The 47,217-nt window shown below is 36.0% G+C and carries 54 protein-coding genes and 1 pseudogene; 21 read left to right on the top strand and 34 right to left on the bottom strand.

Annotated elements, in window-relative coordinates; genetic code table 11:
* Nucleotides 1-91, top strand: a 91-nt coding sequence (locus tag M3600_RS24540) for an IS3 family transposase (RefSeq protein WP_251647637.1), incomplete at its 5' end; no start/stop codon positions are given.
* A 106-nt stretch (nt 92-197) separates the two neighbouring features.
* Here M3600_RS24540 and M3600_RS24535 read toward each other — a convergent pair.
* The 4 genes from M3600_RS24535 to M3600_RS24520 all read right to left on the bottom strand — a co-directional run bounded on the left by M3600_RS24535 (nt 198) and on the right by M3600_RS24520 (nt 4,135).
* Nucleotides 198-1,151 (bottom strand): NAD-dependent epimerase/dehydratase family protein, encoded by a 954-nt coding sequence (locus tag M3600_RS24535; protein WP_251647938.1) that lies wholly within the window; start codon nt 1,149-1,151, stop codon nt 198-200.
* A gap of 817 nt (nt 1,152-1,968) precedes the next feature.
* Nucleotides 1,969-2,166 carry a hypothetical protein gene (locus tag M3600_RS24530; protein WP_233315454.1) on the bottom strand — a complete coding sequence of 66 codons (198 nt, stop codon included), beginning with the start codon at nt 2,164-2,166 and terminating at the stop codon, nt 1,969-1,971.
* Between the two features lie 477 nt (nt 2,167-2,643).
* Nucleotides 2,644-3,525 carry a MurR/RpiR family transcriptional regulator gene (locus tag M3600_RS24525; RefSeq protein ID WP_233315455.1) on the bottom strand — a complete coding sequence of 294 codons (882 nt, stop codon included), beginning with the start codon at nt 3,523-3,525 and terminating at the stop codon, nt 2,644-2,646.
* A 46-nt stretch (nt 3,526-3,571) separates the two neighbouring features.
* Nucleotides 3,572-4,135: a TetR/AcrR family transcriptional regulator gene (locus M3600_RS24520; protein WP_251647942.1), complete on the bottom strand. Its 564-nt coding sequence runs from the start codon at nt 4,133-4,135 to the stop codon at nt 3,572-3,574.
* Between the two features lie 158 nt (nt 4,136-4,293).
* On the opposite strand from M3600_RS24520, the gene M3600_RS24515 reads away from it, so the two are divergent.
* Together M3600_RS24515 and M3600_RS24510 are read left to right on the top strand one after the other, a co-directional pair.
* Nucleotides 4,294-5,214 (top strand): DsbA family oxidoreductase, encoded by a 921-nt coding sequence (locus M3600_RS24515; RefSeq protein ID WP_251647936.1) that lies wholly within the window; start codon nt 4,294-4,296, stop codon nt 5,212-5,214.
* 15 nt (nt 5,215-5,229) lie between these two features.
* A complete protein-coding gene (locus tag M3600_RS24510) occupies nt 5,230-5,538 on the top strand; it encodes a monooxygenase (RefSeq protein ID WP_233315457.1) in 309 nt (102 codons plus the stop codon).
* Between the two features lie 660 nt (nt 5,539-6,198).
* Here M3600_RS24510 and M3600_RS24505 read toward each other — a convergent pair.
* The 6 genes from M3600_RS24505 to M3600_RS24480 all read right to left on the bottom strand — a co-directional run bounded on the left by M3600_RS24505 (nt 6,199) and on the right by M3600_RS24480 (nt 10,590).
* Nucleotides 6,199-7,032 (bottom strand): hypothetical protein, encoded by an 834-nt coding sequence (locus tag M3600_RS24505; RefSeq protein WP_251647934.1) that lies wholly within the window; start codon nt 7,030-7,032, stop codon nt 6,199-6,201.
* 170 nt (nt 7,033-7,202) lie between these two features.
* Nucleotides 7,203-7,640, bottom strand: coding sequence for a GNAT family N-acetyltransferase (locus tag M3600_RS24500; RefSeq protein WP_233315459.1), 438 nt, complete (start codon nt 7,638-7,640; stop codon nt 7,203-7,205).
* Nucleotides 7,641-7,724: 84 nt separating this feature from the next.
* Nucleotides 7,725-8,522 carry a phosphotransferase enzyme family protein gene (locus M3600_RS24495; RefSeq protein WP_251647932.1) on the bottom strand — a complete coding sequence of 266 codons (798 nt, stop codon included), beginning with the start codon at nt 8,520-8,522 and terminating at the stop codon, nt 7,725-7,727.
* A gap of 331 nt (nt 8,523-8,853) precedes the next feature.
* On the bottom strand, nt 8,854-9,165 hold the full coding sequence (locus tag M3600_RS24490) for a DUF6980 family protein (RefSeq protein WP_251647930.1): 312 nt from the start codon (nt 9,163-9,165) through the stop codon (nt 8,854-8,856).
* 98 nt (nt 9,166-9,263) lie between these two features.
* A complete protein-coding gene (locus M3600_RS24485) occupies nt 9,264-9,443 on the bottom strand; it encodes a hypothetical protein (protein ID WP_233315462.1) in 180 nt (59 codons plus the stop codon).
* Nucleotides 9,444-9,681: 238 nt separating this feature from the next.
* Complete coding sequence (locus M3600_RS24480) at nt 9,682-10,590, bottom strand: LysR family transcriptional regulator (RefSeq protein ID WP_251647928.1); 909 nt, start codon at nt 10,588-10,590, stop codon at nt 9,682-9,684.
* 112 nt (nt 10,591-10,702) lie between these two features.
* On the opposite strand from M3600_RS24480, the gene M3600_RS24475 reads away from it, so the two are divergent.
* A complete protein-coding gene (locus M3600_RS24475) occupies nt 10,703-11,152 on the top strand; it encodes a rhodanese-like domain-containing protein (RefSeq protein WP_251647926.1) in 450 nt (149 codons plus the stop codon).
* A 211-nt stretch (nt 11,153-11,363) separates the two neighbouring features.
* On the opposite strand, the gene M3600_RS24470 is transcribed toward M3600_RS24475, so the two are convergent.
* The 6 genes from M3600_RS24470 to modA form a co-directional block, all read right to left on the bottom strand.
* Nucleotides 11,364-12,062: a hypothetical protein gene (locus tag M3600_RS24470; RefSeq protein WP_251647923.1), complete on the bottom strand. Its 699-nt coding sequence runs from the start codon at nt 12,060-12,062 to the stop codon at nt 11,364-11,366.
* 674 nt (nt 12,063-12,736) lie between these two features.
* Entirely contained in the window at nt 12,737-13,336 is a 600-nt protein-coding gene (locus tag M3600_RS24465) for a histidine phosphatase family protein (protein WP_251647921.1), read from the bottom strand.
* A 250-nt stretch (nt 13,337-13,586) separates the two neighbouring features.
* Entirely contained in the window at nt 13,587-14,222 is a 636-nt protein-coding gene (locus M3600_RS24460) for a LysE family transporter (RefSeq protein ID WP_233315467.1), read from the bottom strand.
* A gap of 138 nt (nt 14,223-14,360) precedes the next feature.
* Entirely contained in the window at nt 14,361-14,576 is a 216-nt protein-coding gene (locus tag M3600_RS24455) for a hypothetical protein (RefSeq protein WP_233315468.1), read from the bottom strand.
* An 80-nt stretch (nt 14,577-14,656) separates the two neighbouring features.
* Nucleotides 14,657-15,313, bottom strand: coding sequence for a molybdate ABC transporter permease subunit (gene modB, locus M3600_RS24450; protein ID WP_251647919.1), 657 nt, complete (start codon nt 15,311-15,313; stop codon nt 14,657-14,659).
* 5 nt (nt 15,314-15,318) lie between these two features.
* Nucleotides 15,319-16,128: a molybdate ABC transporter substrate-binding protein gene (modA, locus tag M3600_RS24445; RefSeq protein WP_233315470.1), complete on the bottom strand. Its 810-nt coding sequence runs from the start codon at nt 16,126-16,128 to the stop codon at nt 15,319-15,321.
* A gap of 149 nt (nt 16,129-16,277) precedes the next feature.
* Here modA and M3600_RS24440 point away from each other — a divergent pair, with 149 nt between their 5' ends.
* Complete coding sequence (locus tag M3600_RS24440; RefSeq protein ID WP_233315471.1) at nt 16,278-17,201, top strand: helix-turn-helix transcriptional regulator; 924 nt, start codon at nt 16,278-16,280, stop codon at nt 17,199-17,201.
* A 39-nt stretch (nt 17,202-17,240) separates the two neighbouring features.
* Here M3600_RS24440 and M3600_RS24435 read toward each other — a convergent pair whose 3' ends face one another.
* Together M3600_RS24435 and M3600_RS24430 are read right to left on the bottom strand one after the other, a co-directional pair.
* Nucleotides 17,241-17,783, bottom strand: a complete 543-nt coding sequence (locus M3600_RS24435) for an RBBP9/YdeN family alpha/beta hydrolase (RefSeq protein WP_233315472.1) — start codon at nt 17,781-17,783, stop codon at nt 17,241-17,243.
* Nucleotides 17,784-17,820: 37 nt separating this feature from the next.
* On the bottom strand, nt 17,821-18,237 hold the full coding sequence (locus M3600_RS24430) for a hypothetical protein (protein WP_233315473.1): 417 nt from the start codon (nt 18,235-18,237) through the stop codon (nt 17,821-17,823).
* Between the two features lie 116 nt (nt 18,238-18,353).
* On the opposite strand from M3600_RS24430, the gene M3600_RS24425 reads away from it, so the two are divergent.
* From M3600_RS24425 to M3600_RS24415, 3 genes are all read left to right on the top strand, one after another.
* Nucleotides 18,354-18,869, top strand: coding sequence for a CBO0543 family protein (locus tag M3600_RS24425; RefSeq protein ID WP_233315474.1), 516 nt, complete (start codon nt 18,354-18,356; stop codon nt 18,867-18,869).
* Between the two features lie 241 nt (nt 18,870-19,110).
* The gene (locus M3600_RS24420; protein ID WP_251647916.1) at nt 19,111-20,187 is read left to right on the top strand and encodes a saccharopine dehydrogenase family protein; all 1,077 of its coding nucleotides are present in this window, start codon (nt 19,111-19,113) and stop codon (nt 20,185-20,187) included.
* Nucleotides 20,188-20,264: 77 nt separating this feature from the next.
* Nucleotides 20,265-20,744, top strand: a complete 480-nt coding sequence (locus M3600_RS24415; protein WP_233315476.1) for a hypothetical protein — start codon at nt 20,265-20,267, stop codon at nt 20,742-20,744.
* Nucleotides 20,745-20,774: 30 nt separating this feature from the next.
* On the opposite strand, the gene M3600_RS24410 is transcribed toward M3600_RS24415, so the two are convergent.
* Nucleotides 20,775-21,041, bottom strand: coding sequence for an HPr family phosphocarrier protein (locus M3600_RS24410; RefSeq protein WP_233315477.1), 267 nt, complete (start codon nt 21,039-21,041; stop codon nt 20,775-20,777).
* A 38-nt stretch (nt 21,042-21,079) separates the two neighbouring features.
* Nucleotides 21,080-22,252, bottom strand: coding sequence for an MFS transporter (locus tag M3600_RS24405; RefSeq protein ID WP_251647914.1), 1,173 nt, complete (start codon nt 22,250-22,252; stop codon nt 21,080-21,082).
* Nucleotides 22,253-22,482: 230 nt separating this feature from the next.
* Between M3600_RS24405 and M3600_RS24400 the strand changes: the two genes are divergently transcribed.
* Nucleotides 22,483-23,370: a LysR family transcriptional regulator gene (locus M3600_RS24400; protein ID WP_251647912.1), complete on the top strand. Its 888-nt coding sequence runs from the start codon at nt 22,483-22,485 to the stop codon at nt 23,368-23,370.
* A gap of 67 nt (nt 23,371-23,437) precedes the next feature.
* Here the strand turns inward: M3600_RS24400 and M3600_RS24395 are convergent, their stop codons facing one another.
* The 5 genes from M3600_RS24395 to M3600_RS24375 form a co-directional block, all read right to left on the bottom strand.
* Nucleotides 23,438-24,478, bottom strand: a complete 1,041-nt coding sequence (locus tag M3600_RS24395; RefSeq protein WP_233315480.1) for an NAD(P)-dependent alcohol dehydrogenase — start codon at nt 24,476-24,478, stop codon at nt 23,438-23,440.
* Between the two features lie 141 nt (nt 24,479-24,619).
* A complete protein-coding gene (locus M3600_RS24390) occupies nt 24,620-24,859 on the bottom strand; it encodes a hypothetical protein (RefSeq protein WP_233315481.1) in 240 nt (79 codons plus the stop codon).
* A gap of 29 nt (nt 24,860-24,888) precedes the next feature.
* On the bottom strand, nt 24,889-25,029 hold the full coding sequence (locus M3600_RS24385; RefSeq protein ID WP_233315482.1) for a hypothetical protein: 141 nt from the start codon (nt 25,027-25,029) through the stop codon (nt 24,889-24,891).
* A gap of 111 nt (nt 25,030-25,140) precedes the next feature.
* On the bottom strand, nt 25,141-25,917 hold the full coding sequence (locus M3600_RS24380) for an AraC family transcriptional regulator (RefSeq protein WP_251647910.1): 777 nt from the start codon (nt 25,915-25,917) through the stop codon (nt 25,141-25,143).
* A 23-nt stretch (nt 25,918-25,940) separates the two neighbouring features.
* A complete protein-coding gene (locus M3600_RS24375; protein ID WP_233315484.1) occupies nt 25,941-26,519 on the bottom strand; it encodes a LysE family translocator in 579 nt (192 codons plus the stop codon).
* A 164-nt stretch (nt 26,520-26,683) separates the two neighbouring features.
* Between M3600_RS24375 and M3600_RS24370 the strand changes: the two genes are divergently transcribed.
* From M3600_RS24370 to M3600_RS29105, 4 genes are all read left to right on the top strand, one after another.
* Nucleotides 26,684-26,998 carry an ArsR/SmtB family transcription factor gene (locus tag M3600_RS24370; RefSeq protein WP_233315485.1) on the top strand — a complete coding sequence of 105 codons (315 nt, stop codon included), beginning with the start codon at nt 26,684-26,686 and terminating at the stop codon, nt 26,996-26,998.
* Nucleotides 26,999-27,080: 82 nt separating this feature from the next.
* Nucleotides 27,081-27,509, top strand: coding sequence for a DMT family transporter (locus M3600_RS24365; RefSeq protein WP_233315486.1), 429 nt, complete (start codon nt 27,081-27,083; stop codon nt 27,507-27,509).
* 12 nt (nt 27,510-27,521) lie between these two features.
* Nucleotides 27,522-27,989 (top strand): DMT family transporter, encoded by a 468-nt coding sequence (locus M3600_RS24360; protein ID WP_233315487.1) that lies wholly within the window; start codon nt 27,522-27,524, stop codon nt 27,987-27,989.
* A 230-nt stretch (nt 27,990-28,219) separates the two neighbouring features.
* On the top strand, nt 28,220-28,342 hold the full coding sequence (locus tag M3600_RS29105; protein WP_285854843.1) for a hypothetical protein: 123 nt from the start codon (nt 28,220-28,222) through the stop codon (nt 28,340-28,342).
* A gap of 55 nt (nt 28,343-28,397) precedes the next feature.
* On the opposite strand, the gene paiA is transcribed toward M3600_RS29105, so the two are convergent.
* Complete coding sequence (gene paiA / locus M3600_RS24355) at nt 28,398-28,913, bottom strand: spermidine/spermine N(1)-acetyltransferase (protein WP_251647908.1); 516 nt, start codon at nt 28,911-28,913, stop codon at nt 28,398-28,400.
* Nucleotides 28,914-29,039: 126 nt separating this feature from the next.
* Between paiA and M3600_RS24350 the strand changes: the two genes are divergently transcribed.
* Nucleotides 29,040-29,675 (top strand): YczE/YyaS/YitT family protein, encoded by a 636-nt coding sequence (locus M3600_RS24350; RefSeq protein ID WP_251647906.1) that lies wholly within the window; start codon nt 29,040-29,042, stop codon nt 29,673-29,675.
* A gap of 43 nt (nt 29,676-29,718) precedes the next feature.
* On the opposite strand, the gene M3600_RS24345 is transcribed toward M3600_RS24350, so the two are convergent.
* Both M3600_RS24345 and M3600_RS24340 read right to left on the bottom strand, forming a co-directional pair.
* Nucleotides 29,719-30,945, bottom strand: a complete 1,227-nt coding sequence (locus M3600_RS24345; RefSeq protein ID WP_251647904.1) for a TolB family protein — start codon at nt 30,943-30,945, stop codon at nt 29,719-29,721.
* Between the two features lie 112 nt (nt 30,946-31,057).
* Complete coding sequence (locus M3600_RS24340; RefSeq protein WP_233315491.1) at nt 31,058-31,828, bottom strand: TerC family protein; 771 nt, start codon at nt 31,826-31,828, stop codon at nt 31,058-31,060.
* A gap of 758 nt (nt 31,829-32,586) precedes the next feature.
* On the opposite strand from M3600_RS24340, the pseudogene M3600_RS24335 reads away from it, so the two are divergent.
* Nucleotides 32,587-33,752: pseudogene (locus M3600_RS24335) on the top strand (RNA-guided endonuclease InsQ/TnpB family protein).
* A gap of 607 nt (nt 33,753-34,359) precedes the next feature.
* On the opposite strand, the gene M3600_RS24330 reads toward M3600_RS24335, so the two are convergent.
* From M3600_RS24330 to hutP, 6 genes are all read right to left on the bottom strand, one after another.
* Entirely contained in the window at nt 34,360-35,685 is a 1,326-nt protein-coding gene (locus M3600_RS24330; protein ID WP_251647902.1) for an amidohydrolase family protein, read from the bottom strand.
* Nucleotides 35,686-35,698: 13 nt separating this feature from the next.
* On the bottom strand, nt 35,699-36,958 hold the full coding sequence (locus M3600_RS24325; protein ID WP_251647900.1) for a Zn-dependent hydrolase: 1,260 nt from the start codon (nt 36,956-36,958) through the stop codon (nt 35,699-35,701).
* A complete protein-coding gene (hutI, locus tag M3600_RS24320) occupies nt 36,955-38,229 on the bottom strand; it encodes an imidazolonepropionase (RefSeq protein WP_251647898.1) in 1,275 nt (424 codons plus the stop codon). The genes M3600_RS24325 and hutI overlap by 4 nt, the downstream gene beginning before the upstream one ends.
* Nucleotides 38,230-38,243: 14 nt before the next feature.
* Nucleotides 38,244-39,902, bottom strand: coding sequence for a urocanate hydratase (gene hutU / locus M3600_RS24315; protein ID WP_251647896.1), 1,659 nt, complete (start codon nt 39,900-39,902; stop codon nt 38,244-38,246).
* A 64-nt stretch (nt 39,903-39,966) separates the two neighbouring features.
* Nucleotides 39,967-41,478, bottom strand: a complete 1,512-nt coding sequence (gene hutH / locus M3600_RS24310) for a histidine ammonia-lyase (protein WP_251647894.1) — start codon at nt 41,476-41,478, stop codon at nt 39,967-39,969.
* A gap of 208 nt (nt 41,479-41,686) precedes the next feature.
* Entirely contained in the window at nt 41,687-42,115 is a 429-nt protein-coding gene (hutP, locus tag M3600_RS24305; RefSeq protein ID WP_233315659.1) for a histidine utilization transcription antiterminator HutP, read from the bottom strand.
* A 397-nt stretch (nt 42,116-42,512) separates the two neighbouring features.
* Here hutP and M3600_RS24300 point away from each other — a divergent pair, with 397 nt between their 5' ends.
* The 6 genes from M3600_RS24300 (at nt 42,513) to M3600_RS24275 (ending at nt 47,032) form a co-directional block, all read left to right on the top strand.
* Nucleotides 42,513-43,106: a GNAT family N-acetyltransferase gene (locus tag M3600_RS24300; protein WP_233315498.1), complete on the top strand. Its 594-nt coding sequence runs from the start codon at nt 42,513-42,515 to the stop codon at nt 43,104-43,106.
* A gap of 51 nt (nt 43,107-43,157) precedes the next feature.
* On the top strand, nt 43,158-43,955 hold the full coding sequence (locus M3600_RS24295; RefSeq protein WP_233315499.1) for a MerR family transcriptional regulator: 798 nt from the start codon (nt 43,158-43,160) through the stop codon (nt 43,953-43,955).
* A 192-nt stretch (nt 43,956-44,147) separates the two neighbouring features.
* Nucleotides 44,148-44,957, top strand: a complete 810-nt coding sequence (locus M3600_RS24290) for a TrmB family transcriptional regulator (protein ID WP_251647940.1) — start codon at nt 44,148-44,150, stop codon at nt 44,955-44,957.
* 76 nt (nt 44,958-45,033) lie between these two features.
* Entirely contained in the window at nt 45,034-45,765 is a 732-nt protein-coding gene (locus M3600_RS24285; RefSeq protein ID WP_251647892.1) for an AzlC family ABC transporter permease, read from the top strand.
* A gap of 73 nt (nt 45,766-45,838) precedes the next feature.
* Nucleotides 45,839-46,099 (top strand): AzlD domain-containing protein, encoded by a 261-nt coding sequence (locus M3600_RS24280; protein WP_311315969.1) that lies wholly within the window; start codon nt 45,839-45,841, stop codon nt 46,097-46,099.
* 294 nt (nt 46,100-46,393) lie between these two features.
* On the top strand, nt 46,394-47,032 hold the full coding sequence (locus M3600_RS24275) for a nitroreductase family protein (protein WP_233315502.1): 639 nt from the start codon (nt 46,394-46,396) through the stop codon (nt 47,030-47,032).
* Nucleotides 47,033-47,217 lie beyond the last annotated feature (185 nt).

Here is a 47,217-nt window from a genome sequence, read left to right as displayed (position 1 = left end):
CATTTATTACTATAATCACATACGAATTAAGGCAAAATTAAAAGGCATGAGTCCGGTTCAATACCGAACTCATGCCCCAGAAGCTGCCTAACGAGATAACCATGTCTAACTTTATGGGGTCACTTCACTATAGAGGCAGTCTTTTTAAGTTATATGAAGTTAATAGTCTAGAGGTATTCATTAGAAACAGATGCTTTCTAGTCTATTTTAATAATATTTCGCTCCAAGTAGCTTTTCACACTTTCTTCAACTGTTTCTAAAGTAGTATGACGGGGACGAAAATCAATAAGTCTTTTTGCCTTTTCCATACTAAAGTGACCACTGCGTGCAAGATGGTAATAGGATGAACTGATGTCTTCTTCCTTTTTAACATGCTCACACCATTTTTCCCACGGCAGAAATTTTATGTTTGGCTCTTGTCCAAAGAAACGATACATAGCTGTCGCAAAACCAAATAATGTCATTGATTCATCAGCAACTGCATGGAAGCTTTCGCCTATAGCTTGGTTTCTGTGTGTAATCGCATTCATAAATACTTGTGCAACATCGTCTGCATGCACATGATGCAATGTTTCCATTCCAAAGTTAGGCAAGAATATCTCTTCGCCGTTTGCAATTCTTTGGAAAGTATCAGGATTTACATTTCCTAATGGGCTTATAATATTCCAGCCTGGACCTGAAATTTGCCCCGGCATAATAGTAGTTGCAGGGAAACCCTTTAAACGATATTGCTCTTGTAAATATTGTTCACATTTAAGCTTTTCCAATCCATACTCATCAAGTGGCTCTTTAACACAGTCCTCTGTTACAGGTAAGCTTCGCGCCCTGCCATGTGCCCATATGGACGAACAAAATAAATAATGAGTTAATCTTGTTGCTTGCAGTGCTTCTACCATATTCTTTGTATCTTCTAACGTAAAGTTAATTAAGTCTATAACTATATCTGCATCCATGCTTGCAATTTTCTGAGCAAATGTCTCATCATTTTTTCTGTCTAAAACAACATTTTTGACTTCATTCCATGCATAATCTTCCTTATATGGTTTGCTTTTTCCTCTGCTGATATTTATAACTTCGTTTCCAGCTTTAACTAGCTTAGGTACTAAGTAAGAGCCAATATGACCACATCCACCTATAATAACAACCTTCATCCATCATTCCTCCCTTAAATCTGAGATTAACAAAATCTCTTAAAAAAGAATATAGCTTCCATCAATCCTTGAAGCTTTTTCTATTTTTATATGATTTTTCAGCGATAATATGTAAAAGATTTTTCATTGCCCTTCAATCAGTAGCTCGTTCGGCTAATTCCGTCAGTATGTTGGTTTAGCTATATCTTCATTTCTCAAAAGGGTCATAAATACTCCTATATCATTACATAACAACGGGTAATGTAAAATAATTTATATATACAGAATAAGCCAAATGTTGAAATTACCTCCTAAGAAAAACTCAAAAATTATTGTAGGAGGGATAAGTATGTCTGGCGGAAATAAATAGGAATGGAATAGAGAAAGGATTTAAGCATCCAGATCCTATTAAACTTAGAGAGAAACTTGATGTTCTTATCTTGAAAAACAACAAAAGAAAAGATGTTAAAAATATCGTTAAATAAAATATAGGAGATTTTGTTCTTTATTTTAGTAAAGAACAAAACCTCTTTCTTCGTTGAATCAGAACATAAGTTTAAGAATATTACATGATATTAAGGAGAAGAATTTCATGAATAGGGATAGCAGGAATATTAAATCAAAGCAATAACGCTTCCTGAACATCTTGTTAAAATAACCTGCCCATTTTAGGTGGAGAAGGATAGCTGCGATTGAGATGCTAATTCATGAAGCAATGGAGTATAACTTGCTGCTAGAATTTTAACCAATTAAGATTGTTTCCACTCATTATCTGTCACTTTTTTTTATAAACATAGCACTCAGCATTATCCCTAAACAGTATAAAACGAATAAAAACTTAATCGCTTAAAATAAAATTCAAAAGAAAATAAAGCATGGTTGACAATACAATAACGGGTATAATCCCTACACCAGCACGTGCAAGATATAGCTTAACACTACTTGATTGATATTTAGTGAATTTTAACTTTTTTACATAATTAGACACCACAATAATTGAGGCGACTGTAACTATAATAGTGACTGTGCTACTCATCACTGTGACCCACCTTTTTAAGAAAAATATTTTCCCCAAATCTAAAAACTTTACCATGTTTAATATTTGTACTTAAATGAGCTTTTATTTGTTTATCCTCCTCATAAGTATATTTATCTAACTTATAATATGATATAACAACAACATATTTAAAAACTACTAAATTATGAAAATGTATACAAAAAAAATACATTTTATCTCATGATATTTTTTATTTATAATTGTGATATTTTAAAAAAAATTACTGTTGTTACTGCAGTAACAAATCCAGCTGATATTTTAAATAACGGCAAGAAATGAAGTGCTTAGAAAAGGGATTATAGCTAGTTCTAGTTGGTGGACAGACAAATTCTATGAAGATAATAAAAAAGACAGCTTACGCTTGTATTTTTTTAAAGAACGTTTTTATTTTTCATCTTCCTTATCTTCAATTAGTATTAAATTAAGCTTTTTTATCAATAATATCTTATGTTTGTATCATTCTTCGTCTTCTTGTATAATCTGATTATTTATTTGACGTGTTTCCGTTTTTTGAGCTAACTTTACTTTAAAATCATAGTTACTATGATATTTAACAGAAAACAAACTAGAATATAGGATATCTAAAATAAGAGAAATCGATTCAAGTGAAGCGAAGCCTGCTATTTTAGAATACGATTTTTCTCTTGTTGTTATATGTAATGTTACATCAGCAATTCTTGATAAACTATTTTCCCCCATACTTGTAATGGCAATAAGCGGAACTTTGTTCATTTTTAAATATTGAGCTGTTTCTAATAATGAAGATGTTTCACCAGAATAAGAAATACAGATAGCACAGTCATCAGAAGATGTCATCACAGCCTCTTGATACATCATACTTTCAGTAGGATTTGTATCAGCCTTTTTACCAATATGTCTTAATTTATATACAAATTCTTGTCCTAAAAAAGTTAAATTAGAAATGGTAAATACTTTAACTTCACGGCAGTTACTCAATATTTGAACTGCTTTTTGCAAAGAGTCATGGCGAATGAGAGCTAATGTATCTTTTGCACTTTCAATATGAAGCTGAGTAATTTTACTGGCGATATTCATCATAGGATCACGATGGGTAAAAGGGGTATTTGCATCGATGTCTTGAAAATTCGTTTTTAAGTATGCAACCTCTTTAAGAAATGCCCTTTTCCATTCATTCCAACCGTTAAATCCTAATTTTTTTGATATTCTAACTAAGATGGAAGGAGAAGTGTATGTTTCTTCAGCAATCATTGTTGTAGAGTATTCCTCTATAAGTTCCTGTTTGTCTATAATAAAATCCAGAACAATTCTTTCATTAGGAGAGAACTTTAAATTTTTCATTTTCTCTTGTAGTAACACTGTTATCACCTTTTCTACAGGATGTGGAATGAATGTATCTTAATTATTATTTATCGGTATCACTACTATAAAAGCCATTCTCAAAATAAGGAATTGCAAACTTAATATATTCTTCTGGTTGTAATTCCCTGTTCTTGCTCCACTCTATTGCAGCTCCATATATTCCCCAGCTTAACAAAACAGCGGAAACTTTTGTGCTAGTTTCTGCTCGACCTTGCTTTTGCAGCATTTTATAAAAGATAATTTCAAGCTGTTCTTTAATAATCCGTGCAATGGTATCTTCATAGCCGCGATGACAGCGATTATGTAAAGTACTATGAAAATTAGTTATTGCTGTAAATATATTTATAATAACTTCTTCATTCAGTATATATCTTTTTATTAATTCATCATTTAAATTTATTAAGAACACCTCGGACAGTACCTTTTCCAGCAATTCATATTTATCAACAAAATGATAATAAAATGTTGCTCTGTTTATCATAGCCTCTGTCGTAATATCCTTTATGGTAATATCCTTAAAATCCTTCTTCCCCGAGATTTCGATAAACGCATCCATAATTGATTTACGGGTACGAACATACCGTAAATCCTTTTTTGTTTCTTTCATCATTGTTTCTCCTTTTTAGACAAATAGCTGAATATGTCGTATATACGATAATAATTCATTTTTATTGGTATTGTTGTTTTTCATTATGTACTAACATAATATCGTAAATCAACTTTAAGCCAGCTTCTTGGTTAGAATGATAGGAGTGAAATGTAAATATGAGTAAAAACCCAATGGCTTGTGATTTGGAAATAGGAATTTGTGGGGCAGCTGAAGAGGAAGCAATGGAAGTAATCGATTTTAACAAGTCTGATATATCCCTTAATTTATACTATGTAACAGATCCAATTTGTTCTCATTGCTGGGCACTGGAACCAGTACTTCGCCGTTTTGTCTCTCAATATGGTCACTACTTTAATTTCCATACGATAATGGGCGGCTTGTTAGAAAAATGGGAAGATTTTAGTGACAGTGCAAATGGTATTTCTAAACCAGCTGACGTTGCAGATCATTGGCGCGAAGTTGGTGAACATAGCCGCATGCCAATAGATGGCTCACTTTGGCTAAATAACCCGATACAGTCTTCTTTCCCTCCATCGATAGTGTTTAAAGTTATTCAGCAAAGAGATGATTCTTTAGCAACCGAGTTTTTGCGCCGTGCGAGAGAAGCAGTTTTTGCTTTTAATCAAAATATTGGAGATCCTGTTGTGCTCCTAGATATAGTAAATAAATTAAATCTTGATGGAAAATCTATATTGAAAGACGCTCAACAGGAGATTGGAAAAAATCTTCTCAACGAAGATATTCATTTAGCGGCTAGTTTAGGAGTGAGAGGATTTCCATCTATTATCATTGTTAATAAAGATAATAAAGGTGTAAAAGTTGTTGGTGCGCGTCCATTAGAATATTATATAAACGGACTAAAGCAAGTGCTCAATCAGGATAAACTCCAACCAAAGACTCTGCCTTCTCTTTCAGAACTACTAAAGAAGGAACAGCTGTTATTCTCAAAAGAACTGGAAATCATGTATAGCATTAAACAAACAGACATCCACTCTTTTATAAAAAAAGAACTTTCCTCAGATAGTTACGAAGAAAAGGAAATACTAGGCGAAGCTTATTATCTATCAGCATATTAACTTAAGGAGAATAAAATGGCATATATTTTACAAATAGATTTTAACATGAATGGTCCCTTTGGTGATGAAATGGCGGAAGCTTTTTCAGAACTGGCAGAAAGCATTAATAAAGAAGAAGGTTTCCTGTGGAAGATTTGGACAGAGAACGAGGAATCTCGTGAAGCTGGTGGTATCTATTGCTTTCAAACAAAAGAAACAGCTCAAAGTTACTTAGAGATGCATTCTAAAAGGTTAGATAGCTTTGGTATTACTAATATTAACACTAAAATTTTCTCCATTAATACGAAATTAACAGCAATTACAAAAGGAATAAATTCACAATAAACAACGCTAGAGAAAAGGACATCCCCTTTTCTCTAGCCCTTTTTTAATCTGTCATATATTCATTTATCAGCTCATAACATCTTTCCTTTGTTGATTCGTATGAAGAAATATAATAAGCAATCCATTCATGTGTTTTCCCACTGTACTTTAGTCATTCTTCATTGCTGACAGATACAGTCGCAAGAAGTTTCACCATTTAAAAAGTTCGAAGAAAAACGGCACATAAGCCATGTTTAATACAATAGCAAGAACTGATTTGAGAAAGGATTCTTTTAATACGATCGCTCCTATTCCAAGTAAGACTCCACAAAAAGCAAACATCGGACTTAAAAGAAACAAAACATTTATATATGTGACAGGTGTAAAGGCAAGTATAAGTAAGGCTATATTGAAAGCTATACAAGAAAATGAAAGGTTGTTTGCAGGCATCAGAACTCCCCATTTATAAATGGTATATTTCAGCATAAATGTACGAAGAATTTCTAGATAAATATAATAATTGTAAATAGCACTCTGCTTTAGTATCCTTCAATAAAAAATTTTCTTTTTAGTATCCTTTTTCGCTGTTCCGTTCGTTGTAGTTTTTGATTTCTGACATTCCTATTAAAAATAGAAGACTTGCTCATAAATAAAAAAACGGTTCTTTTTAGACGGCTTCAATTAGATACTTTCGGATAATCGATTGACTTCATCAATAAGACCTAAATTGACCATTGTCTCTATTACTATTTGAGCTAGTTCTGGGTAATCTTGCAAAACATAATTAAACTGTATGTCCCTAAACACTGCAAGTCGTGAGGCAACTGGTGCAGAATTAAGATATTCCCGCAACAAGTTCAAATCCAAATCTTTTTCCTTATTAATCTCAAATGGTTTATGATTTTCACATGGAAGTAGTGGAGTAATAATGCCTAATCCATCCTGTGTAGCAATACTTACATTTCTTTTTCGCTCCAATTCAACCTCTTGAATATATCGAAACGGATTCTCAATAAAAGGTATTTGAAAATTATTCATTATATAATTTTCGACCCTTTCCTGAGTTAACTTCTCATTTTTTGTTTGGTGGTAAAATGAGTGAGCTTCCTCTTCTTCCCATTGTTCTCTAGCTGCTAAATAAGCACCTTCACTATTAAATTCATTATAAAACAGTTCACTATTCGAAACATTTAATCTTAAAAATTCACTGAGGCTTTGGGCAATAATACGGACTGGCCTGTCAAAGTCAACGGGACAGACACAAACTATAGGTGCCTTCTCAAGATTCATAACAAGACCATAATCAGTAAGGAATCCATAATGAACACCATCTACACCAATATTTCCAAAAACAACTACATCACTTGGGGTATTGAAATATCTAATATCGTTTTCTAGAGAAAGGTAAAAATGAAGACCAAGATAAAATTGTTCAGGATCACTAAGTAATTTCTCTAATTCAACTAATCTTTGAAGCGTGGCTGGTACTTCGTATTTACCAAAATTAGTATTCATTTTGATAGCCCCCTTAAGTTATGGAATATAATTTACACCATTGATATAATCACCCATAAGTTACTTGCAGAGTGTAACAAATAAAGAAATTAATTCCATACCCTAAACCTCTAAACCTTCTTCTTTCCGAATCATGCAAACAGTCCACATCTTAACATTCACTGATTGACTCATTGTTTCCCTTCCTTTAATTCCTTTTTCAAATAGTAATGCTTATGTTCTCTCCCCACATTATCTAAAGTACCGTATACTTGGTAACCATTCTTTTCATAGAAGCCTAATGCTTGAAAGCTTAAAGTATCTACCTTTATGAAATCACAATCTTTTTCCACTGCTATTTTCTCAACCTCTGCTAATAATTTCGTACCATAACCAGATTTTCTCATGTCTTCATCTATCATAAATGTATGGATTTCTAACCAATTCCAGCATACTTCACTCAGGATTCCGCCACGGACTGTTCCTTTATCGTCCTTCAGAAACAGACATATTTCTTCGAATCTGCCTCCTAAATCTTTAGGAAAATGACTTAGGTTATACTTGTACAGTGCTTCTTCAATGTATTGTTTATCTTTTTTATTTACCTCTCTCGTAATTTGCAATGTCACTTGAATTCCCCCTGTCTGTCTCTTTTAATAATATTCAGATTATCTAAAAAAATAGCGTCAAAAACTGACGCTACGATAACCTTCCTAATTCCACTCGTTTCCATGTTCACGAATAAATATAATGTCTTTTTGATAATGTTCGAGATGTCCTTGTTTCAGCATATTTTGAAAAGCAACATCACCTTCATTTGCTTTTTTTATCATATATTTACATAACCCAGCCAACCTTAGCAAAACCATCTCTAAATAATTCTCTTTCAGCCCCTCGATCCCGTAAGCTTCAAAAAACACGTTCACTCTATTTTTAATACGTTCGGCATCTTTTATAGAATTATAATAGATTTCCTCTCCATTTTCGTTGTGATTAAGTCGACTTAAAGGAACGCATGTGTATAGAGTATACGCTATGTCCCAAAGTCTCGGACCAGGTGCAGCGACATCAAAATCAATTATCCCAACTGGCTTTTTGTCATGAAAAATGATGTTGTATATAGCAAAATCATTATGACAGATAACCTCCATCTTATCTGGAGTATTAACCATAGGAACCCATTCATCTGTTATCGGAAAATCACTGACAGCATCATGATATTGACGAAGCATTTTTGCTATCTCTGCTAAAACACTATTAGACCACATATACTCTTTCAAAGGATATTTTCCCGCTTCTCCTTCAATAAATGTTAAAACCTCTCGACCTTTGTCGTCTATGCCTAATAACTTTGGAGCATATTCAAACCCTTTATTTTCTAAATGGTTTAATAATTTATGAATTTTGCTGCTTTCTTTTTTTAGTTCACGGCGAACAGTATCTCCTGCACGATAGACATTGGAAATATTACCGCCTGTTAATATTTCTTCCTTTTCAAATTGATTTGTCATTAAAAAAACCCCCAATTAGGGTATTTATGAATGTGACAATAGCGATGTTTTTTACTCATAAATAAAAGCAGATTAGAAAAGTATCTGCTTTGAAAACGGGAGTTTCTATTGTCCACACCATGAATCCCGAAAATGATTACAGACAGACTTATAAACTTTCGTTACTACTCTATCAATTAGATAATCATTACAAAGTCCACATGTGCAGTATAGATTCCCCTTTCTTTACATCTCTACTTCATATTACCAAAAGATGTTAATTATGTGAATCAATTTGCAGAACTATTCCGTTTATTCGATAAGTCTCTATACTCCGTAAACATAAAATCTCTCATTTACCTTTTGTATACCACTTATTTGTATGAAATTCCTTTGGAATAATTTGCTCCACTGGATCGTCAAACCCTAATTGTGCTAATGTATCAAACCATAAGTCACTTTTTGATTCTGGTAATTTTGTACCGCACCACGGACAGAAAAATATCTGTATACTCGAACTTCCTCCATCATGGATAATTAAGCCATATTCATCAAATTTTTCATGATAACTTACTAAAATGTCTGGACAATCTGATTCGTTTGTATGAAATTCACCTTTATAATTAATTTGCCCTGTCATCATTTCACAGCAGTGTTTACTCATGTAAGTTTCCTTTCTCCTAAAGAAAGTATGTTCTTTATTCTCAAGAAAATAGTCTTAATGTAAATCTTCGGACCACCTATACCAACCTTCATATAGATTCACTTCTCCTTTTCCCTTCCATAGGCATAGAAACAGTAAATGGCTATCGCAATTAACACTAATGGCAGTATTTGAAAAATAGAATTATATTTTGCAGAACTCACTTCTTTCAATCCGTATAAATAAATAATCATCCAAAAACTGCAACAAAGCGATATAACAGCACTTAATAATTTCATATACTCCCTCCTAATCCATTTCAACAAGTTATTGTTAATATTTCTTATTTAAGTTTTTGAACTGCGCTATATAAAATGAGGCCAAACATCCTTAAAGCATCAAGATAACAGGAATATTTTAGAAGTGTAAGATAATGCAGCATAATTTGCGGTTACCATAACATTATTCCCCAGCCGACTGTAACATTACCTATAATAAAAAAACATCCTCCATGATTAGGTGCTAGTAATACGGTTATTAAATCATGGAAGTTTCAAAAAAACTTTGATGAGGAAACCTAGACTTTTTTGCAAAGAGATTTATGAAGTATTGATAGACAGGAATGTCAGAGCTGCTTTTCCGATAAAGTAATTGGCTGTAAAAATGGAAATTTTCATCCTGAAAAGGAATCCCGGTAACTTGATCATGGTCTTCCATACTAAACTCAGGCAAGAAGCCGATTCCCCATTTATTCTGAACCGCTTTTTTAATTGTTTCAATGCTGCTTAGCTCCATAGATAAGGTAAATTCAATATGATTTTTTTGTAACTGATTCAATATATAAGCTCTGTATGTACAGCCTTCTTCTGTTAGAATAACTGTTTCATCCTTAAAGTCTTCCAACGTAAATAATGACTTTCCTGTATAAATATGATCAAGAGGTAATACGACTTTCATTTTTTGTTTTTCAATAGAGAGACTGTTGATTCTTTCTGACACAAATGGTTTATCAATTATTAGTCCAAAATCTAGTTCTTTATTATAAATTTTTTCAATTATTACTGCTTCTGTATCAGGAATGATTTGCACTTTTACATCAGGATACTGCTTTTTAAATTCGGATAATATTGCGGGCAGTTCATAAATTGCTAACGATTCAATCGACCCAATTCTTATCGTTTTTACTTCTTGGTTTTGTAATCTTTGCTGTGATTCATCAAATAATGCGAGCATTTTCTCTGCATAGCTATAAAGAAGCTCACCTGATGGAGTTAATTTCATTAATTTCCCATGTCTTTCTAATAAGCGCGTTCCCCCATAAAGTGCCTCCAGCTTTTGAATATGGGTTGTAACACTTGATTGTGCATAGTCCAATACATACGCAGCGCGTGTATAATTGCCGCTTTTCACAACTTGAATAAATGTTTTGAAGTATAACAGCTCCATCTTCTCACACCCTAACTATCAGTATTATTGATAGTATAAATCAATAACTATCAGATCAGCGAATACTTTTTCCATTTATACTGAAGAAGAAATCAACTAAGGAGGAATTATTTTGAAAAAAGAACCTAGATATTCATTAACATTGGACATTCAGCCAAGTGAACCAGAAGCAGCCTATGCTCATTTTATGAAAAAACTATCCTTTGAGGCAGATGTTGCTGATTTATTAATTGATTTGAAAAAGGGATACCAAGGCCTGACTATTATTGATGTTAGAGATGAATTGGCTTATGAAGAATGTCATATTACGGAGGCTATTTCTTTTCCAGGAAATAAAATATCTGATCGTACTGTTGGTACACTACCTAAAGATAAACTAATCGTAGTTTATTGTTGGGGACCAGCTTGCAATGGTGCAACAAGAGCATGTGCTAAACTGTCCAAATTAGGATTTAAAGTTAAAGAATTGATCGGCGGGCTTGAATACTGGCGGAAAGAAGGCGGCGCAGTAAGCGGGACATTAGGTGAAAAAGCGCCTATGTATTGGGCCCATAAACATTAACTCCTGTTCCCCATATAAAGTTAGAAGGAACCTTAAAATATTATTCTAAGGTTCCTTTTTGCACAGTCATCTTAACAACTTATGACCATACTTTATCAAGAAGTTTTTTCAAATATTTCGGGGATTCATTATTTGCTTATTAACAACATTACATGTCTACCTTGATTTAAAAAGGACCTCATAGATTCAGCAATTTTTCTATAAGTGGTAGTTATCTATATTCATATATTGCCCAAGGCAGCCACAAAACTGGTTCGGTTTCTACTTCCTCATCATTACAATAATGACAATAGCTGATTGCTTCTTCTAAAGAGCTGATAAAGCCATTTTCATTTAAAGTAAATCTAAAGTTCTCTTTAAAATCCTTTTCCAGTCCGTTGCACAAATAGGTGTGAAATTTCCCACTTTCGAATCCAAGGATTTCATAGCCCAACATCTTACAATCTGCTTTTGACATCAAATTTTTATTTAAAAGCTTCTTTTCTAGTACATATTGGTTTTCTTCCGGTTTAGTTTCAGATTCTTCTTCTGCAATAAACTCATGTACCAATCCTTCTGGCAAACCAATACCAAAAATTTTGGTATCCTGTAAATTACTCAAATATTTCTGTTTATATTTTCTAGCAACAGCCACAGTTGTAAATAGATTTGGATAAGTAATTTCACCTAATTCAAACATTTCTTCAACCTCTGCTTCTAAATGATAGTAAGTATTTTCAGATATTCGCAGTTTTTCACTATATTCTTTTTTGCTCTTTTTAGAACTAGCCCATAAGATATTTATATCAGGATGAATATCACATAGACATTCACTCGCTGAGTATATTAGCTCTGGAATAACTTCTTTATCTAAATATTCAGGCCGTTCTGATGAGGAAATAATATAATACCCACCTAAAATATGTCTCATATCACATACTCCTTGCCTCTGACATGTTAGTAATTCTTTAAAATCCTTTTTAATATAAAGATAATCAGTCACTTCATCATTAATAAAGAGCTAACTAAAATGAAATTTTAATAATTACTCAGCTACAGTAATGACAAATTCAAGGCTGGTCGGTTTTCTTTTAAATGGTTCATTGTATTCCTTGAACAGGAATTTAATTTTTGACATATCGTCAGGGAGGGGCGGTGACACTATGTACTGATAAGATATATGTCCATTTGAACCTCCTCCTACTCTAATTTATCATTCGACTTTAACATATAATGGGTATTTTTTAAAACTAATACTAAGGTGAGTATTTACCTAAAGTTCACACAAATATGAACCTACCATGACCTGATATTACTGATAATATATTATTTTTTCTTTCAAGCTAATATTTCTGTTCCCATAGTTCCCTTTAAGGCAGCTTGTGTAATGTAGACAGTATGAGGGCATTCCTTTATAGTAACCTTGAAATATAAATACAACCCCTGACATCACAGGAGTTCTTATATCTCTTTTTCTGTTTTTTGCAGTTCACTGATAAATAAGTCATATAGAGCTGTGGATGGTTCCTAATGATACTACAACCATACGCAATAATTTTTTCAAAACAAAAAAGACACCCAACTACAGGGTGTCTTCACATGAATTTAAGAAACAACTGGTAATTCACCTTTTACATCACTAACGTTCTGGTTGATAATTTCCACTAGTTTAAATTCTTTGTTTTCATATTCAAACTTCATGATGCAGCAATTTCCAATTTTCTGTAGCTGATTGATCGTGCTTGTATGTTCCCAAACTCTCATAAAGTTTCGGCATGCTCCCCCATGGGATACCGCCAACACTACTTCATTATCTTCTTCCATTATTTTTTGACATGTCTCAGCCATTCTTTGCTGAACTTCCTTCTGGTCTTCTCCTCCGTACTGTACAAAGAAATCATTGTAAGGCAAAGGCGGATTTAAATCTTCACTTTCTCCTTCAAATGTCCCAAAATTCCATTCCTTTAACCCTTTTAATCTTGTATATGGTAAATCTGTAATAATCTCTAATGTGTCACTTGCTCTTTCTGAGGTGGAGCAATAAGCTTGATCGAAGACAATATTTTGCTCTTTAAAATAAGCTGCAGCAGCCTCTGCTTGCTTAATCCCCAATTCTGTTAGCGGTGAATCACACCAGCCTTGTACTTTTTTTCGTAAATTAAACAATGTTTGACCATGTCTCATTAAATATAATGTCTTTTTCACGTGTATCCCCCTCTTTTTTATAAAGAACATCTTTTTAGTCAATAGCATTTCAACTACCTTATTAAAATTATCCTCTAAATCGAAAAAAAGCGTTATCATAATTCTCTTAAATCATTGCCTAAAACTCTCAAAGTACATCTTAATAACACTTTCCCTATATCTTTATTTACGTTAAAATCTAAAAATGACAAATAAGCATGAAAAAGACAGCTGCAATTGTTAGCAGCTGTCTTTACCTTTACATTACCTTTTAAGAAAAAAGCGACTGAATACCTATGTAGAATTCATATAAGAAATAAAACCCAAATCCAAATAATAAAATGCCTGCAATGATGGAAGTCCATTTAATCATTTGGCGGTTCATTATTTTTCTGGTGAAAGACACAATTGTCAGTAAGCCAATATCGTGTAATAAAATGCCTGAGATAATTCCTAGCGCTACAATAATAAAGCTGTTTGAATCACTGCCTTCATATGAATCTGCTAAAACAGCTCCAAATACCGAAATCCAAAACACTAAATTCCCAGGAGAAACAGCTACAAGCAGACCATTACGATATGTTTTGAAAAGTGATTTATTAGCTTTCTCCCCTGCCATTGTTATATCTTTATCGGCATTTTTTATGGAATCATAGGCTAGAAAGAATAAGAAAATCGCCCCGACTATCCATAATGGCATTTGAATAAAAGGAATCGCCAAAACTTTTGCTAATCCAAAATACAGGGCAAATATTAAGATCAGATCAACTGTCATTCCGCCAATACCAACTGCCCAGCCATGCATAAAACCATTTTTCAAACCTTGCTTTGTCATTTCAACTGTAATTGCACCTACTGGCATTGCAATAGCAAGTCCCACCATTACATAAGCAAAATACAAACTCACATAAACACTTCTTTCAACTTAAAGAATAGCTTCTTACGTCCGTTTTATATGCATTATTATACATAACATTCAATAAAAATAAAAGATTAATAGACAAATTAAAGAAAAAACCAGTTAGTTTATACTAACTGGTTAAAATTATCTTCTAAATGTTACCGGCAAATTTGGTCCTAAATAAGGAAAAAAAGGATGTGCCCCTGGAGGTCTTGGAGCAATATTATATTGTTGCCCTCCTAACATATAGTGATATGGTGTGACTCCAAGCAGCTTTTGATTCCAAGCTCCATATGATGGATTCGGAAAGTTTTGATAAAGTGCACCACCATTTAACCCAGTAATAATACTCGGATGCATAATAATTCCTCCTTACAGTTTGTTTATTATATGCTGCCGAGGCTAATTACGCTTAAGTACAAATAAGGGCGATATATCCTTTAAGACCTTATAAAATATACAACTGCCAACATAAAAAACGAAATAACTATTATACTCGTTACCCACAGCCAAGCCATGTCCATATTGCCTGAATCAATAGCAACATAGATAGCTGTTGGGATTGTTTGTGTTTTTCCTGGGATATTGCCAGCAAACATTAAGGTTGCTCCGAATTCCCCTAATGCTCTTGCAAAGCTCAAGATTGCTCCAGACACAATTGACTTTAAGGCGAGCGGAATGGAAATAAACATCATTAAACGTAATTCACCGGCCCCATCCACACGTGCTGCATTTTCTATATCTGCATCAATCGCTTCAAAGCCTGTTCTGGATGACTGATACATAAGAGGAAATGCAACAACTGTAGAAGCAATCACCGCTGCCCACCAAGTAAACATTATCGGCTGATTAAAAACCCATTCGATAAATTGACCTGCCGGGCTGTTCCGGCCAAAAATAATAATTAATAAAAAACCTACCACCGTTGGAGGCAGTACTAAAGGTAAAAGCAAAATTGTATCAACTAATACTTTTCCCTTAAATTTTCTGCCTGCCATCAGTTTCCCGAATATTATTCCAAATACAATGACAAATAATGTTGAAACAGCTGCAATTTCAATTGATAATATAACAGGTGCTAAAAAGTCAGCAGTCATCTTTTTTACTTCATCCCTTTAAAACCATATTGTTCTAATATTTTTAAGGAATTAACACCTTGCAAATAGTCATAGAAGGTCTTTGCTTGTGCATAGTAAGTACTATTTTTGATCACCCCTGCTGGATAAATAATCGGATCATGGCTACTTTCCTCTGCAGTTGCAGCTATTTCCACTTTATCGGAAGTTAATGCATCTGTTTTATATACAATCCCGGCGTCCACATTATTTGTTTCAACATATGTAAGTACTTGGCGCACATCTTTGGCGTAAATCACTTTATCCTCTAACTTAGTCCAAAGATTTAAACTTTCTAATGTATCCTTACCGTATTGTCCTGCAGGCACAGATTCAGGCGTACCAAGAGCTATCTTACCTGTCTTTGTTAAATCTTCAAAGCCCTTAATCCCTTTATCCGAATCTCTAGGGACTACCAATACAAGTTCATTTCCAACTAAATCTGTACTGTCACTCTTTTCCATAAGTCCATCATCCACCAAAATCTGAAATTTATCTTCTGCTGCCGAGACAAATACGTCAACAGGTGCTCCCTGGGAGATTTGCTGCTGCAATGCTCCTGATCCGCCAAAATTAAAATGGAGGATTATGTTTGGGTTTTCCTTTTCAAAGTCTGCTTTAATATCAGTCAAAGCATCTTGCAAACTCGCAGCAGCAGAGACCGTCAATTCCACTTTATCTTGACTAGCATCTTGTTTATTACTATTTTCTGCAGTCGTTTTGTCGTTTGCTGAACACCCGCTAAGGATAATCAATAGCAAAAGCACACTTAATACGGAACGATAGTAATTCTTCATTTTTTATCCCCTTCTTATAATTAGTTATAATTGATTATAACTAATTATAACTAATTGCTAAAACGAAAATTGTGAAAACTTTTAGAAATTTTTATTTACTTAATTATTTTTTTAACGATTACGTTAAAATATTAATGGAGGGGTGCACAATGTCAAAAGAATTTTCTTATACGATTGAAGAGGTATCTCAACTATTAAAAGTTTCCAAGCTTACCTTATATGATATGGTTAAAAAAGGAGATATCCCAGTTTTCCGTGTTGGGAGGCAGATGAGGATTGATTCAAGAGATTTAGATGTTTATATAAATAACCATAAAACAAAACAAACTTCGAACCTTTCTGTAACTGTACCGAAAGGCGAAACTGATGCGAAAACCATTGTAATAAGCGGACAAGACATGGTTCTTGATATTCTGAGTAAATATATGGAGAAACACTCATCTTATCAAGCATTGCGTTCCTACACGGGAAGCTTAAACAGCCTGATTTCCATGTACAATGGCAAAGGAGATATTGTTAGTTTACATATGTTTGACGGAGATACTGGAGACTATAATGTTCCTTATTTAAAAAAAATATTAGTCGGACGCCCCCTTATTTTACTTAATCTCTTATCAAGAAAAGCAGGCTTTTATGTTCAAAAGGGCAATCCGTTAAGCTTGACTGCTTGGACAGATTTACAGCGAAAAAACATAAAAATCGTCAATCGTGAGAAAGGTTCAGGAGCACGAATTCTCCTTGATGAACAGCTCAGAATAAACAATATCCTTTCAAGTGAGGTAAATGGATATGAAAAGGAAGAATCGAACCATTATAGTGTAGCAACAGCTGTTGCAAATGGAATGGCTGATGTTGGGGTTGGAATTGAAAAAGCCGCAAAAATGGTCGGAATCGACTTTGTACCGTTAATATCAGAAAGCTACGATTTAGTTATGTTAAAAACTCCTGAAAATGAACCGTTAATCCAGACAATAAAAGATATTTTAAACTCTGCCCACTTTCGGGATGAAATACAACTTTTAAGAGATTATGATATTTCTAGAACTGGAGATATTGTTTATGAAACATTTTAAAGGAGACTGCATTTTTTGCAGTCTCCTTTTTAATGTCTATCAAAGCCACTGAGAACGGATGATATCCTTAACACAATTCATTTCAATTACACCCTCACCTGAAGTAAAATGCCCTCCATCAGGCAATAAAATAAATGGAATCCCTAATTTTTCTGCTAACACATTCGTTATCTGCCAATCAATTATCTGATCTGTTCTAGAGGATATTATAAAAGACTTTCCTAATAAATGCGTGATTTTGTTTAAATCTAAGTTATCCATATAATTATCGAATTGTGGAAAATCTTTAATTGCTTGTGCAAATCCTGATACAAACACCGCTCCCTTTATCTGTATATGATGACGAAGAAGAAATCTTAAAAAAGTAACACAACCTAAACTATGACATACAAAATACGCATCTTGCGCATTGCTGACAGCTCGGTCTAAGTCACTGTCCCATTGTTTTACATCTGCAACTGAGACAGTCGTGTATTCCACTACTAGTATCTCTAAAAAATCTTTAAAGTTTTGTTTAATATCAGCAAGCCAATTTATATCAGGTGAGCCGCCGAATCCATCTATCAAATATAGTTTATCCAAGATTATTCTTCTCCTTTTATGCCGTTGTGTCTTTTATTTATTTCTCCTCTATAAGTATTTCAAACAGTTCTGCCGACCTTTTATCGTCGCTGTTTAGTTGCATATATTGGTTTTCAGAAGATGGGACAATAAATTCTACTTTATCTTTCTCGTCATTTAGCCAAATATCATAGCTTAATGATTTAATTTCTGTGTCAGAATCATCAGACTGCGCACTGTATCTGTAATCTGCTGGGCGTATATCTATACTTCCGTTATTCCATTCTAATCCGCCTACAATCTGATTCACTCTTTCAATCTGCTTTTGTTTAGTGATCTTTTTGAATTCCTTGTAATCAGCATTTTCTCCTGCACGTTTTTCAACGACTATATAATATCTGTCATTACTTAAACAGCCGCTCAACAAAATTACTAATAAACCAAGACTTATGAAAAAACAGTTACTCTTTTTCAAAAAAAGCCCCCCCTAACAATCGATTTAAAAAGCTGTAATCCAAATATTGCATAATAATATTTCTGTAAGCTGAAAATAAATACAAAATACATTTACTTAGGGGTTTTTATGCAATTATGCAAACAATGTTTGTTGTATTTTTTATCTTCATTAGTTTATTTTTTGGTGTTTGGAGACGTTTTAATGAATGGTATTCGACATTATTATTTTGGATAATTGGTGATTTGCTGTACGCTTCCCTACTTCATGATTTTAGAGTGTGGGAGTTTCACCCTGTCTGGGTTGATCACTTTATTCTCCCTACCCACACATTAATTAGCACCGCAATCGCATTTTTTATTTATCCGTCTGTTATTGTTGTGTTCTTAGGACGATTTCCTTCTTCTTTCTTTCATAGAATTGGTTGGATTATATTATGGGCTGTGATTTTTGAAAGTATTGAAATAATTGCTTATGTGAATAAAAGTATTTTCCATCATTACGGCTGGACTCTTGGCTGGTCCTTTTTGTTTAACATCATTACTTTTTCTTTATTAGCTGTACATAAATGGAAACCTTGGGTCGCTTGGCTATTATCCTTATTAAGCATAAGCTCGCTATGGTTTATATTTCAGCCTCCCCTTCCTAAGTAATGGAAAGGGAGAGCGCTTACTTTATAGAGATTGCTCTTAATAGTACTAATAAAGTTAACTACTTGACCTCCCGATAATTCCACTAACTTCACCTCTTTCAACAAAAACCTACTAAGCACATATTAACACTTCCACACTTTTCCATAAATAAAAAATATCCCATGATTCTGGGATATTTTCTTAACTTACCTTTCTATACACTGTTCCTATAGTTATGGAAATTTAGAAAGGTGTGGTTTTTTTGGAAAGGAAAGATATTGTTATCGTTGGTGGTTATGGACATGTAGGAAGATTGATATGCAGTAAGTTAGGAGAAATTTATCCCGGCTATGTGTATGCTGCTGGCAGAAGCATGGAGAAAGCGGAAACGTTTTCTGCATCAACAAATGGAAAGGTATTGCCGCTGTTACTAGATATCAATAAAGCTGTTCCTGCATCCTTACTGGCGAGTGTAAAACTCGTCATTGTTTGTCTGGAACAAGAAAATGCTCTATTTGCTACCACCTGTCTTCAAGCAGGGATTGATTATATCGATATTTCTGCATCATACCGGTTTTTAGCTGAAGTGGAACAGCTCCATGATTTAGCAGTTAACTCCAATTCTGCAGCGATGCTCAGTGTCGGGTTAAATCCGGGAATAACGAATCTACTGGCTAGTTGGATGGCAGAAAAAGTCGACCATACAGACGCAGTGGATATTTTCTTAATGCTCGGGTTAGGAGATACACATGGGCTTGCTGCCATTGATTGGACAATACGGCAAGCAAAAACGGACTATTATAAATGGATAAAAGGTAAACAGGTGAAGTTGAAAAGCTTTGGCGGCATGAAGTCTGCCTATTTTGGTGAACAGCTTGGCTGGCGAAACGCTTATCATTTTGATTTTGCAGATCAACATGTTTTGCATCATACAATAGCAGTTGATGATGTCACCACTTATCTTTGTTTTGATTCACGCTTTGCAACTGGTGCTTTAGCCTTTTTGAAAGCAATTGGACTGATTCGTTTCCTGCCTATTCGCTTGTCTACAAAATTGTTAACTAGAATTTCAATTGGAAAGCCGATGTTTTGTGTAAAAATTACCGTTAGCGGACGTAAATCAGGGAAGCCAATCGTGTTAGAAACAGAGCTTTATGGGAAAGAAGAAGCAAAAATAACTGCATTGGTAACCGTATGGGCTGCTTGCTATATGTGTGAAAACAATTCCTGCACAGGTGTTTTCCACATGGAAGAAGTATTGGATTGGACTGCTCTTCAGGATGAATTAAAGAACTATATTATTTGGGAAGCTCCGCAACTTTTACAAAAGGAACAATGAACAAATTTTGCTAATTTATACAAATAACTGGAATAACTACTGTCTTTCTATCCAAACTATAGTAAAGGAGGGTTTATATGAAGAAAATCGGTAAATTCCAGGCGATTATGTGGAGTATTGCGTTACCAGGTTTCAGCCAATTATTAACTGGACATTTCTTTAAAGGTACATTATTTGTACTAACAGAGATTCTTATAAACGTATATAGTCATTTTAATACTTCCATTATGTACAGCTATTTAGGGGAATTCTCTAAAGCAGAAGAAGTAATCAATTATGAATGGTTATTATTTTATGCTTGTTTATATTTCTTCGCTATGTGGGATGCATATCAATACGAGATGCCTGCTGATGAACAATTGTCTTTTCTTCCCTTTTTATCTGCGGCTGCTTTCGTTACACTCGGCTTAATTTATTCTAGTAAGATTACTTTATTTGGCCAGTCACTCGGCCCTGTTTTTTTGCCAATGATGTTTGTAATTCCTGGGGTTGTTATTGGTTTTATTATTAGATACATACTGCTTAAGTTTTCCAATGAAAAAAGAAGTTATATCTAAATGAGATTAACTTCTTTTTCATTTTGGAAATCAGATTTCGGCATTTATTTCTTCTACTAGACAATACTTAAGCTTGCTAATGGCAGCCTGCTCATCTTCCCCATTTACAAATAAGGTAACTTTATCACCTTCTGCTACAGATAAGTCCATCACTTTCATTATATTTTTGCCATTGGCGGACCTTCCTTTTTTAGTCAGGATTATTTCGCTGCGAAAGGTCTGAGCTATTGCCACAAAAAGGGCAGCATTTCGCGCTTGAAGCCGATTTACTTCCACTGTAATCCTTGTTATTAACAAATGCTTTCCACCTGCCCATTTATAGTGCTTGTTAGATATTAACCAGCAAGCTGATTAGTTCTAGAACGATATTTATAGTTTCTTAGCAAGATTGAGATGGTCCCGAAAATTAATGATATAAAACCTACTAAGACTACATATTGAATTCCTAATTGAGCTATAAATAATCCGCCAGCAGCAGCGCCAATCGTTGTACCTAAATTACAAGCTGAAATAAATAATCCATTAGCAAAGTCTGGAGCTTCTGGTGAAGAGGACATGATCCAATATTGATTGATATTGCCGCCCACCCCAGCTAGAATTCCCCAAATAAACGTTATGATTGCCATTGGGATGGAGAAATGACCAAATAGGAACAACACCATATAAACAGCTCCTAATAAAAACGGAAATGCGATGACCGTTCTTCGAGCATTATTCGTCAACAGCTTTCCTGCTGTTATATTTCCAATAATATTGGCTGCACCGAATACAGTCAGCATAATAGTAATCGAGGCAGAAGACATGGATGTTACTGATGTTAAATATTCAGCAAGATAACTGTATACACCAAATATTGCAGAGTTAAGGAAAACGACTGCAATGATAGACTGCCAAGTAATCAGCTTTTTCAAGATCGCTAACTGTGAGCCGTATGAAAGCTTTTCTTTAACAGGCATGCTTGGCACGAATAAATATGTCGCAATAAACGCAACTATATTCACCGCAGCAAAGAACGACATCGCCAATTGTAATGACATACTGCCAGCGATAAAGCTTGCGACTGGCACACCAATGACCATTCCGGCAGATACTCCTATGAATACTTTAGCAACAGCTTTAGGTGCTTCTTCTTTACGGACCGAAGCACCTGCTACCGAAAACGCTAATGAACAATAAATAGGATGGAACAGCGCAGGTACAACTCTAGCAGCTAATGCAATGGTAAAATTAGTAGTAAAGATGGACACAATGTTACCGATAATGAAAACTCCAAGCACAAGTAGCATTACTTTTTTTCGGTCTAAGCCTAAAAAAAATAATGGCATTGTCGGCCCAGAAACTGCGATAACAAGGGCAAAGAGACTAACCAGCAGGCCTGCTTTTGAGACACTGACACTAAAGTGATCAGCAAGAGCAGGCAATATTCCGATAACCCCCATTTCTGTATTGATAATGCCAAATACACCGATGGTTAATATCATGATAAGCAATTTATTATTCTTGACCAAAATTACACCTCAAACTTTCTGAATTTCAAAACACAAAACCCCGTAATGATGACTACTTTGTTGGCAATTACGGACATTTTTTTATGTTCCCTTCATATGTGATTTAATCATTTGCTTTTATTTTAGCTTCGATTTTCACATATAACCAATACTTATATCTCATATCTAGAAATGTCTGTTAAGCATTTCTGGATACATGTATACTTAAACATAATGAAGGAGGAATACAGATGGAAATAAGGGTGTTACGCTACTTCCTCGCAATTGCCAGGGTTGGTAATATCACAGCTGCTGCAGACCTGCTGCATGTTACACAGCCGACTTTATCAAGACAAATGAAAGATTTGGAAAAGGAATTAGGAAAAAAATTGTTTATTCGCAGCAGTCACAGTATCATTCTTACAGATGAAGGCATTTTGCTGCGAAACAGAGCAGCAGAAATTGTTAACATGGTCGATAAATTGGAATCGGAATTTCATTCAATGGAGGAAACTATTAGCGGAGATGTTTATATCGGCGGCGGTGAAACGGATGCGATGAGATGGATTGCCCGTGTAATTAACGACGTAAAGTTAAAGTATCCTAATATACGCTATCATCTTTACAGCGGAAACGAGGACGATGTTACAGATCGGCTTGACAAAGGGCTGCTCGATTTTGGCATCCTAATTGAACCTGCAGATATATCCAAATACAACTATATGAATATCCCAGCTAAGGACGTTTGGGGTGTTGTTATGCGCAAAGACAGTCCTCTCGCTGATAAACCGGCAATACGAGCAGCTGAACTTTTGGAGCTGCCTTTAATATGTTCACGACAGGCTATCAAACAGACATACTCGACAAATAAATTTGCAGACTGGTTCGGTGAAGATTTTGATAAATTAAATATTGTCACAACATATAATCTTGCCTATAATGCCGCCATTATGGTGGATGAAGGGATTGGTTATGCGATTACTATTGATAAAATAGTGAATACATCGAGTGATAGCAATTTATGCTTTAGACCGCTAGAGCCTAACCTTGAATCTGGTTTAAATATTGTGTGGCGCAAGCATCAAGTTTTTTCTGAAGCTGCTAATGTCTTTATTAAAGCTATCCAAGCGAAATTTTAAAGCTTTCTGATAAAATTTGTAAACAGCTAAAAAGGATGCCCCTTTGGGACATCCTTCACTCACAAAATCACATGGTGCTTGTATCAATAACGAATCGATATTTTACATCAGAAGCTAAAACACGTTGATATGCTTCGTCAATTTCATCTGCAGAGATAATTTCAATATTAGGAACAATATTATGCTCCGCACAGAAGTCGAGCATTTCTTGTGTTTCTCGGATACCGCCAATCATAGAACCAGCAAATGAACGGCGATGGCCGATTAAAGACATCACATTTAGTGACAAAGGCTCGCCAGGTGCGCCAACATTCACCATTGTTCCATCAAGGGTTAACAAAGAGAAATACGCATCAAGGTCAAGCTTTGCACTTACTGTATTGATAATAAGGTCAAATTTTCCAGCAAGCTTCTCAAATGTAGCTGGATCGCTAGTAGCATAATAATCAGCTGCCCCAAATTGTAAGCCGTCTTCTTTTTTGTTCAATGTTTGAGATAAAACAGTAACCTCAGCACCCATCGCATGGGCAATTTTCACAGCCATATGACCAAGTCCGCCTAACCCAACAACGGCTACTTTTTTACCTGGTCCAGCATTCCAGCGATTCAGTGGTGAATATGTTGTAATTCCTGCACATAGCAGCGGTGCTGCCACATCTAATTCAATATTATCAGGAATTCGGACAACAAAATCTTCTATTACAACGATATGTGTAGAATAGCCACCTTGTGTAGGCTCGCCATATTTATCTACACCAGCATAAGTAGGAATATTTCCTTTCAGGCAGTATTGTTCCTCTCCTTTTTGGCAGTTTTCACACTCACCGCAAGAATCAACCATACACCCGACTCCAACGCGGTCACCTACTTTATATTTTGTTACTTCCGCTCCGATTTCCGTAACAATACCAGCAATCTCATGACCTGGAACAAGAGGGTAATTTACAGGACCCCATTCGCCGTGGGCAGTATGAATGTCAGAGTGACATATACCTGCATATTTAATTTCAATTAAAACATCATGTAAATCAAGGTCCCGTCTCTTAATTTCTGCCGCTCTGAACGGTTTGTCTGGACCATCAACTGCTCGCGCTTTAGCTGTTGTCATGTTTCTTAGCCTCCTAGTAGTTTCATTTTTTTAACATTACTAGAATACGCCTTCTAGTTAACTCTAAGTCAAGTAAAAAGACTAAAAAAAACACCTGAACGTTATATAAATTAGTTCAAGTGAATTTATTACATGTGTATATCAACCCAGTCCTTCTATTAAAGTACCTAAATTATCTAAATCCTGTGTGATATTTAAGATAATCACAAATCTCCACTCTTTATTAATTTTGCCTAGCTTAACTACTTGGTGGACTTCAATCTGATCATTAGAATAAGTTCTGTGAGAATCACAAATCTCGTATAAAGTTGCTGCAAAATTTGTATTGTTCCAATCTCTAATTTCTAACGAAACATATTCTTGGCTTTTTTTAAGATTCATTTTTAACTCCTATTAAGGTTATTGCCTTGCTAAAATAAAATTTTGTATCCAATGATGATAATGATGATTCCGATAACAATAAAGCCACCGATGGTAGGACTGCCATACAGCGCTCGATTCCAACTGTCGTCTGTTTCAATTTTACTTTTCTCTTCATCATTATTTTTCAAAAAAGCCCTCCTATCCATTTCTTCATAATCCGGTAATGTTACATACGTTTATTCATCAGATAAGTTTCATCCTCCTCATGCATAAAAAAACTGTTAGACAAAGTCTAGCAGTCAATTTAAATTAGACAAATATTCATATGCTGTCGTTCCATAGACACTTTTAAAATGTTTATTTAAATGAGGTAAATCTACAAAACCACATTCTGCTACAGCAGCATAGATATCTCTCTTTCTTTCTATTAACTGCTTTGCTTGTTCTAGCTTGCTGTTTAGAAAGTATTGATATGGGGAGATTCCTGTATGAGCATTGAATATTCGGATAAATTGATATTTTGATAAATCAAGCTCACCGCTTATATCGTCAAGCTTAGGAACGGCCAGTAAGTTAGCACGAAGCATCTCCTTTGCTTTTCTTATCAGAACATTATCTTTTTTATATTCTTGAGAGAGGTTTGTTTGAACAAGACTGTCTGTTAGCGACAGCAGCAACTCACTGCAGACAGCTTCCCCTTTTTTATTAAGAATAGCATTAGCTAGTCTTATAACTTTTTGCTGAAGGATTTTATCGTATACAATAGGTGTTGAAAACTTGATTATTTCCTTTTTCTCCGATACCTCTAAGAACAGTTGTGGATCGATATAAAGCATCACATAATCAAGGCCTGCATCATCATGTGCCATCCCGTCATGAGCTTGTTCTGGATTAAAAAACATGACGCCGCCTTTATGGGACAACTGCAAACTGCCATCTAAATGATATCGTTGAATGCCGCGTAATGTGACCCCTATTGCATACTCTTTATGAGCATGCTTTTTATAGGTAAACTCATACATACTGGCTGCTAAGGCAGTTATGCCAGCTGATTTTTTATAAATAAATTTCTCCACTGCAACCACCCCTTTTTTCTCTGCTAAAACCACATCATTCCAGCGGCGTATACTAGAAATAAAGCCATTAGAAGATTGACTGCCTTTTTATGTTTTTGCAAAAAGGCTTTAAATATTGCGCCGAAAAGCACCCAAGTAATAAAGGCTAAAAAACCGATGAAAGTAATACCGGCTATACTTGTCATCAATGCTGATGCTGACTGGAAATACGGCATGATATAGCTTGGAATAATGGTCATCGTAAACAGAATTACTTTAGGATTTACAAATTGCATGATAAATCCAGATAAAAACGTGCCTGTATTATTTATTAAATTGCCTTTTGCTGAATCACTTTTATATATTTGCACTGCCAAATAAATCATGTATAAGCTGCCGATAATCTGCATCACCATTAAAAGCTTGGGTATGATTGTATAAAGCACAGAGTTCAGAAAAGCAGATACAACAAGCAGTAGGCCGAACGCAACCGTTGCTCCATATGTATATTCCATTGCCTTTCTAGTACCAAAATTGTGCACTGTTGATAAAATAACGATATTAGTAGGACCTGGTGTGAATGTTACGATAAAGCAGTATATTATAAATGATGTAATATTCATGAGGGAACTCCTTTCCTTTTGTCCTTATGAATATTACATCTATGTTTATAATGTATATAGTATATTATTGCAGATATTAACTCATTTACTCAATAAAAGGCCGTTAAGCATTTCTTATAAAAGTAAAAATTGACATATCTAAAAAAACCGATATAATCGGTACCATGGAACCTATTCATGTATTTAAAGCACTCTCTAATGAAACAAGATTGAATATTTTAGAGTGGCTGAAGGAACCTGAGAAGCATTTCCCAAAACAAGGCGCTCATTTGCCTAAGGAGGTAAGCTACAAAGGCGGAGTTTGTGTTGGGGATATTCAAGAAAAGGCTAAAGTTTCTCAATCTACCGTTTCTAGCTACTTAAACATGATGCAAAAAGCTGGACTGCTTGACTCTATTCGTCATGGTCAATGGACATACTACAGGCGAAATGAGGAGTTTATTCAACAGCTAGCAAAGTATTTTCAAACAGAAATCTAACTTTGCATGGATTTCTGTTTTTTTAAGACTCTATATCTATATTTCTAGATATATAATTATTCAAAAAAGGAGAACTGATTTTATGCGCTATCTTTCTTATTTGTTAGCCCTTCTGGCTGGAGCAGCGCTCAGCTTTGAAGGAGCTATTTATGCTGAACTGGGAAAAACAATTGGACAAATAGAAACAAGTTTTTATAACTTCTTTATGGGCTCTATTATTATGGGGCTATTATGGATTTTCTTTGGTAAAGGAGATCTTTCTTATACATTAAAAGCACCTAAGTGGACATTGCTTGGCGGCGGATTAGGTGTCGTTTATTTAACTGCTATTGTTATTAGTGTTCCATACGTCGGTGTTGGAATCTCAATGGTTGCAGTCATCATCGGACAACTGGTGATGAGCATGGTAATTGAGCATTTCGGATGGCTTGGCAGTAAAAAGACTAAAATTAACAAGGAAAAGATATTTGCCGTGATCTCTATGATTATCGCACTTATATTAATAAACTAGGAGGTTATCAATTTGGGGTTATTTATGATTTTATTCACATTAATCGGCGGTATCACACTAAGCGCTCAATCTTCTATCAATGGTACATTCAGCCGCAAAGCAGGCACAATTGAAACTACTTTTTTAACTTTTCTAACTGGAACCTTGTTTCTTACTGTTTTCATTATCTTTTTTGGACATGGGGATATTCTTGCACTTTTAGAAGCACCTAAGTGGCAATTAAGTGCAGCCTTTTTAGGCACAGCCTATTTGCTGCTGACTGTTATCGCCGTTCCTCGAATTGGGGTAATCGCAACAAATATCGCGGGGATTGCCGGTCAACTAGTAATTGGAGTGATAATTGATCATTTTGGCTGGTTCAATAGTTTAGTTATTGAATTAGATATGAAACGGGCCTTTGCATTACTATTTATGATTATTTCTTTATACTTCATCTATAAAGGCAATAAGCGTTCGAATGAAGAAGCACAAAATTCTTAACAACCTGATAAAAGGTGGTGTTCCTAACAATAGGAACACCATCTTTTTTTGATATATCAGCTATATATAAAATTGCATTGCAAGATAATTCAGTGTGTACGGCATATCAATACACCGTCAGGACATAATCGTTCCGCTTAAAGGAAGATCCATACCATATAATAATTTTTAATATAATAAGACAAGTAGCAAGAGCTGTTCGTACTTCCCTTCTCGTAGACGAAAAACACATGCAACCAAAGATGGTGTTAGATGACCCTATACAAGGAATTAATGATGTTTATCTTGTCGTTGGATTGCTGCCGAAAGGAGCAAAATACAGAGACTGCTTTCTAAAAGTGCTGAAGCGTTAAAAGACTACAAAAGAGAAATGAACGTTATTCTTGTTCATTTCTCTTTTGCGCCTTATTAAAGTGTTTTACACATGATAAAGTCAGTCTGTTCTTCATCACCCATATAAAAGGAATGAGCTCCCTTTTGCCTAAATCCCATTTTCTTATAAAAGGCTATAGCATTTTCATTTTTTTCCCAGACGCCAAGCCATATTTTCTTTTTATTGTTTTCTCTGGCAATATCAAGTGCTTTTTGGAAAAGAACCTTCCCAAGTCCGTCTTTTTGAAATCGGCTTTTGATATAAATCCTTTCGATTTCAAGTGACTCAGTCCCCATTTCCTCAGTTTGTGCGTCATTCGTATTTACCTTTAAATATCCAGCCAATTCCTTATCTAAATATAGAAAGAAAAATTGGGATGAAATGTTGGACAGCTCTTTCTCTAACTGCTCTAAAGTAAATGCTTTATCTAAGTAGTTCTTCATATTTTCAGGTGAATTTTGGTCTTTAAATGTTTCATTAAAGGTTTCATAACTGATTTCTCGAAGCTTTTGTAAATCTTTAACTGTACATATTTTAAGTTCTAATGTCATTTGAATGCTGCTCCTTTTATTTATAATAAGCCCCACTAATTTTATTGCAAATGCAATAAAGATATCTTATATTAAATATAATGTATTTTTGTTGCATTTGCAATAAAATCTCAAGGAGGCAATCATGTGAAATATGTATTTTATGTAATAGGGATATTTATTTTAACCTGTGGAATTTCCTTAACGATTCAATCGAATCTTGGAACTTCACCTTTTGACGCCCTTTTAGTTGGCTTATCTCAAAATATAGGGCTAACTGTCGGCAGCTGGGAATTTATCTTAGCAATTATCTTGATTTTATTTAACTCCTTGTTAAAAAGACAGCAGCCTGAAGCTTTAGGATTGGTAACAGCTTTTATAACTGGAATTGGCATCGATTTATGGCTGTTTTTATTGCACGGTTTAATAACACCTGAAATTTGGTATAGCCAATTGATTTGTTTTATTAGCGGCTTAATTGTGATTGGATTTGGAACCGCCATATATTTACACACAAACTTCGCTCCAATTCCAGTCGATCGGTTAACATTAATTATTCAGGAACTAACTAACACAACTATTTTTCTTTCGAGAACATTTATTTATTTAGTATTTTTAATTATTGCATTCAGTTTAGGTGGACCAATTGGCATTGGTACGTTACTAACGGTTTGTTTAGGAGGACTTGTTCTGCAATACTTTATGCCAGCAGCGAAAAAAGTATTAAACAGGTTTATCGCAGATTCTAATCCGTCTACACATGATAAAAAGCAGGCCATATAAAAAGACGTGAGACTTCTCCATACTCACGCCTTTTTACAAGCTGCTATAATTTATGCTTCTCTATATAAAAAACAGGTTCAGACTCAACATTTTTAATCCATATACTATCTTTGCCTTCAAGCCCTTCTCTAATCCAAACATTATTTTGCTCATTTTCCATATGCCGGACCCAAGTTATATAGCCATTAACGGCTTGAGGGGTATCATCTCGTTCCTTTTCTTTAGGTGCTGTCAATTGCTTTTGGTCATTAGACTTCAAATGAATGGAATAAAGGCTAGTATACATTGTAGGTACCGGGCCTTCCTTCCATTCTTTATTTTCCTTAGAACGAGCAACAATCACTACATCAGGAGAATACCATGACAAATCCAAGTCAACATCCCCCTTTGGTGTATAAACTTTCTGTCCGATAAAAGCAGGCATTTCTGCGATGGTTGTCCGCTTATTTTCAACGAGAAATCTTCCTTCACCAGAAATATAGGCAAGCTGATTTTTATTCGGGGCCCAATTAAACCAATCCTGATTGTTCAGCATTTTGCCGACCTCTTGAAAACGTTCTCCCTTTGCTGTAATAACACATAATGAATTACTGTCATTGGACCAGGATGCTGTCGGAATAGCCAGAAAGCTAAGCCACTTTCCATCATCACTCCACTTAAACTCCTCTGCCGTTATTGCAAATAAATCTTTATTAGTCAGGATTGTAAAAAAGGGATGAATCTTTTCTTGTTGTAAGTTTGCATCAGCTGCAACTTTAAATAATTCAATGGGGCCCCAACCTGTCGGTAATAAATTGGATTGAGAAGACACAATAAATTCTTTGCCGTTCGGAAACCATTCAAATCCGCTGACACCTAAAGAAACGTTCTCAAACATTTCAGGCCGTCCGTTTTTTATTTTAGTGACGTTTAATATTCCTTGATCATTATAAGCTAACTGATTATTATTTGGTGACCATTTGTAATCCGTTGCACTCACTTGCACATATGGTTGATAGCTTTCGTTTTTGACCATATCATAAATATACAGATCAGACTTTTCACCTTGCTCATCCCCATCTATATACGCAATAAAACGGCCATCAAAGGACCATTTAGGGTTGTATACATGCTGAGAATAGGTGAGCTGTCTTTCTTCACTTCCCTCCTTCACCCACAGCTGATTGTTTCGCACAAATGCAGCTGTTAAAGGCACTTCCCCTGCGGCTCCAGCAGCAGTAGATAAACTAAAAAAAATAACAAAAAGAGATAAGAGCATTCGATAATTCATAACTAGTCCTCCATTCTGCTACTAAGATGCCCCGAGTTATTATTTCTAATGCTATAAAATACACTAAAAAAGCTCTACTCCCAAGTGGATAAGGGAATAAAGCTTATGATTTTTAGGCAGGGTCTTTCTTAGCCTTATTTTTATTGTTTGGCGCAAACCAGCCGATTAATGCTACCGCTACTAATACTCCATAAAAGATTAACGTCCAGCCAGTGCTATGGGGAAAATGATGGTCCAGTACACCAATATCTTCGTGTGCCAGGGTAATTACGCTAAGCTTGACACCGACCCAAGCTACAATTACATATGCTGTTGTTTCTAATGCAGGTCGCTTATCAAGCAGCTGTACAAACCATGTGGCTGCATATTTAATTAAAACTAGGCCGGCAATCCCACCAAGAAGAACAACGAGAAACTGTCCTCCATCCATACCGCCGAACTCACCAAGCGGTGAATCAGGAAGGCCGAGGGCAAGAGCAACTGCCGCTAAAATGGAATCAATCGCAAAAACTAAATCTGCTAATGCAATCTTTCCCACAGTAGGTAAGAAGCCCTTTCCTTTAGCCTCTTCTTCCACTTCCGTATGCGGCTTTTCTTTCTTAAACCATGCCTTAAAGATATGTTTTAAGCCTAAATAAAGCAGATAAACGGCACCGATTGCCTGTACCTGCCAGACGTTTGCAATAAATGATATCGCAAACAGTGCTGCAAATCGAAAAATAAAGGCGATAATTATACCGTAATTTATTGCCCTTTTTTTCTCATCTTCAGGTAAATGCTTCGCAATTACTGCAAGAACCAATGCATTGTCAGCAGATAACAACCCTTCTAAGCCAATTAAAATCAACAATGCCCAAGCATATTCCAACCATATTGACTCCATTTTTTTCTCTCCTTTCTATTATGTATTATGTGAAAGGTTTAAGCTGACAATAAAGAAAATTAAATAAGTCTGCAAATTTCCAAATAACCCTGTAACTTTATTTATTCCTTAACAAGGGTATTTATTTATAAACTTATTTAAAATTTCTTTAACTTTCTCCAGCCACACCAAACTAAAATACATAAGAGAATAATCTTCTTTGGATAACTCAATAAAGTATACCCTTAATTCCATATAGTTATGCTTTGTTAGTTTTAGTCTGCCAATAACAATGCTAATCATACTTATTTCCTTCAAACATAAAGTATTTTGTTTTAGCAGAGATATTTAATACTCATGTTAAGGACAGTATTGTTCCGAAAATAGAGCTACTGCCCGGCACAAGTCCTGTTACCCATACCAATATTATCAAAGGCAATAACCATTGCTGTTCCTGTATCTGGCTGCTTTAAGATAAACAGGGAATCTCTGTAACACCTAATATATTCCCAATTAATTTTATATCTGTCGCAATCGTTCGATAAAATGGTGTTCTTATTATATGATTGACCGTGATCTTTGCTAAGAAAACAATTAAAAATACCTTCATGAATTCGACAGGCTGCAAGGAGTAATAAACAGGATCAGTATTAATGGACAAATATGTATGAAGGTGATAAGTTATACTCATAGGTATAAATAACTATTAGATAATGAATCTATCATTTTATGGTATGATAAAAACCAACTTTAAAAACTCTAAAAATATGGATTATGGAATTATGAAAGCTTATAAAACAGAGATATACTTGAACGATAAACAAATACATAAAGTCAATAACACCATCGGTGTTTGTCGCTTTCTTTATAATGCTTTTATTGATTACAATAAGGAGTTATATGAAAAAGATGCAAAATTTTGCAGCGGCATGGATTTTGATAAATACGTGAATAATGAACTTTCTCTTGAAAAACCATGGATTAAGAATGTATCTTCTAAAGCTAGAAAGAAAGTAATTATGAACGCAGAAAACGCCTTTAAAAAGTTTTTCAAAGGCGAAGCTAAATATCCACGTTTCAAAAAGAAAAACCGCCAGGATGTAAAGGTGTATTTTCCAAAAAACAATAAGACTGATTTAGAAGTGGAACGTCATCGAATTAAGATTCCTACTATTGGTTGGGTTGTTTTGAAAGAGAAAGGTTACATCCCAACGAAAGGCACGGTCTCAAGTTGTACGATTGAACAAAAAGCAGGCAGGTTCTATATTTCTGTATTGGTCAAAGAAGAAGCAGTACCAACTCATGAAATGTTGAATGCAGAAGGATTAGGGATAGATTTAGGTCTGAGGGATTTTGCCATTTTAAGTGATGGAAGAACGTTTAAAAACATAAACAAATCAGTTCGTATTAGAAAGATAGAAAAAAAGCTTAAGAGAGAACAACGTTCTCTTTCTCGTAAATATGAACATTATAAGAAACTATCAAAAACAGGTGGTGAAACTACAACAAACCAAAGGAAAAATCTAAATAAAAATATTGGGAGAGTACAAAAGATTCATCTACGCTTAACCAACATTCGAAATGCATATCAAGCCTATGTTATAAGAGAAGTGACGAAAACCAAGCCACTTTTTATCACATTAGAGAATTTGAATGTAAAGGGATGATGAAAAACAAGCACTTTTCCCGAGTAATAGCCAATCAAAAATTCTATCAATTTAAAACGAACCTTAAGCATACATGCCGTAAATTAGGCGTTGAATTACGGGAAGTGGATAGATTCTATCCTTCTAGTAAGTTATGTTCTAAATGTCAAACCAAAAAGCTAAAACTATCCCTTTCGGAGCGTACATTTATTTGTGATAGATGCGGTCATACGATGGATAGAGATGAGAATGCAGCTATTAATTTAGAACAAGCACCAACATATACTGTTCTCACCTAAAGAGGATAGTATATATGTACCGTTGGCTTATACGGCGGGAATTTACGCTTGTGGAGTGTTATACCAACCATAGTAGCGAGCAAATGGCGAGATGGGACACGTAGAAGCAAGAATTATCTATGAATTATACACATTTGGGTATGTTTGTAGGAGCAGCCAATCTTATCAATCACAAACCAGGCTTTCGTTCCCTTAATAACAGGAGCAATCGACGAAGGAGCAAAAAATAAGGCAACGAGCATTAATACTCCTAATAAATAAGCATAAAAAGACATTTGCTTTTATTTGTTCAAAATCAAAATAATAAATGACAGCCGACATTACCAGTCCAACTATGTACCAAAATACTTGCTGGCCAGCAAAATTTGCTGTGTATGGCAGAAATTTTTGAGCACTTTGGATATTTATCGTGCTGATTATCATTAACAGCAGAATGATTAACAAAAAATAATAATCAAACTGGATTTGTTTTGATTGTTCATACTTTCCATCTCCAACAAAACTTGAATAAGTCTCTATTTGTATTACCAATACTTATAACGGAGTTAGGAATTATATTGTTTCAACAAAAAGATGCAACCAGCATTTTTTTGGTTGCATCTTTTTATTAATCTTGTATACTTTGCCATTTTTCCATTAAGCTGTCTACCCTTTTCACAATTTCCGCTTCTGAAACTGTCTTAATTTGACCGTTTTCTACTATCAGCTTTCCATCGACGATAACATCTGAAATAGCATTTGGCTGCATGGAATAGACTATATTGGCAAATAGTTCAGATTTAGGAGAAAGAGATAAATCATTTAAATCTAATGTAACAAAGTCTGCTTTCATGCCTACTTTCAACTCTCCAGTTGGAAGCTGCAACATCTCAGCTCCTGCTTTTGTGCCCATGTCGAATACTTCTTTAGCATTAATGCATGTTCCATCAAGGCGTGTAACTTTTTGCAGCAGAGAACACATTCTCATTTCTTCAAAAATACTGATGCGGTTATTGCTGCAAGCTCCATCAGATCCGAGTGAAATGCGAACTCCCGCATCCAGTAAGTCAGGAATTCTTGTTACTCCATCTGATAAAAACATATTGCTGGATGGGCAATACGCAAGCCTTGCGTTTTTTTGGCCTAATATCTTAATTTCACTATCTTCTAACCACACTAAATGAATAGCAATCATGCTTTCATCTACCACACCAAGTGAATGGAGATAATGAACTGGACGCAAGCCGTATTTTCCAAGGATTTCATCGACTTCAAATGTTTCTTCTGCCACGTGAATATGAAAGGGTGTTCCTAGCTCCTTAGCGAGGCGATGTCCTGCTTGAATCATTGCAGGAGAAGCTGCATGAGGACTATGAGGTGCAGGATGAATGGAAACCATGGGATCACCTTGATACTTAATCGCTAATTTTCGTGTCCGGTCCACTGCCTCTCCCACTGTTTCCCGATAACTTATTGGGGCCCCTTCCCAATCGTACATTGTTCTTGCAAAAACGAGACGAATACCTAAATCTTTAGCAGCTTGAATGACAGCTTCATCTGTAGCAGTACCGCCATTATGAACATAGAAGAAATCACTTACTGCCGTAACTCCGTATTTCAGCATTTCTCCAAATGCAAATAAGGCACCTGTATAAATTGCCTCCTCATCTAGTAAGGGAGTATAACGGTAAAGTGCTTGATCTCTCCATTCTAGAAATGGGCGATCTACAGCAATTCCTCTTAATAAGCTTTGAAAAGAATGATTATGAGCATTCACAGTGCCAGGCACAATTGCTTTTCCTTCCCATTCAATTACAGTAACGCCTTTGTATTTTTCTAATAAGCGATTTTTAGGACCAATTTCTTTAATGACTCCATCTAAGACATAGATTGCTTGATTTTTTTGAAATTGATTATTTATATAAATAGAATTGGCCATATATAAAACACTCAATCTATTATCCCCTTTATGTGTCTAATTTTTGATCTAGCATAAGAATTGTATGCAGCAAAGTATTTGCTGCTTTTTCAATGTCTTCCAAGCGGCTTTCCTCGTCTGGACAATGGCTCTTTCCGCCAAGACTTGGAACAAACAGCATCCCGCTTTTGGTTATATTCGCCATATGGGCAGCATCATGACCCGCCATACTGCCAAGGAGATAATAAGGATATTCCCAGTTACTCACAATTTCTTTCATCGTATCAATTATGAATGAATCCATACTTGCAGGCGATTGATTAAGCAAGACCTTCCTGTCTATATGAACAAACCGCTTTTCTGTCACTCGTAAGCACTCTGTCGTAAATGCCGCCAATATATCTTGTATTTCTACAGATAATTTCCCTCTAATCTCTAAAGTCATACACACTTTGTGAGGGATAATATTTGGCGCATTAGGGAGTATGTTCATCCTGCCGATTGTGCCAACCACTTCATTCGAAGGATGATTTAAGCAGGCACGCTCAAGGGATAAAATAAGCTCCGAAGCGGCAGTTAAAGCATCTTTTCTATCTTCCATAATTGTCGTTCCCGCGTGGTTCGCCTCGCCAATTACCGTAATGCTCTCACGATAAATTCCGGTAATGGCCGTTACTATCCCGATGGGAACGGACCTATTTAGCAATCTTTTGCCTTGTTCTATATGCACTTCTAAATAGGCACTTAACTCCTCAGGCTGAAGCACACAATTCTCAAAAGTATCCAGATCGCCGCCTGCTGCCTGTAAGGCATCAGTTAGTAAAGTTCCTGCTGGATCTGCTACATTTAAAATTTCCTCTGTTGTTAATTTACCAGTAACTGCTCTGCTTCCAAATGTTGATAATCCAAAAGGGTTCGGCTCTTCCGCACTAAAAGACACTAATTGTAACGGATGTCTTGTCATTATTCCGTTTTCTTCAAATACTCTCATGATTTCAAGCGCAATCAGCACACCCAACGCTCCATCATATTTCCCGCCATTTGGAACAGTATCAAGATGTGAGCCGAAAACAATGCTCGGAAGCTTTTCTTGTCCTGTACGCTTGCCCCAAATATTAGCTGCCTGATCCGTTTTAACAATCAAATTCACTTGATGAAGTTGATCTTTCAGCCAATTTCTTGCTGCCAATTCACTTTGAGTAAAGGTGGTCCTGTCAAGACCACCTAAAGCATTTATGCCAATCTGGCCGAGCTCATCAATATCTGTCATTAAGCGAGCTATATGAATGGAAAGTTTCTTTCCTTTCAACAAATCGCACCACCTTTGACTACAATTTCGCCGCTTTTAATAACTGTATCTACGAGATTAACTGCATAATTGTATTGAAGTGTTTGATAATTAACAGCATCAAATAAAACTAAATCTGCTTTTTTGCCTACTTCAATACTGCCGATCTCTTCAGCTCTGTTAATGGCATGGGCTGCATTAATAGTGCAGGCTGTCAGCACTTCTTCTGGTGTCATCTTCATTGTTAAACAAGCTAAATTCATAATAAAAGGCAATGATTCTGTTGGAGAGGAGCCTGGATTCCGATCTGTCGAAAGGGCAATTGGCACGCCTGCTTCTATCATTTCTCGGGCATTGGCTGGTTCAGTCATTAAGAAAAAGGCAGTCCCAGGCAAAAGCACAGCAATCACCCCTTTTTCTGCCATTGCCTTTATCCCCTGCTCTGAAGCACGTAACAAATGATCTGCTGACACAGCACCTAACTCTGCTGCAAGTTCCGCCCCTCCAAAAGAGACAATTTCATCTGCGTGAATCTTTGGTAATAACCCCAGCTTTTTTCCTTCCTCCAGAATACGTTTTGATTGCTCAATTGTGAAAACACCTTCCTCACAGAAAACATCACAAAACTCAGCCAGTTTTTCTTGAGCAACGACAGGGAGCATCTCCTCTACAATCAGCTGAACAAAATCGTCAGGATTTTCTTTATATTCAGCAGGAACAGCATGTGCGCCCATAAAGGTTGAAACTAAATCAATGGGATGTATGTTATTTAGCTTTTGGGCTGCCCGTAATTGCTTTAATTCAGCTTCTAAGGTTAAGCCGTAGCCGCTTTTCGCCTCCAATGTTGTGACACCATGTAATAAAAACCGATTTAATCGCTTAATGGTCTGTGCGATCAGTTCTTCTTCAGAAACTGCTCTTGTCGCTTTCGTCGTGCTTAAAATGCCTCCGCCAGCTTTTAAAATATCCATATACTTGGCGCCTTTTAAGCGCATTTCCAATTCTTGTTCCCGGCTCCCTGCAAACACAATATGTGTATGAGGGTCGATCAACCCTGGAGTTAACACTTTGCCTTCCCCACTTACAAGAGTTACAGTCTCAGGTTGCGTGTTAACAAATTCCTCTGCTGCTTGATCTGTACCGACATATACAATGCGGTCACCGCTTATTACGACACTGCCATTTTCAATGACGCCTATTTCAGCCATTGCTTTTCCAGATTTCGGCTTTTCACTGCTTCCGCTTACGGTAATTACTTGTGAAGCTTTTTTTATATAAAGAAGATCTGTCACTTGTATCTCAACCTTTACTTTAGATTTGGAATATGGATACCTTTTTGCTTTGCCGTTTCAATTGCAGCTTCATAGCCTGCATCCACATGCCGCACAACGCCCATTCCAGGATCTGTTGTCAGCACTCTTTCAAGGCGCTTGGCAGCATGCTCTGTGCCATCTGCAACAACAACCATTCCAGCATGAAGGGAATATCCCATTCCCACACCGCCTCCATGGTGAACAGAAACCCAGCTTGCACCTGCTGCCGTGTTGAGCAATGCATTCAATATCGGCCAGTCTGCCACTGCATCACTGCCATCCTTCATTGCTTCAGTTTCCCGGTTTGGTGAGGCAACAGAGCCAGCATCTAAATGATCTCTTCCTATTACAATTGGTGCAGACAATTCCCCGCGTGCCACCATTTCATTAATGATCTTTCCAAATCTGGCCCGCTCTCCATAACCTAACCAGCAGATTCGCGCTGGCAGGCCTTGAAATTCTATCTTTTCTCGGGCCATTCTGATCCAATTGCACAGATGCTCATTATCAGCAAACTCTCGTAAAATAACTTCATCTGTTTTATAAATATCTTCCGGATCGCCTGATAATGCTACCCAGCGAAATGGTCCCTTTCCTTCACAAAACTGGGGACGAATAAAGGCTGGAACGAATCCTGGAAAGTGAAAAGCATTTTCTACTCCTTCATCAAAGGCAACTTGACGAATGTTATTACCATAGTCAAAGGCGACAGCTCCTTGCTCCTCCATTGCCAGCATAGCTTTTACATGTACAGCCATGCTTGCTTTTGATTTTTTTACATACTCTTTTGGATTTTCTGAACGAAGCCTCTCTCCATCTTCCAAAGAAAAATGAGCTGGCAGATAGCCATTAAGTGGATCATGGGCAGATGTTTGGTCTGTAACGATATCTGGAATAAATCCGCGCTTCACCATTTCTGGCAGCATTTCAGCTGCATTTCCAAGCAAGCCGATTGAAAGCGGTTTGCCCGCATGCTTTGCATCTTTTGCTAGTGCAATTGCTTCATCTAATGTTTCAGCAAGTACATCACAATAACGAGTCTCGATTCGCTTTTCAATCCGGCTTCGATCGACATCAATGCCAATTAACACACCGCCAGCCATTGTTACAGCCAGTGGCTGGGCCCCGCCCATTCCACCAAGTCCTGCTGTTACGGTAATTGTTCCTTTTAACGTTCCATTAAAATGCTGGTTCGCGCATTCAGCAAACGTTTCATACGTTCCTTGAACTATTCCCTGTGTGCCAATATAAATCCAGCTTCCTGCCGTCATTTGGCCATACATCATCAGTCCTTTTTTATCAAGCTCATGGAAGGTATCCCAATTTGCCCAAGCCGGCACAAGATTAGAATTAGCCAATAAAACACGGGGTGCTGCTTCATGTGTTTTAAAAACGGCCACTGGTTTGCCTGATTGAATAAGCAAGGTTTCATCGCTTTCTAACTCTTTTAATGACGCAACTATTCGTTCAAAGGATTCCCAGTTTCTAGCCGCCTTCCCAATCCCTCCATATACAACCAGTTTTTCTGGATGCTCCGCTACTTCTGCATCTAAATTATTCATTAACATTCGGAGAACAGCTTCCTGCTCCCAGCCTTTCGTATTCAAAGCAGTTCCCCGCGGCGCTTTAATTGCATTTTTTTCAAGTTTCATATTTCATTCCTCCTGCTACTCATTTATATAATTAGATGGATAATCTTCTACTTTTATTCCTTAGCTAGAGTGATAGTTTCGCAGCAAAGGACCATTCTTGTGTTTTCATAGCTTGTGCTAAGTTTTCAATATCTGTGGAAAAGATACGATCGCTAGTGATTAATGGCACCTCTGCACGAATTTTTTCATGCAATATCTTCGATTGGGGAGAGAGTTTTTCAGCACCTCTAATATCTGCTGCCTGTGCACCACATATAGCTTCAATTGCAAGCACTTTCCGTGTGTTTTGCACGATTTCATAGGCATGGCGTGCCGCAGTAGCTCCCATGCTGACATGATCTTCTTGATTTGCAGACGACGGGATGGAATCAACACTGGAGGGATGTGCCAATGTTTTATTTTCCGAAACAAGGGCCGCAGCAACATATTGGGTAATCATTAATCCTGACTCAAGTCCTGGATTAGCACTTAGAAAGGCTGGCAGATCATTTAACTGCGGATTTACGAGTCTTTCAATTCTTCTCTCTGAAATATTTGCCAGCTCTGCAGTTGCAATACTTAAGAAATCCATCGCAAATGCGATAGGCTGACCGTGAAAGTTCCCTCCTGATATGACTTTTCCGCTTTCAGCAAAAATCAATGGATTATCTGTTGCCGCATTTATTTCAATCATCAGCTTTTCTTGTACATAATTTAATGTTTGCCATATAGCACCATGTACCTGTGGTATGCAGCGTAAAGAGTAAGCATCTTGCACGCGGATCTCTCCCTGCTTTGTAGTTAATTGACTGCCTTTTACATAGGAAAGAATACGTGCCGCTACTTCCTGCTGCTCTGGATAAGGTCTTACTTGATGGGATTCAGGAGAGAATGCATCGACTATTCCTCTAAGTCCTTCTAACGTCAAGGCAGCTACTCTGTCTGCTAAAACAGCGAGGGATTGTGCTTCTAAATAAGCTATCACGCCTACTGAAGTTAAGGCTTGCGTGCCATTTATTAAAGCAAGCCCTTCTTTCGCTTTAAGCTGTATCGGTTTTAAGCCAGCACGCTTTAATGCTTCCTTGCCATCCAGCTTTTCCCCTTGATAAACAGCCTCTCCCTCCCCAACTAAGACGAGGGCCAGATGAGCTAATGGTGCAAGATCACCGCTTGCTCCAAGTGAGCCTTGACTCGGAATGACAGGAGAGATTCCGAAATTTAAGCAATCAACCAGCAGTTGGAGCGTTTCCGGGCGAATTCCTGAGAAGCCTTTCGCCAGAGCATTCGCTCTCAACAGCAGCATCAACCTGCATATATCTTCAGAGAAGGCCTTACCGACACCACAAGCATGACTTCTAATAAGGTTAATTTGTAAATGCTCTAAGTCTTCATTTGAAATAACCGTATCACTAAACTTGCCAAATCCAGTGTTAACACCATAAATAACTTTTTTCTCCTCAATAAGCTTCTCCACAACAGCTCTGCTATTTTTTACATTTTCCCAAGCTTTTTCATGGATGGTTACCGTCGCTTTGTTGGCTAATACTAATTGAATTTCCTTTAACGTCAAATGGTTCCCATCAAGTAGGATATTCATGATCCTTCAACCTCTCTTTATGCTTTTTTTTAAATAAAAAAGGGGCTGCACAAAGAAAATGAATTCTTCATACAGCCCCCTAATAGACTATAAACTATGGGCATACAATTTATTTGGTTTTATAAACTAATTAAAAATCGGCTAAATGGCTAATAACTGAATACCATTATTATATATGTAGACAGAATATTTTGTAAATATTTATTTATTAAATATGATTAAAGCCAAGCCCTAAAGCATCATGCTCAAAACCCTTTTTTGGTGCACCGATTGTCCCGAAAATACAGACACATATCCATTCCCCATTATATCCGTACTTTTCAATTTCCCCTCGTACAATACCAAATGTCAAACCGACTGTCCGCAATATTTCTCCAAATTGAACATTGCCTCTCCCTACACCTTGCAGTGCTTCTAAAATAGTATGATATAGAGCATGAACCTCTCTGTAGGAGTCTCCGTCAATTATCTCATTTGACTTTGCAGTCGTTTCAATAGCGGCAATAACTTTAAATAAGTCCATTGCTCCTACTTTACCAACAGTATAGCGGTATCCTCTTCTGCTTAGTTCATCTTTTAGTGTTTGCTCGCTGCTGCTGTTATTTAAAAGTGTTAACAATGAAGTTAACTTACCCATTGAGTAGTTTTTCACGAAGACAATCCTCCTCCCTGTAGTTTATTTTAGGTATACAACAAAAAAACCTCGCATGAAAGAACAAAAAAATTCCTCTTGCCAAGTCTCCTTCTACTAACTAAACACTAAACTAAGACTCATATGTATGTACCTAATTCCACAACCTGCACTGTATTTCTTGCTCTTACTTACTTCTCTTACATCTGTTTATTGAACTAAATATCTATTTCTATTTTCTTACATCTCCAAATAGGTGTCAATATGGATTTCTTAATTTTCCGAATCATCCACTTTTTATATTTAGCTGTCACTTCACAAATTAGTGTTTGACCTTAGAATTACTAGAAGGTTTATACTTAAGGCAATAATAAATATATATAAATGGAAAGTTGGTTTAAAAATGATTAGAATAGCTTCACAGAAGGATGCGAAGGCGATAGCGTCCTTACTATGGGAAATATTCGAGGACATGGAATTATCATTGCTCAAGAAAATACCTAAAAACACATTATTAGAAATGGTAGCAGAAGCAGTTGCAGACCCTGTTTACCGATATGGCTTTAAGAGAGGTATTGTATACGAACTAGATGGAGAAATAGCTGGTGTATGCTTTGGATACAAGGCTGTTGATGAGCCGGTCATTGATGACCCGTTCATGGAAATATTAGTAAATAACGGGTATGATAATAACGAAAAATTATTTGTTGATAAAGAGGCATTACCGGACGAATGGTATTTAGACTCTATTGTTGTTAATCCAACATACAGAGGGTTAGGGATTGGTTCTGCGTTACTAAGAGAAATGGAGCAAATGGCGTTAAAGGCAGGCTCTAAGAGAATCGGGCTCAATGTAGATATTGCCAACCCTAAAGCAAAAAAGTTATATTCAAGTATAGGCTATACAAAGGTGGCAGAGCTTGTCTTAAGCGGCCATCGTTATGAACATCTATGTAAAGCATTATCTAATACTGCTGCAGCAGTAGTACAAAAATAATCTGCAGAATTGCCATTTCAATAGAGATGGGCGCAGTTATGGAGCGGAATTATGAATTGGAAAATAAACGAAATCGCTAATCTTTATGACATTAGTGCACATACTTTGCGCTACTATGAGGAAATTAATTTAGTAGTCCCTAGCAGAGGCGAAAATAACTATCGTATTTATACAGATGAACATTTACAACAGCTGAATATCATCCGTGATTTAAGGAAATTTAATATACCATTAGAAGAAATTAAAGACTATTTAGAGAAACGCACGGTTGAGAAGACCTTAAACTTATTGAAAAAACAGCAAAACTTTCTTGAACAAGAGTTAGCTGCACTGCAAGAAATGCAGCATATCGTCGAGGAAAGAATTGATTTATTTACACATACTGCCCAAATGTCTGAAGGTGAATGTCAGGTGATTGAGTACCCTGACAGATATGTGATTGCCAGTAATGATAAAGATACTGATGGTGAACATGTAGACTTATCATTGAAAGAGCTGTATAAAAAATACGAAAACAATCTTCCGTACTTAGAGCAACAGATGATTGGCAGCTTTCTGTACGTTAAAACTTCAACTAATTCGATTAATCACCGTGTATTTTATTATATCGAAAATGATTCAGACCCGAATACAATGATAATACCTAAAGGAAAATATGCATCTACTTGTTATAAAGGCAATTATAAAAAAACACAGCAGTATATTACGAAGCTGAAAGAGTATATCAAAACAAACAATTACACAGCCGATGGCCACCTTTTTGAAACGTATCTCATTGATTTTCATGAAACTCATATAACAGAAGAATATGTGACAAGAATGGAAGTAAGGATTAAAGACCCTATATAAAGTTTAGTGCATGAACAGATTTGTTCATGCTTTTTTGCGCTTCATTGACAATTCCCCTATTCTATTCACTCTTTTTATTATAAAAGTACAAAAATTCTTAAAATTATTATTAGTAAGTATTAAACTAACTACTATAAATATACGTAAGTATTACCCTAACTACTAAAGTAGTAAAAGAAAGGACGTGTTATGTTGGACGAAATCTTTAAAGAATTGCAGAAGCTCGGTTTTTCCCAATATGAATGTAAAGCATATGTCAGCCTTTTAAAGCATTCACCTATGACAGGCTATGAGATTAGCAAACGATCCAGTGTCCCTCGGTCTATGATTTATGAAGTGCTTGGAAAACTGCTTGATAAAGGTGCTGTGTACATTGTTCCTTCTGAACCTGTCCAATATGCGCCGCTGCCAGCAAAAGATTTAATTTCCCGACTGCGGCAGAACTTTGAACAGTCTTTTGATTATTTAGAGAAAAACTTAGCAGCACTTAAAAGTGAACAAGAGGTAGATACTATCCACCGGATTAGCGGTGATGAAAATGTACTAGCAGAAATGAATAATTTGATTTTACGAGCAAAAGAAGAAATTTGGCTATCTGTATGGGCTCCGCAAATACCGCCTATTGAGGATGCTGTATTACGGAAAGAAAAAGAAGGTGTTGCAGTCACCTCCATTTTATTTGGTGCGCCAAACACAACGCTTGGCTATACAACACATCATGATTATATGTCTCCTAAAGTCGCAGAGGAACGTACAAACGGCCGGCTGACCATTGTGGCTCGTGATAACGAAGAAGTGATTATTGCGAATTGTTCCCCAGCTTCCCAAGGCTGGGCTATAAAAACACAAGATCCTGCCCTTGTATTGGTAGCACTCGAATATATTGGCCATGATATTATTTTTGCAGCATTGACAAATGAAATTGGCGAACAAAGAGTAGAAGCTCTTTGGAGAGATAATAAAGATTTATTGCGGGTTGTTACAGGAAAACAGTTCAAATAATTGTTTGAACCGTTTTATTAGCAATTTTTATTAGTAGTTAGTTTTATAACCTCTACTGAAGAAAGGAGCTTTACCTATGCAGCTTGACAGTCCCAACTACAGCATAGTAATGAAAAAAGGATCAGAGGAAACATTCTTACAAGGAGTCAAAGCATGTATACCAACATTATTAGCTTACTTAAGCATTGGCTTTGCCTGTGGAATCGTGCAAAAAACAGCAGGACTCAGCATTGCTGAAATAATATTACTAACCTTATTTGTTTATTCAGGCTCCGCTCAGTTTATTGTGGCTAGTATGTATCTTATCAGTACTCCACTTGTTGTAATCACAACGATTTTCTTTGTTAATATACGTCACTTACTTCTAAGTGCTGCTCTATCACCTTATTTTCAGCATTTGTCCCCTTTTCGTAATATGTTAATTGGGGCAGTGTTAACAGATGAAACTTTCGGTGTGGCTATCCAAAAAAGTGCAGAAAAGAACAATATAAGTGAAAAATGGATGCACGGTCTTAATATAACAGCGTATGTAAATTGGCTAATTGCTAATTTGGCAGGTGCTTACTTTGCAAAGTGGATAACAAATCCTGATGCACTTGGTCTGGAATTTGCGTTGCCAGCTGTTTTTATTGGTTTATTAGCTATATCCATTTCAGTCAGAAAAACTGTGCGTATTGACATACTTGTCAGCATAATAGCAACAATAATGATAATAGTGTGTTCACGGTGGCTCTCAGGCAGTTTAAGCATTATCATTGCCACTATTTTAGCAGCCACTATCGGGATGGTGATGACCAAATGGAAATAAACGCTGCTGTACTTTTAATTGTAATTGGAATGGAGGAGCTATCGTAACCTTTATACCAAGAGTTGTGCCTATAATGGTACTCAGCCGATTAAAGCTGTCAGATAACGTTCAAACCTGGCTGCATTTTGTGCCTATTGCCATACTCGCCGCTATAATTGGACAGGAATTATTTATGGAAGATAACAAAGTACAGATAATGCTAAACGAGGAGCTGCCAGCAGCCATTATAACAGCTCTTATTGCCATTAAGACTCGCAGTTTATTATGGACAGTTGTTGCTGGAGTTATTGCGTTTGTATTAATGAGATGGTTACTTGCTGGATTTTCAATATGAAAGAATATAATAATTGCACCTTTTTTAGGTGCAACTATTACCTTTAAGCTATCTTAGAAAATTTGTACCGTTCTCATCGGTAAATGCCATCTTCCTTTTCTATGCATGAATGTTTAAAAATGTACTCCCCTATCCTCCAACTAAAATATAGACAAAATCTCTAAAAAAAGAATTCCCTAAACTTATGACTTGCATTTTCCGTAAAAATATATTATTATTTGACGTATCAATAGTTGATATGTCAAATATTGATACGTCAATAAATAACTTTAATTATAAAGGAGACTGTTTACTATGAGTAAATTTCAAAAAATAAATGATTTCAATGAGATTGTATACGGACGCCGTTCTATTAAGGTGTATGACCCTACTGTTAAAATCAGTCGTGAAGAGATGAGTGAAATCTTAACACAAGCTTCTAAAGCTCCATCTTCTATTAATATGCAGCCATGGCGCTTTGTAGTTATTGACAGTGAAGAAGGAAAAGCTAAACTAGCTCCTCTATCACGCTTTAACAAAGATAAAGTTTTGAGCTCTTCTGCTGTTATCGCTGTGTTCGGTGACAAGAAGAACTTTGATTATGCGGAGGAAATCTACAGCAAGGCTGTTGAGCTTGGCCTAATGCCTCAAGAAGTAAAAGACGCTCAATTGAATGCTTTTACACCATATTATGAAAATATGTCCGAGGAAGTCATGAAGGATACTATTATGCTAGATGCTGGTCTTGTTTCTATGCAATTAATGCTGGTGGCACGTGCTTACGGATATGATACAAACCCTATCGGCGGATATGAAAAAGATCAAATTGCTGAAAGCTTCGGCCTTGAGAAAGACCGCTATATTCCAATTATGCTTCTGACTATCGGTAAAGCAGCACATGAAGGTTTCGAATCATACCGCCTCCCTGTTGAAACAACAACAGAATGGAGATAATAACTAGTTTTTACATTTACTTTAAAGAATACTAGGAAGAAAAGAACCAGGGACAATCTTAAAATGTACCCTATAGAGTAGACACTAAAAAAAGTCTACCTATAGGGTGCTTTTTTGTATAATAAAGAAACACAACTAGAGAAAAAACAACATGGGACTGGAGATTTTTTATGAGTAATAGGATT

Origin of the sequence: Niallia sp. MER 6 (assembly GCF_023714395.1) — a bacterium.
In the GTDB taxonomy this organism is placed as follows: domain Bacteria; phylum Bacillota; class Bacilli; order Bacillales; family Cytobacillaceae; genus Niallia.
Note: the sequence above shows the minus strand (reverse complement) of the source record. Positions and strands in the feature narration are given on the sequence as shown.

Bases quoted from the DNA above. Each gene is read 5' to 3' on its own strand.
- M3600_RS24390 (WP_233315481.1), bottom strand. From the start codon at position 24,859: ATGAATCTTAAAAAAAGCCAAGAATATGTTTCGTTAGAAATTAGAGAT.
- M3600_RS24480 (WP_251647928.1), bottom strand. From the start codon at position 10,590: ATGGAGCTGTTATACTTCAAAACATTTATTCAAGTTGTGAAAAGCGGC.
- paiA (WP_251647908.1), bottom strand. From the start codon at position 28,913: ATGACATTAGAACTTAAAATATGTACAGTTAAAGATTTACAAAAGCTT.
- hutP (WP_233315659.1), bottom strand. From the start codon at position 42,115: ATGGGTAAGTTAACTTCATTGTTAACACTTTTAAATAACAGCAGCAGC.
- M3600_RS24425 (WP_233315474.1), top strand. From the start codon at position 18,354: ATGCAAACAATGTTTGTTGTATTTTTTATCTTCATTAGTTTATTTTTT.
- M3600_RS24515 (WP_251647936.1), top strand. From the start codon at position 4,294: ATGAGTAAAAACCCAATGGCTTGTGATTTGGAAATAGGAATTTGTGGG.
- M3600_RS24370 (WP_233315485.1), top strand. From the start codon at position 26,684: ATGGAACCTATTCATGTATTTAAAGCACTCTCTAATGAAACAAGATTG.
- M3600_RS24395 (WP_233315480.1), bottom strand. From the start codon at position 24,478: ATGACAACAGCTAAAGCGCGAGCAGTTGATGGTCCAGACAAACCGTTC.
- M3600_RS24345 (WP_251647904.1), bottom strand. From the start codon at position 30,945: ATGAATTATCGAATGCTCTTATCTCTTTTTGTTATTTTTTTTAGTTTA.
- M3600_RS24530 (WP_233315454.1), bottom strand. From the start codon at position 2,166: ATGAGTAGCACAGTCACTATTATAGTTACAGTCGCCTCAATTATTGTG.
- M3600_RS24375 (WP_233315484.1), bottom strand. From the start codon at position 26,519: ATGAATATTACATCATTTATAATATACTGCTTTATCGTAACATTCACA.
- M3600_RS24535 (WP_251647938.1), bottom strand. From the start codon at position 1,151: ATGAAGGTTGTTATTATAGGTGGATGTGGTCATATTGGCTCTTACTTA.
- modA (WP_233315470.1), bottom strand. From the start codon at position 16,128: ATGAAGAATTACTATCGTTCCGTATTAAGTGTGCTTTTGCTATTGATT.
- M3600_RS24415 (WP_233315476.1), top strand. From the start codon at position 20,265: ATGAAGAAAATCGGTAAATTCCAGGCGATTATGTGGAGTATTGCGTTA.
- M3600_RS24365 (WP_233315486.1), top strand. From the start codon at position 27,081: ATGCGCTATCTTTCTTATTTGTTAGCCCTTCTGGCTGGAGCAGCGCTC.
- M3600_RS29105 (WP_285854843.1), top strand. From the start codon at position 28,220: ATGCAACCAAAGATGGTGTTAGATGACCCTATACAAGGAATTAATGAT.
- hutU (WP_251647896.1), bottom strand. From the start codon at position 39,902: ATGAAACTTGAAAAAAATGCAATTAAAGCGCCGCGGGGAACTGCTTTG.
- hutH (WP_251647894.1), bottom strand. From the start codon at position 41,478: ATGAATATCCTACTTGATGGGAACCATTTGACGTTAAAGGAAATTCAA.
- M3600_RS24280 (WP_311315969.1), top strand. From the start codon at position 45,839: ATGGTACTCAGCCGATTAAAGCTGTCAGATAACGTTCAAACCTGGCTG.
- M3600_RS24340 (WP_233315491.1), bottom strand. From the start codon at position 31,828: ATGGAGTCAATATGGTTGGAATATGCTTGGGCATTGTTGATTTTAATT.
- M3600_RS24400 (WP_251647912.1), top strand. From the start codon at position 22,483: ATGGAAATAAGGGTGTTACGCTACTTCCTCGCAATTGCCAGGGTTGGT.
- M3600_RS24275 (WP_233315502.1), top strand. From the start codon at position 46,394: ATGAGTAAATTTCAAAAAATAAATGATTTCAATGAGATTGTATACGGA.
- M3600_RS24495 (WP_251647932.1), bottom strand. From the start codon at position 8,522: ATGACAAATCAATTTGAAAAGGAAGAAATATTAACAGGCGGTAATATT.
- M3600_RS24490 (WP_251647930.1), bottom strand. From the start codon at position 9,165: ATGAGTAAACACTGCTGTGAAATGATGACAGGGCAAATTAATTATAAA.
- M3600_RS24295 (WP_233315499.1), top strand. From the start codon at position 43,158: ATGAATTGGAAAATAAACGAAATCGCTAATCTTTATGACATTAGTGCA.
- M3600_RS24300 (WP_233315498.1), top strand. From the start codon at position 42,513: ATGATTAGAATAGCTTCACAGAAGGATGCGAAGGCGATAGCGTCCTTA.
- M3600_RS24440 (WP_233315471.1), top strand. From the start codon at position 16,278: ATGTCAAAAGAATTTTCTTATACGATTGAAGAGGTATCTCAACTATTA.
- M3600_RS24285 (WP_251647892.1), top strand. From the start codon at position 45,034: ATGCAGCTTGACAGTCCCAACTACAGCATAGTAATGAAAAAAGGATCA.
- M3600_RS24505 (WP_251647934.1), bottom strand. From the start codon at position 7,032: ATGAATACTAATTTTGGTAAATACGAAGTACCAGCCACGCTTCAAAGA.
- M3600_RS24520 (WP_251647942.1), bottom strand. From the start codon at position 4,135: ATGAAAGAAACAAAAAAGGATTTACGGTATGTTCGTACCCGTAAATCA.
- M3600_RS24485 (WP_233315462.1), bottom strand. From the start codon at position 9,443: ATGAAATTATTAAGTGCTGTTATATCGCTTTGTTGCAGTTTTTGGATG.
- M3600_RS24470 (WP_251647923.1), bottom strand. From the start codon at position 12,062: ATGAGACATATTTTAGGTGGGTATTATATTATTTCCTCATCAGAACGG.
- M3600_RS24455 (WP_233315468.1), bottom strand. From the start codon at position 14,576: ATGCATCCGAGTATTATTACTGGGTTAAATGGTGGTGCACTTTATCAA.
- modB (WP_251647919.1), bottom strand. From the start codon at position 15,313: ATGACTGCTGACTTTTTAGCACCTGTTATATTATCAATTGAAATTGCA.
- M3600_RS24510 (WP_233315457.1), top strand. From the start codon at position 5,230: ATGGCATATATTTTACAAATAGATTTTAACATGAATGGTCCCTTTGGT.